The 55,849-nt window shown below is 66.9% G+C and carries 57 protein-coding genes and 1 pseudogene (1 of these 58 cut by a window edge); 16 read left to right on the top strand and 42 right to left on the bottom strand.

The window, feature by feature from the left end; all coding sequences use genetic code 11:
• Both CYU89_RS04640 and CYU89_RS04635 read right to left on the bottom strand, forming a co-directional pair.
• On the bottom strand, positions 1-344 hold the 5' portion of the coding sequence (locus CYU89_RS04640) for a hypothetical protein (RefSeq protein WP_296279058.1). 166 nt of this gene lie to the left of the window's left edge; only the first 344 of its 510 coding nucleotides appear in the window; its start codon is at positions 342-344; its stop codon lies beyond the left edge, outside the window.
• A 199-nt stretch (positions 345-543) separates the two neighbouring features.
• A complete protein-coding gene (locus tag CYU89_RS04635) occupies positions 544-1,644 on the bottom strand; it encodes an OmpA family protein (RefSeq protein WP_296279057.1) in 1,101 nt (366 codons plus the stop codon).
• 311 nt (positions 1,645-1,955) lie between these two features.
• Here CYU89_RS04635 and CYU89_RS04630 point away from each other — a divergent pair, with 311 nt between their 5' ends.
• The gene (locus CYU89_RS04630) at positions 1,956-2,759 is read left to right on the top strand and encodes a class III extradiol ring-cleavage dioxygenase (protein WP_296279056.1); all 804 of its coding nucleotides are present in this window, start codon (positions 1,956-1,958) and stop codon (positions 2,757-2,759) included.
• A gap of 6 nt (positions 2,760-2,765) precedes the next feature.
• Here the strand turns inward: CYU89_RS04630 and CYU89_RS04625 are convergent, their stop codons facing one another.
• A complete protein-coding gene (locus tag CYU89_RS04625; protein WP_296279055.1) occupies positions 2,766-3,680 on the bottom strand; it encodes a LysR family transcriptional regulator in 915 nt (304 codons plus the stop codon).
• A 97-nt stretch (positions 3,681-3,777) separates the two neighbouring features.
• On the opposite strand from CYU89_RS04625, the gene CYU89_RS04620 reads away from it, so the two are divergent.
• The 9 genes from CYU89_RS04620 (at position 3,778) to CYU89_RS04580 (ending at position 16,807) form a co-directional block, all read left to right on the top strand.
• The gene (locus tag CYU89_RS04620; protein ID WP_296279054.1) at positions 3,778-4,980 is read left to right on the top strand and encodes an MFS transporter; all 1,203 of its coding nucleotides are present in this window, start codon (positions 3,778-3,780) and stop codon (positions 4,978-4,980) included.
• An 81-nt stretch (positions 4,981-5,061) separates the two neighbouring features.
• Positions 5,062-6,078: a zinc-binding alcohol dehydrogenase family protein gene (locus CYU89_RS04615; protein ID WP_296279053.1), complete on the top strand. Its 1,017-nt coding sequence runs from the start codon at positions 5,062-5,064 to the stop codon at positions 6,076-6,078.
• 195 nt (positions 6,079-6,273) lie between these two features.
• The gene (locus CYU89_RS04610; RefSeq protein ID WP_296279052.1) at positions 6,274-7,719 is read left to right on the top strand and encodes a Wadjet anti-phage system protein JetA family protein; all 1,446 of its coding nucleotides are present in this window, start codon (positions 6,274-6,276) and stop codon (positions 7,717-7,719) included.
• On the top strand, positions 7,716-8,357 hold the full coding sequence (locus tag CYU89_RS04605; protein WP_296279051.1) for a DUF4194 domain-containing protein: 642 nt from the start codon (positions 7,716-7,718) through the stop codon (positions 8,355-8,357). The genes CYU89_RS04610 and CYU89_RS04605 overlap by 4 nt, the downstream gene beginning before the upstream one ends.
• Positions 8,344-11,772 carry an SbcC/MukB-like Walker B domain-containing protein gene (locus CYU89_RS04600; RefSeq protein ID WP_296279050.1) on the top strand — a complete coding sequence of 1,143 codons (3,429 nt, stop codon included), beginning with the start codon at positions 8,344-8,346 and terminating at the stop codon, positions 11,770-11,772. The genes CYU89_RS04605 and CYU89_RS04600 overlap by 14 nt, the downstream gene beginning before the upstream one ends.
• Positions 11,769-12,995, top strand: coding sequence for a Wadjet anti-phage system protein JetD domain-containing protein (locus CYU89_RS04595; protein WP_296279049.1), 1,227 nt, complete (start codon positions 11,769-11,771; stop codon positions 12,993-12,995). The genes CYU89_RS04600 and CYU89_RS04595 overlap by 4 nt, the downstream gene beginning before the upstream one ends.
• Before the next feature lie 88 nt (positions 12,996-13,083).
• A complete protein-coding gene (locus CYU89_RS04590) occupies positions 13,084-15,123 on the top strand; it encodes an NADPH-dependent 2,4-dienoyl-CoA reductase (protein ID WP_296279048.1) in 2,040 nt (679 codons plus the stop codon).
• Positions 15,124-15,516: 393 nt separating this feature from the next.
• Complete coding sequence (locus tag CYU89_RS04585) at positions 15,517-15,972, top strand: cell wall hydrolase (protein ID WP_296279047.1); 456 nt, start codon at positions 15,517-15,519, stop codon at positions 15,970-15,972.
• A 223-nt stretch (positions 15,973-16,195) separates the two neighbouring features.
• A complete protein-coding gene (locus CYU89_RS04580) occupies positions 16,196-16,807 on the top strand; it encodes a glutathione S-transferase N-terminal domain-containing protein (RefSeq protein ID WP_296279046.1) in 612 nt (203 codons plus the stop codon).
• A gap of 16 nt (positions 16,808-16,823) precedes the next feature.
• Here CYU89_RS04580 and CYU89_RS04575 read toward each other — a convergent pair whose 3' ends face one another.
• The 3 genes from CYU89_RS04575 to prpB form a co-directional block, all read right to left on the bottom strand.
• Positions 16,824-17,321, bottom strand: a complete 498-nt coding sequence (locus tag CYU89_RS04575; protein ID WP_296279045.1) for a hypothetical protein — start codon at positions 17,319-17,321, stop codon at positions 16,824-16,826.
• Positions 17,322-17,489: 168 nt separating this feature from the next.
• Positions 17,490-18,641, bottom strand: coding sequence for a 2-methylcitrate synthase (gene prpC / locus CYU89_RS04570; RefSeq protein ID WP_296279044.1), 1,152 nt, complete (start codon positions 18,639-18,641; stop codon positions 17,490-17,492).
• A 148-nt stretch (positions 18,642-18,789) separates the two neighbouring features.
• Entirely contained in the window at positions 18,790-19,674 is an 885-nt protein-coding gene (gene prpB, locus CYU89_RS04565; protein ID WP_296279043.1) for a methylisocitrate lyase, read from the bottom strand.
• Between the two features lie 146 nt (positions 19,675-19,820).
• Between prpB and CYU89_RS04560 the strand changes: the two genes are divergently transcribed.
• Positions 19,821-21,047, top strand: coding sequence for a citrate synthase family protein (locus tag CYU89_RS04560; protein WP_296279042.1), 1,227 nt, complete (start codon positions 19,821-19,823; stop codon positions 21,045-21,047).
• 82 nt (positions 21,048-21,129) lie between these two features.
• Positions 21,130-22,536: a M14 family zinc carboxypeptidase gene (locus CYU89_RS04555; RefSeq protein WP_296279041.1), complete on the top strand. Its 1,407-nt coding sequence runs from the start codon at positions 21,130-21,132 to the stop codon at positions 22,534-22,536.
• Between the two features lie 3 nt (positions 22,537-22,539).
• Here CYU89_RS04555 and prpE read toward each other — a convergent pair whose 3' ends face one another.
• From prpE to CYU89_RS04525, 6 genes are all read right to left on the bottom strand, one after another.
• Positions 22,540-24,441 (bottom strand): propionate--CoA ligase, encoded by a 1,902-nt coding sequence (prpE, locus tag CYU89_RS04550; protein ID WP_296279040.1) that lies wholly within the window; start codon positions 24,439-24,441, stop codon positions 22,540-22,542.
• Between the two features lie 151 nt (positions 24,442-24,592).
• Entirely contained in the window at positions 24,593-27,019 is a 2,427-nt protein-coding gene (locus tag CYU89_RS04545) for a prolyl oligopeptidase family serine peptidase (RefSeq protein WP_296279140.1), read from the bottom strand.
• 141 nt (positions 27,020-27,160) lie between these two features.
• Entirely contained in the window at positions 27,161-28,144 is a 984-nt protein-coding gene (locus CYU89_RS04540; RefSeq protein WP_296279039.1) for a malate dehydrogenase, read from the bottom strand.
• A 79-nt stretch (positions 28,145-28,223) separates the two neighbouring features.
• A complete protein-coding gene (locus tag CYU89_RS04535; RefSeq protein WP_296279038.1) occupies positions 28,224-29,426 on the bottom strand; it encodes a pyridoxal phosphate-dependent aminotransferase in 1,203 nt (400 codons plus the stop codon).
• Positions 29,427-29,555: 129 nt separating this feature from the next.
• Positions 29,556-30,332, bottom strand: coding sequence for a hypothetical protein (locus tag CYU89_RS04530; protein WP_296279037.1), 777 nt, complete (start codon positions 30,330-30,332; stop codon positions 29,556-29,558).
• A 54-nt stretch (positions 30,333-30,386) separates the two neighbouring features.
• Positions 30,387-30,884 carry a peptidylprolyl isomerase gene (locus tag CYU89_RS04525; protein WP_296279036.1) on the bottom strand — a complete coding sequence of 166 codons (498 nt, stop codon included), beginning with the start codon at positions 30,882-30,884 and terminating at the stop codon, positions 30,387-30,389.
• Positions 30,885-31,243: 359 nt separating this feature from the next.
• Between CYU89_RS04525 and typA the strand changes: the two genes are divergently transcribed.
• The 4 genes from typA to CYU89_RS04505 all read left to right on the top strand — a co-directional run bounded on the left by typA (position 31,244) and on the right by CYU89_RS04505 (position 38,835).
• Entirely contained in the window at positions 31,244-33,073 is a 1,830-nt protein-coding gene (typA, locus tag CYU89_RS04520; RefSeq protein ID WP_296279035.1) for a translational GTPase TypA, read from the top strand.
• Positions 33,074-33,088: 15 nt separating this feature from the next.
• Complete coding sequence (locus tag CYU89_RS04515) at positions 33,089-33,559, top strand: DUF2127 domain-containing protein (RefSeq protein ID WP_296279034.1); 471 nt, start codon at positions 33,089-33,091, stop codon at positions 33,557-33,559.
• Positions 33,560-33,612: 53 nt separating this feature from the next.
• On the top strand, positions 33,613-35,217 hold the full coding sequence (locus CYU89_RS04510) for an amidase (RefSeq protein WP_296279033.1): 1,605 nt from the start codon (positions 33,613-33,615) through the stop codon (positions 35,215-35,217).
• Between the two features lie 99 nt (positions 35,218-35,316).
• Positions 35,317-38,835, top strand: a complete 3,519-nt coding sequence (locus tag CYU89_RS04505; RefSeq protein WP_296279032.1) for an EAL domain-containing protein — start codon at positions 35,317-35,319, stop codon at positions 38,833-38,835.
• A 15-nt stretch (positions 38,836-38,850) separates the two neighbouring features.
• On the opposite strand, the gene CYU89_RS04500 is transcribed toward CYU89_RS04505, so the two are convergent.
• The 30 genes and pseudogenes from CYU89_RS04500 to CYU89_RS04355 all read right to left on the bottom strand — a co-directional run.
• Positions 38,851-40,245 (bottom strand): 3-deoxy-7-phosphoheptulonate synthase class II, encoded by a 1,395-nt coding sequence (locus CYU89_RS04500; RefSeq protein ID WP_296279031.1) that lies wholly within the window; start codon positions 40,243-40,245, stop codon positions 38,851-38,853.
• A gap of 51 nt (positions 40,246-40,296) precedes the next feature.
• Entirely contained in the window at positions 40,297-40,812 is a 516-nt protein-coding gene (locus tag CYU89_RS04495) for a disulfide bond formation protein B (RefSeq protein WP_296279030.1), read from the bottom strand.
• Positions 40,813-40,969: 157 nt separating this feature from the next.
• Positions 40,970-41,344: a 50S ribosomal protein L17 gene (rplQ, locus tag CYU89_RS04490; RefSeq protein WP_296279029.1), complete on the bottom strand. Its 375-nt coding sequence runs from the start codon at positions 41,342-41,344 to the stop codon at positions 40,970-40,972.
• Between the two features lie 184 nt (positions 41,345-41,528).
• A complete protein-coding gene (gene rpoA / locus CYU89_RS04485; protein ID WP_056878832.1) occupies positions 41,529-42,527 on the bottom strand; it encodes a DNA-directed RNA polymerase subunit alpha in 999 nt (332 codons plus the stop codon).
• 50 nt (positions 42,528-42,577) lie between these two features.
• The gene (rpsD, locus tag CYU89_RS04480; protein ID WP_055941309.1) at positions 42,578-43,207 is read right to left on the bottom strand and encodes a 30S ribosomal protein S4; all 630 of its coding nucleotides are present in this window, start codon (positions 43,205-43,207) and stop codon (positions 42,578-42,580) included.
• Between the two features lie 14 nt (positions 43,208-43,221).
• The gene (gene rpsK, locus CYU89_RS04475; RefSeq protein ID WP_055941307.1) at positions 43,222-43,614 is read right to left on the bottom strand and encodes a 30S ribosomal protein S11; all 393 of its coding nucleotides are present in this window, start codon (positions 43,612-43,614) and stop codon (positions 43,222-43,224) included.
• A gap of 12 nt (positions 43,615-43,626) precedes the next feature.
• Entirely contained in the window at positions 43,627-43,983 is a 357-nt protein-coding gene (gene rpsM, locus CYU89_RS04470) for a 30S ribosomal protein S13 (protein ID WP_056878872.1), read from the bottom strand.
• Positions 43,984-44,324: 341 nt separating this feature from the next.
• Complete coding sequence (secY, locus tag CYU89_RS04465; protein WP_296279028.1) at positions 44,325-45,686, bottom strand: preprotein translocase subunit SecY; 1,362 nt, start codon at positions 45,684-45,686, stop codon at positions 44,325-44,327.
• Positions 45,687-45,693: 7 nt separating this feature from the next.
• Positions 45,694-46,137: a 50S ribosomal protein L15 gene (rplO, locus tag CYU89_RS04460; RefSeq protein WP_082563251.1), complete on the bottom strand. Its 444-nt coding sequence runs from the start codon at positions 46,135-46,137 to the stop codon at positions 45,694-45,696.
• Positions 46,137-46,328 (bottom strand): 50S ribosomal protein L30, encoded by a 192-nt coding sequence (gene rpmD / locus CYU89_RS04455; protein WP_055941302.1) that lies wholly within the window; start codon positions 46,326-46,328, stop codon positions 46,137-46,139. The genes rplO and rpmD overlap by 1 nt, the downstream gene beginning before the upstream one ends.
• Entirely contained in the window at positions 46,321-46,863 is a 543-nt protein-coding gene (rpsE, locus tag CYU89_RS04450; RefSeq protein ID WP_055941300.1) for a 30S ribosomal protein S5, read from the bottom strand. The genes rpmD and rpsE overlap by 8 nt, the downstream gene beginning before the upstream one ends.
• A gap of 156 nt (positions 46,864-47,019) precedes the next feature.
• Entirely contained in the window at positions 47,020-47,376 is a 357-nt protein-coding gene (gene rplR / locus CYU89_RS04445) for a 50S ribosomal protein L18 (RefSeq protein WP_055941298.1), read from the bottom strand.
• Between the two features lie 29 nt (positions 47,377-47,405).
• Positions 47,406-47,933, bottom strand: a complete 528-nt coding sequence (gene rplF / locus CYU89_RS04440; RefSeq protein WP_192201780.1) for a 50S ribosomal protein L6 — start codon at positions 47,931-47,933, stop codon at positions 47,406-47,408.
• Between the two features lie 16 nt (positions 47,934-47,949).
• Positions 47,950-48,348 carry a 30S ribosomal protein S8 gene (gene rpsH / locus CYU89_RS04435; protein ID WP_093296356.1) on the bottom strand — a complete coding sequence of 133 codons (399 nt, stop codon included), beginning with the start codon at positions 48,346-48,348 and terminating at the stop codon, positions 47,950-47,952.
• 203 nt (positions 48,349-48,551) lie between these two features.
• Positions 48,552-48,857, bottom strand: coding sequence for a 30S ribosomal protein S14 (gene rpsN / locus CYU89_RS04430; RefSeq protein ID WP_062352415.1), 306 nt, complete (start codon positions 48,855-48,857; stop codon positions 48,552-48,554).
• Positions 48,858-48,877: 20 nt separating this feature from the next.
• Positions 48,878-49,420: a 50S ribosomal protein L5 gene (rplE, locus tag CYU89_RS04425; RefSeq protein WP_055941290.1), complete on the bottom strand. Its 543-nt coding sequence runs from the start codon at positions 49,418-49,420 to the stop codon at positions 48,878-48,880.
• An 8-nt stretch (positions 49,421-49,428) separates the two neighbouring features.
• Positions 49,429-49,746 carry a 50S ribosomal protein L24 gene (gene rplX, locus CYU89_RS04420; RefSeq protein ID WP_162338026.1) on the bottom strand — a complete coding sequence of 106 codons (318 nt, stop codon included), beginning with the start codon at positions 49,744-49,746 and terminating at the stop codon, positions 49,429-49,431.
• Between the two features lie 15 nt (positions 49,747-49,761).
• On the bottom strand, positions 49,762-50,130 hold the full coding sequence (gene rplN / locus CYU89_RS04415; RefSeq protein WP_013535986.1) for a 50S ribosomal protein L14: 369 nt from the start codon (positions 50,128-50,130) through the stop codon (positions 49,762-49,764).
• 15 nt (positions 50,131-50,145) lie between these two features.
• Positions 50,146-50,412 carry a 30S ribosomal protein S17 gene (gene rpsQ / locus CYU89_RS04410; RefSeq protein WP_055941286.1) on the bottom strand — a complete coding sequence of 89 codons (267 nt, stop codon included), beginning with the start codon at positions 50,410-50,412 and terminating at the stop codon, positions 50,146-50,148.
• Positions 50,413-50,424: 12 nt separating this feature from the next.
• Positions 50,425-50,610 (bottom strand): 50S ribosomal protein L29, encoded by a 186-nt coding sequence (rpmC, locus tag CYU89_RS04405; protein WP_055941284.1) that lies wholly within the window; start codon positions 50,608-50,610, stop codon positions 50,425-50,427.
• Entirely contained in the window at positions 50,610-51,023 is a 414-nt protein-coding gene (gene rplP / locus CYU89_RS04400) for a 50S ribosomal protein L16 (RefSeq protein ID WP_055941282.1), read from the bottom strand. Before rplP ends, rpmC begins: the two co-directional genes overlap by 1 nt.
• Positions 51,024-51,029: 6 nt before the next feature.
• The gene (gene rpsC, locus CYU89_RS04395; RefSeq protein ID WP_056878821.1) at positions 51,030-51,749 is read right to left on the bottom strand and encodes a 30S ribosomal protein S3; all 720 of its coding nucleotides are present in this window, start codon (positions 51,747-51,749) and stop codon (positions 51,030-51,032) included.
• A gap of 2 nt (positions 51,750-51,751) precedes the next feature.
• Positions 51,752-52,087 carry a 50S ribosomal protein L22 gene (gene rplV / locus CYU89_RS04390; RefSeq protein WP_055943295.1) on the bottom strand — a complete coding sequence of 112 codons (336 nt, stop codon included), beginning with the start codon at positions 52,085-52,087 and terminating at the stop codon, positions 51,752-51,754.
• Between the two features lie 12 nt (positions 52,088-52,099).
• Positions 52,100-52,375: a 30S ribosomal protein S19 gene (gene rpsS, locus CYU89_RS04385; protein WP_055941277.1), complete on the bottom strand. Its 276-nt coding sequence runs from the start codon at positions 52,373-52,375 to the stop codon at positions 52,100-52,102.
• 6 nt (positions 52,376-52,381) lie between these two features.
• A complete protein-coding gene (rplB, locus tag CYU89_RS04380) occupies positions 52,382-53,209 on the bottom strand; it encodes a 50S ribosomal protein L2 (protein ID WP_056878819.1) in 828 nt (275 codons plus the stop codon).
• Positions 53,210-53,220: 11 nt separating this feature from the next.
• On the bottom strand, positions 53,221-53,520 hold the full coding sequence (rplW, locus tag CYU89_RS04375; protein WP_055941273.1) for a 50S ribosomal protein L23: 300 nt from the start codon (positions 53,518-53,520) through the stop codon (positions 53,221-53,223).
• Positions 53,517-54,122, bottom strand: coding sequence for a 50S ribosomal protein L4 (rplD, locus tag CYU89_RS04370; RefSeq protein WP_296279009.1), 606 nt, complete (start codon positions 54,120-54,122; stop codon positions 53,517-53,519). The genes rplW and rplD overlap by 4 nt, the downstream gene beginning before the upstream one ends.
• Before the next feature lie 11 nt (positions 54,123-54,133).
• Positions 54,134-54,787, bottom strand: a complete 654-nt coding sequence (gene rplC, locus CYU89_RS04365) for a 50S ribosomal protein L3 (protein WP_245087928.1) — start codon at positions 54,785-54,787, stop codon at positions 54,134-54,136.
• 11 nt (positions 54,788-54,798) lie between these two features.
• Positions 54,799-55,110, bottom strand: coding sequence for a 30S ribosomal protein S10 (gene rpsJ / locus CYU89_RS04360; RefSeq protein ID WP_027070119.1), 312 nt, complete (start codon positions 55,108-55,110; stop codon positions 54,799-54,801).
• A 567-nt stretch (positions 55,111-55,677) separates the two neighbouring features.
• Positions 55,678-55,849 (bottom strand): annotated as a pseudogene (locus CYU89_RS04355) (elongation factor Tu); the annotation flags it as partial.

Below are 55,849 nucleotides of genomic sequence, written 5' to 3'. Positions count from 1 at the left end.
TGCGCCGTCTTGGGCTGGTAGGCCGCCGGGCTGGCGGTGGCGGCCGACGCAGAAGGCGCCGTAACGGCGGGCATCGCCTTGGCGACGTTGCGGCAGCCTTCGATACGCAGGCGCATCAGCACACGGTCAACCGACTGCGACTCGTCGAACGCATGCGACGCCAGCACGCCGGAGGGCGCACCCAACTGCGTGGCGGCCGCGGTGAACTCCGGTGCCACCGGCGCGATCACCGTCGCGGGTGTCTTCAGCGGCGGCGGTACCAGACTTCCGGCGCAGTCCGGCGCGGCATATGCGACGGGCGTGACGGCGATGCACAACAGACTGGCAAGGACGTGGCGATGCATCGGCGAAGCTCCGTGACATTTTCTTGCGGGACGTGCCCGGAGTTTAGGCAGCGCCTCATGGCAAGGCAAGAAATTAACGGGCGTGCAGCGCATCCGATGCGGAAAGACGAAGCGCGATCACGCAATTCGCGCGCATCACCCCGAAAAAACGAAGCCCGGCACAAGGCCGGGCTTCGGATGGTGCTGGAAGAGCGTCCGATCAGTTCTGGACGTTCAGTTCCGTACGACGGTTACGCTCGCTCTTGCAGCCCGGCAGGGTCTGCGCGGTCGGCTCGAGCGGACGGCTCTCGCCGTAACCGATCGGACCCACCAGACGCGAGGCGCTGACGCCGTTGCTGGTCAGGTAGTCGTACACGGTCTGCGAACGACGCTGCGACAGCGACTGGTTGTAGGCGTCCGCACCGCACAGGTCGGTGTGGCCGGCCACTTCGACGCGCAGGTCGGGGTAGCGCTTCAGGATCTCGGCGGCTTCGCTCAGGATCGCGATCGCGTCAGGACGCAGGGTCGACTTGTCGAAGTCGAAGTTCACGCCCTTCAGGTCGATCGAGACCTGCACCGGGCAGCCGTCCGGACCAATGGTCTGGCCAGCCTGCGAACCGGGGCACTTGTCGTCGCAGTTGTTGACGCCGTCACCGTCATCGTCCAGGTCGGCGCAGCTCGGCGCGGCCGGCGGCGGCGGCGGAGCAGCGGCTTCGGCCTTCGGGCCCAGCGGGATCACGACGCCGACCGAAGCCAGCACGTCGCCGAACCAGCTCTCTTCCTGCTGGTGGATGCCACCTTCAGCGGTGTAGCTCTGGTCGTCGAAGTCGGCACGGTAGGCCACTTCGGCACGCACGGCGACGCGCTTGTCGAAGGTGCCCTGCAGACCGATACCCAGCTTGGCAGCCAGGTTGTTGTCGCGACGCTGCGCCGGCGAGGCCGGGCTGTTGATCACGTACTCTTCTTCCGAACGCTGCATGCCCAGGCCCGTCACGATGTACGGGTTCCAGCCGCGGCCTTCCTGGATGAAGTGGCGACGCAGATCGAGCGAGATACCGTACTGGCTCCAGTTCAGGTCTTCATTGAACTCGAAACCCGGGTTCTGGTAGTTCAGCTCGCCGTCGATCGACCAGTTGGGGCTGATGAACTTACCCAGGCCCAAGGTGCCGAACTGGGTATCGTCGGTACGACGATCCGAATCCTGCATGTTCTGACCCACCGAACCGGTCAGGTACCAACGGTCGTCGAATTCCTGCGCCATCGCAGTGTTCGCGAGGCTCAGGCCGCCGAGCAGCGCGGCGCAGAGAATCTTCTTGTTCATTTGCAGCTCCTTTCCATGTAAAAGTTCAGTGTTAGAAAAACCGAAGTGCTTTGCCAACAGCGGTTCTAGTTGTTATCCGAGGCGACAGACACCCGTCGCCTTGCTGAACAGATTATGCGGGGGTACGTGAAGACTGTGTTAACGGTACCATAACAAGTCGGGCAAGGTTAACACTCTTCAAGCGAAGTGGCGCAGATCTTCACGCTTGGCCTGTCAAAGGGGAGCCTTTCCCAGTGGTGTCCCGGGTTCGCAACGCACTGGTGCAGCGCAGACCCTTGGTATGGCCCCGGAAGGTCACGATCCTTCGCGCCATGAATGCCGCCTCCCCGCTCGCCCCCCTTCCCAGCCTCTTCCTGTCGCATGGCTCGCCGATGCTCGCGGTCGAGGATTCGCCGACGGGGCGGTTCCTGGACCATCTCGGCACGCGCTTGCCGCGGCCACGCGCGATCCTCGTGGCATCTGCGCATTTCGTCCACGCGCAACCTACGCTCACGGCCGCTCCGACGCCGGACACGATCCATGATTTCGGCGGTTTTCCGGACGCGCTGTATCGCATCCAGTACCCGGCCGCAGGCGCACCGGCGCTCGCGGACCAGATCGCGAACCACCTGCGCGACGCGGGTTTCGCCGCGCAGGTGGACCACCACCACGGCCTGGACCACGGCGTGTGGGTCCCGCTGCGGCGGATGTATCCCGATGCCGAGATCCCCATCGTCGCGCTCTCCGTCAATCCGGCGCAGACCGCCGACTGGCATTACCGCATCGGGCTGGCGCTCGCGCCGTTTCGCGCGCAGGGCGTGCTGGTGGTAGGGTCCGGCGGGTTCTCGCACAACCTTCGTGCCCTCGATTGGCAACACGCGCACGCAGCGCCCTACGATTGGGTCGCCGACTTCACCGACGCGTTGCGCGACCGGTTGCTGGCGGGAGACGTCGCGGGTGCGCTCGACTGGACCGCATTGCCCGAAGCACATCGCAACCATCCGACGACCGAACACCTCTTCCCGCTGTATGTAGCGCTAGGCGCCGGCGGCGTTGGCGCCAAGGGGCGGTTGCTTCATCGCGACGTGGAAATGGGTGGCCTGGCGCTGGACGCGTTCGCCTTCGACACCGCCTGACCCGCCCTAAAGACCGCGCTCCCATGGCGGGTGATCGCCGAACTGCTCGATCAGGAAGTCGGTGAAGGCCCGCACGCGCGGCGGTACGAGGCGACGTTGCGGCATCACGGCACTGATCGCAGTCGTAGCCAACGGGTAATCCGGCAACACCACTTCCAGCCGGCCGGCGCGCAGGTCGTCGGCGACGTGCCACAGCGAATGGATCACGACGCCCTCGCCCGCCAGCGAGGCATCGCGCAGTACCTCGCCGAAATTGCTTTCGAAGCGTCCCTGCACGCGTACGGCGACCTCGCCGCCCGCCGGCGTGCCCAGCCGCCACACGTCCTGGCGGCCACCGCTGCCGAACAGCAGCAGACAATCATGCCGGGCCAAGTCTTCAGGCGTGCGCGGTCGCCCGCGTCGGCGCAGATAGTCGGGCGAGGCGCACAGCACGCGCCGGTTCGGGGCGATGCGCCGGGCGACCAGGCGCGAATCGTCGAGCGCGCCGATGCGGATCGCAAGGTCGAAGCCCTCGCTGACCAAATCGACCACGTTGTCGCTCAGATGGATGCTGAGCCGCAGCTTCGGGTGCCGTGCGAGGAACGCCGGCAGCAGCGGCGAGACGTACTGGCGCCCGAACGAGGCGGAGGTCGTGACCCGCAGCGTGCCGGCGACTTCGCGTGCAGCTTCGCGCAGCCCCGTGCCCAGCGTCTCGAGCTCCTCCACCAGCACCCGCCCCTGCTCGGCCAGCGCGGCACCCTCGGGCGTAGGGTGCAGGCGTCGGGTTGTCCGGTGCAGTAGCCGCACCCCCAATTCCTTCTCCAGCCGCTTCAGTCTCTGGCTGGCCACCGCCACGGACAGGTCCAGGCTGTGAGCGGCCGCGGTGATCGACCCGAGATCGAGCACGCGGAGGAACAGGGCCAGGTCACCGACACGATCCATTATCAATATTCTGTTGATAGTGATTCGGCATATTCACCGTTTCCCATCAGGAAAGGAAGGCGCAAGCTGCGCGCCTTGTTCCTTCCGGGCTCCCACCATGCCTTCCGCTCCCACATCCTCCCGGCTTCCGCTGGGCCTGTATGCGCTCACCGCCGGCGCCTTCGGCATCGGCACCACTGAATTCGTCATCATGGGCCTGCTAATGCAGGTCGCCGCCGACCTGCAGGTCTCCATCGCTGCGGCGGGCCTGCTGATCTCCGGCTACGCGCTGGGCGTGTTCGTCGGCGCGCCCCTGCTGACGGCCGCCACCAACCGCATGCCGCGCAAGGCGGTGCTGGTCGCGCTGATGATCGTCTTCACGCTGGGCAACCTGGCGTGCGCACTCGCGCCGAACTACGAACTGCTGATGGCCGCGCGCGTGGTAACCTCGCTGGCGCACGGCACCTTCTTCGGTGTCGGCGCGGTGGTCGCCACCGGCCTGGTCAGTGAAGACCGCAAGGCTTCGGCGATTTCCATCATGTTCACCGGCCTCACCGTGGCTACGTTGCTCGGCGTGCCGGCCGGCGCCTGGCTGGGCCTGGAATACGGCTGGCGCGCGACGTTCTGGGCCGTGACCGCCATCGGCGTGTTCGCCACCGTCATCATCGCCACGCTGGTGCCGGCCGACCGCAGCGCGCCCGCGCCGCTGTCGTTCCGCGATGAACTGCGCGTCGTCGGCCGCCCGCAGGTGCTGCTGGGCCTGTTGATGACGGTACTGGGCTTCGGCGGCATGTTCACCGTCTACACCTACATCCAGCCGCTGCTGACGCAGGTGACCGGCTTCGCCGATGCGGCCGTGTCGCCGATCCTGCTCGTGTTCGGCGTCGGCATGATCATCGGCAACCTGCTGGGCGGGCGCTTCGCCGATCGCCGTCTCGCCACCGCCCTGCTCGGCACGCTCGGGGCGCTCGCGTTGGTGATGGGTGTGATGAGCTTCGCCCTGCACAGCCGCTGGGCGATGATCGTCTTCACCGGCCTGCTGGGTGCCGCGGCATTCGCAACGGTGTCGCCGCTGCAGCTGTGGGTGCTGCAGAAGGCCAGCGATGCGCAGAGTCTGGCGTCCAGCCTCAACATCGGCGCCTTCAACCTCGGCAACGCGCTCGGCGCGTGGTTGGGCGGTGTGGTGATTTCGCAAGGGCTCGGCCTTTCCGCATTGCCGTGGGTCGCAGCACTGGTGCCGGCCTCCGCATTCGCGGTCGCGTTGTGGGCGCTTGCGCTGGAGCGCCGCCAGCGCTTCGCGCTCGCCGCCGATTGCGCCTGATCCTCCCTTCGTCGCATCGCCTCTTTGTTCCGCGCGCCGCATCATCGCGGCACGTGTCCCGACTCCCCACCAGGAACCGCCATGAAAGCCATCGCACTCACCCGTTACCTGCCCATCGATGATCCGCAATCGCTGCTGGACGTCGAACTCGATACGCCCACCGCCACCGGCCACGACATCCTCGTGCGCGTGCAGGCCGTGTCGGTGAACCCGGTCGACACCAAGGTGCGCTCGCCCAAGCCGCAGGTCGAAGCGCAACCCAAGGTGCTGGGCTACGACGCCGCGGGCGTGGTCGAAGCGGTTGGCGAAGCCGTGACCCGCTTCAAGCCCGGCGACGCGGTCTACTACGCCGGCGACATCACCCGCCCCGGCAGCAACGCGCAATTCCAACTCGTCGACGAACGCATCGTCGGACGCAAACCCGCATCGCTCGACTTCGCGCAAGCCGCCGCATTGCCGCTCACCACGATCACTGCGTGGGAACTGCTGTTCGACCGCATGCCGTACGCCATCGACGGTGGCGGTGAAGGCAAGTCGCTGCTGGTCATCGCCGGTGCCGGCGGCGTTGGATCGATCGCGACCCAGTTGGCGAAGCGCGCCGGCTTCACCGTCATCGCGACGGCATCGCGCCAGGACACCATCGACTGGTGCAAGGCGCTGGGCGCCGACCACGTGGTCAATCATCGCGAAGCGCTGGGACCGCAGCTGAAGGCGTTGGGCTTCGACACGATCGATGCGGCGCTGAACCTGGCCGACACCGACCGCTACTGGACCGAGCTGGGCGAACTGCTCGCACCGCTCGGCCATGTCGGACTGATCGTCGAACCCAAGGGCGAACTGCGCATCGGCGACCCCTACAAGGCCAAGAGCATCGGCATCCACTGGGAGATGATGTTCGCCCGCCCGCGCTTCCGCACCGCCGACATGGGCGAACAGGGCGCCCTGCTGGACCGCGTCGCCGACCTGATCGATGCCGGCCAGTTGCGCGGCACGCTGACCGATACGCTGTCGCCGATCAACGCAGCGAACCTGCGCGAGGCGCATCGCCGGCTGGAATCCGGCACGACCATCGGCAAGCTGGTGCTCGCGGGCTGGTAGGCCGGAGGAGCGACGCGCCGGCCGGCAGTCCGCCGGCGCTGGGTACCGACGCGCCGGGGACTTGCGCTATCGTGGCTGGCCGCCGCGCGCTGCTGCGCGATCCGCCCGCCCGTACGATTCCGCCATGCCCCTTTTCCCGGCGCCGCCGCGCCTGCCACATCACACTGCCGGCTTGACGCGGCGGGCCGCGCGGCCATGACGCAACCGCCCGCCCTGTTCCCGTTGCTGCCAAGCGGCCTGTTCGGTCCGCTGGCATCGGCAAACCGGGAGCATTACTGGCTGCTGCTGTGCCGCTTGTTCGACGAATTCTTCGGTCCGGACGCGCCCGTGCCGCCGAGCATGGGCTTCCAGCGCCGGGAGATCACCGCCGCACTCGAGCGCTACCTGCTGGCGGACGATCCCTGGGAAGACGAGGACGGCGACTCGCCCGACACCCCTTTGCCGGTGCGGGTCAACCACATCTACGACCGCTTCCGTAGCGCGGGCTGGCTGCGCCAGGACCGCATCGGTGCACGGGAGATGGTCACCATGCCACCGGTCGTGCACCAGTTCCTTTCGCTGCTGGTCGAATTCGCGGAACACGGACCGACCTTCGTGTCGGCGAAGATGCGCTCGATCGAACACCAGCTCCAGTTGGTGACGGACGGCAAGGCATCGGGCGATGCCCTGGACGAAGCCGCAGACCAGGCGCGGCGACTGCTGGTGTCGCTGTCGTCGATGAGCCTGCAGGTGCGCGACCTGATGCCGGAGCTCAGCAAGGCCGAATCCACTGCGCAGTTCGCGCGCCAGTGGTTCGAGCGCTATGTGAGCGAGTTCTTCATCGGCGACTACGCCGAACTGCACAAGGGCGACCATCCGCTGGCGCGGCGCAGCGCGATCCTGTCCATGGCGCAGCAGATCGAGACCGGCGAGCGCCGCGCGGCGCTGCTCGCGTGGTACCGCGAGCACGTGGGCGGCGGCGACGGCGAGCGCGGCGGCCAGCGGTTCGCGCGCAGCCTGCGGCGCCTGCGCGAACTGGATCGCATCGACGAATACCTCGGACGGCTGGACGACGACATCCGCCAGGCGAACCGGCGTGCACTCGCCTTCCTCGACTATCGCCTGCGCGCACCCGACAAGCTGGACATCCTGCTGCGCCGTGCCTGTCGTGGCGTGCAGCATGCGCCGGAAAGCGCACTGCGACTGCCGGTGGCGCCAGGCGCGCTGATGGACGCGAGCCGCCTGCGCCCGCCGCGGCAGAAGCCGCAGCCCATCCCACGCAGCGCCAACGCCACGCAGCCGCCGACACCCGAGCAACTCGCGCGGCTCAACCTGCTGCGCCGGATGAAGCGCGCGCGCCTGGTCACCGCCGAGGACATGGCGCGCTATGTCGGCCCGCACCTGGAGACGACGGATGCCGTCGACTCCGGCGCGTTCTCCATCGCCAGCATCGAAGACCTGCGCGCCTACCAGACCCTGCTCACGCTCGCGTTGCGCAGTCATCGCGCCGGCGGCCTGCGACGCGAGGATCCACTGGGCCGACTGCTGCGCGGGTATCGCGTCGAACTGCTCGATGCCGGCGGCCACGACGACAACGGCTATCTGCGCGCGCCACGCTTCGTCGTGCGCCGCATCGGTACGCCCTCACGGAAAACCGCATGAAACGCAGCTGGAATACGCTCAGCCAACTCTCCAACGGCGTCTACGCCGTGCAGGACTTCGAACGCGCCGCCTACCGCCTGGTGGTGGAGCAGGTGCTGTACGCGAGCGACCGCAATACGCGCCTGGCGTACCACCTGGTGGAGGATCACTTCGACGACTTCATCGCCGCGCTCGCCCCGCTCGGCATCCGCCTGGAGCGCAATGCCCACTATCGCTACGTGGTGGCGTTGCCCGCGCATGCCGAGGGCGTGCCGGTGACGCTGGGCGAAACGCTCTTGCTGCTGGTCCTGCGGCAACGCTACGACGAGGCGATGCGGCAAGGCATGGTGGAGGACGAAGGCGTCGTCACCGTCGAGCTGCCGGAACTGCAGGAGGCCTACCAGGCACTGGCCGGGCGGCCGATGCCCGATGTCGGCACCCTGCGCGAACTCGCCCGCACCCTGAGACGCTGGGGCACTTGCCGGCTGGTCGAGTCGGAACCGGACGATCCCCAGCCATTCCACCTGCACGTGCGCCCCGCCATCGTGGAGATCGTCGGCGAACAGTGGCTGCAACGGCTGGACCAGCACAACCGCGACGACGACGCCGGCGGCGCGGACAACGACGACGTCACGGAGGACGGCGATGCAGCAGCTTGAGCGCGTGCACCTGGTGCAGTTCTTCCTGTTCGAGGCACAGACCCTCGAACTGGACGCCACCACCGCCATCATCGCGCCCAATGGCGCCGGCAAGAGCGCCTTGCTCGATGCGCTGCAGATCGTGCTGCTGGGCGGCGACCGCAGCCGCATCCGGTTCAACGCGCAGGCCGGCGGCAGCCATCGTGCGCGCACCATCCGCGACTACTGCCTGGGCGTGTTCCGCAGCGGCGACGACGGACGCAAGCGGCGCACCGCCACCACCTACATCTCGCTGGTGTTCCGCGATACCGACACCGGCGACCTGCTGACCGCCGGCATCGCACTCGGCGCATCGGTCGACGAGCCCGACCATCGGCTGCACGGGCTGTACCTGCTGCCGGGCGTGGCGCTCGAGCTCGCCGACCATGTAGAACAGGTCAAGGGCAAGGAACTGCCGCTGGCCTGGCCGACCTTCCGCGAGATGGCCGTGCGCCGCTGCAAGGCGGCCGGCGGTGCGCCCGAACTGCACACCGTGGCCGAGCGCTTCGTGAAGGACCTGCTGCTGCGCCTGCGCGCCTCGCCCACCGCGAACCCCGACATCAACGCCTATCGCAAGGCGTTCCTCAACGCCCTCAACCTGCAGCGTGTGGAGGACGTGGACCTGTTCGTGCGCACGCTGGTAGCCGAGGACAGGCCCACCGACATCGCCCGCTTCCGTGCCTTGCTGGAGAGCTTCCGCCAGATCCGCGACCGCATCGCACAGGTGCGCCAGCGCATCGAAGCGGCCGAAGGCGTCGAGCGGCAGTACGACCGCATCGCCACCCAGGCCGTGCGGGCCGCGTCCTACCGCGCTTTGGCCGCCGAATACGCGCGGGAGCTGTACCGCGAACAGCTGGATCAGGCCGAAGGCGCCGTGACCCGTGCGGAAAACGGCCTCGCCGATACCCGCCGCCACCTGATCGACACGCGCGCCGAACGCGACACGCTGCGCGATGAACAAGCACGTGCCACCGCCCGCCTGCAGGGGAGCAGCGGGTATGGGGAACAGGCGCAACTCGACGAACTGGCCGAGCGCGATCGCGAGCGCCTGGCACAGGTGATCCGCGAGCTGCAGCGCGATATCGGTTTCGTCTGCGATACCTTCCGCCAACTCGATGCGCTCGCGCTCGACGGCATCGAGGCCGGTGCCGTGGACGCGGCGCGCGCGGAGTGGGACACATGGCATGCCGCGCTGGCGTCGCTGGCAGACGGGGATGCGCTGCCCTGGACGCCGGAGGACCTGTTCGCGCACGCACGCCAGGCGCTGAGCAGGTCCGCGCCCCTGCGCGAGCAGGTCGACCAGCACGCACGCCACCTGCACGCCGCGTACGACAAGGCGCGCGACGCGCTGCTGGCCGCGCGGCAGAACCAGAAGCGCCTGGCTGCCGGACAGGCGGAACTGCATGCCGACACCGTGCGGCTGATGAGCTACCTGCGCGAGGCGGGCATCGATGCGCGCCCCGTCTGCGACCTGGTGCGCGTCGCGGATCCCGCATGGCAGCCCGCCATCGAAGCCTATCTGCGCAGCAACGTGGAGGCGCTGCTGATTCCCGCCGCCGACGAAGAACGCGCGGTCAAGCTGTATCGCGGCCTGTCCGGCGGGCGTTCGGTCTACGGCGTGAAACTGGCGCTGTCCAGCCAGGCGCGCGAGTTGCGCGGGCGGGACGCTGCGGTCGGCAGCGTCGCCGCGCTGCTGGAAGGCGTCAACGACGATGCCCTGGCGTTCCTGCGCCGGCAGCTGGGCGAACTGCGCTGCGTGGACACCGAAGCCGAGCTGGTGCGAAGCCGCCAGGGCCTGACCCGCGACGGCCTGCTGGCGCGCGGCGGCAGTATCGAGCGGTTGCGCCTGCCTGCCGCCGGCGAGCTCCGCATCGGCGCGTCCGACAACCGCGCCCGTTTGCGCGTGCTGCACGAAGAAATCGAGAAAGCCGAACGCGAGGTCCGCGAGATCGAGCCGCACCTGCGCCGCGCCGATGAATGCCAGCGCAGCCTGGCGCGGCTGGCCGACGCCGATGCGGTCGCACAGGCGCTGCACGAGCGCGCGGTTGAACATCGCCAGGTCGCGGGGCGCTATCGCGCTGCGCAGGAAAGCCGCCTCGCCGCGCTGGATCCCAACCTGCTCCGCCTGTCCGATGCCGTGCGCGCACTCGCCACGCAACTCGGCGAGTGCGAGGCGCGTACCGATGCCCTGGTCGGGCAGGAAGCGGTCGCCGTGGCCGATCTGGACCGCAGTCGCCGCCTGCTCGCCGGTCTGCGCGAACAGGAGGAACGAGTCGCGCGTCGCGCCGTCGATGCCTTCGGGGATCCCGACGTCGATCCCAACCTGATCGAGCGGCACCGCGACGAACTGGATGCCAAGGTCGAGACGCTGGAAGAACGCAGCGCCACCTGCGAGCGGCGTGCCGACGAGAGCGACCGACAGCTCGCCAAGCTGCTGCCGGAGGCCTGGAGCGCGCTGGCACAGTACGCGCGCGACCACCAGCTGGACGTCGATTTCGACGCCAGTGCGTGGCGACCGGCGCTGGCGTTGCTCCAGCGCGAACTGGCCCAGCTGCGCGACACCGACCTGGTGCGCTACGAAGGCGAGGCGCGCCAGGCCTATGACACCGCCGTAGACACCTTCCGCGCCGGCGTAGCGGCGGCGCTGAACGACAACTTCATCCGCCTGCGCCAGCAGATCGCCACACTCAACCGGACGTTGCGCAGCAGCCCGCCGTTTTCCAACAACGAGCGCTACCAGTTCCACTACGAGGTGGTGCCGGAGTTCCGCGAACTGGAGCGCTTCATCAAGCGCGCCGTGGAGATCGGCGGTGAAGACACCCTGTTCGGCACGGCCGGTGAGGTGCCGGCGGCGTTCCGGGAGCTGATCGAGGACGGCGCTGCCGCACGGACTGCCACCTCCCCGCTGGACGACTACCGCCGCTTCTTCCGCTTCGAAGTGCAGATCCGCCAGGACGACGCCGTGATCGGCACGCTCAGCGAGCGCATGCGGTCCGGTTCCGGCGGCGAGCACCGCGCGCCGCTGTACGTGATCGCCGGTGCTGCGCTGGCGGCGGCCTACGGCAAGAGCGAGGCGCATCCGGGCGGCCTCGGGTTGATCCTGCTGGACGAGTTCGGCGACAAGATCGACGCGCAGAATGCACGCGCCACCACCAACTACCTGCGCTCGCTGGGGTTGCAGCTGGTGCTGGCCGCACCCGACACGGCGCAGGGCACGCTGAGCGGCGTGCTCGACAGCTACATCGAACTGTTCCGCGATGGCGACCTGCTGCAGGCCGAGCGCATCGAGGTGCAGGCCGCCGCGCGCGCACTCCTGCTGTCCGACCAGTTCGACCTGCATCCGGAGCTGCTGGCCGAGGAAACCGCCCGCATCGAAAGGCAGCAGGCGCCGGCGTGAGCGACGCCCGGCGCGTGCTGGAGCGGCTGCTGCGCAAGGGCGAACGCGCCCGGCTGCGCGGCGATGCCTCCCCCGCCTCGCTGCCGATGACCGAAGCCAGCGCGCGCGACTATGCGTCGCTGCGCACGCTGGCCGAACGCGAGAGCTTCCACGCGCAGGTCGCCATCGCCGAACGCGCCGGCGCGGTCAAGGTCGAGCGCGACCGGCATCGCGGCGACGGTGAGCGCCTGCTGCGGCTCACCGTGATCGACCTCGAGGTACTGGCCGACCACCTGGGCGTGCCCTTGCTGGACGCCCGCGTGCGCGAAGCCGCCGGGGCGCTGTCGGCGTGGTTGACGGACTTCCCGGTGCTGAATGACGTGCTGGCGGCGTGGCGGGCCGACCGCAAGGTGCGCGGCCACGGTCCGGAGGCGGCACTCGACCTCGCCGACGCCGCGCTGGCAGTGCGCGCCCGCCTCACCGACGAGGCCCATGAACGCATCCTCCGCCGCGAGAGCGCACGCCTGTTCGCAGGGCGTGCGCAGGCGAGCAAGCGGCTCGAACAGCTCACCCCGTGGCTGGACCTGCTGGGTAGCGGTCAGCTGGCTGCCGATGGTCCCCTCGAGAAGGAGCACGTCTGGGCCTCGCTGGGCCTTCGCCGCGAGCCGCAGCCGCTGCTGGTCGCCGGTACCGGCACGCTGCTGCTGGACAGCGACGTGGAACTGCCGCTGGCCACGACCTTCCTCGGCGTTCCGCTAGACGCCGTGCGGGGCGTGCGGACCGATGCCGCATGCGTGCTGAGCGTGGAGAACCTGGCCAGCTTCCACGACACCGCACGTACGGCAGGCGTAGAGCGCGCGCTGGTGGTCTACACCGGCGGCATGCCGTCTCCGGCCTGGCGGCGCGCTTATGCCCGACTGCTGAGTTCGCTGCCCCCGGACATTCCGGTGTGGCACTGGGGAGACATTGACGAGGGCGGCTTCCGCATCGCTGCCGTCCTCGCGGATACCGTCGCCGCGAGCGGCCATCGGTTGCGGCCATGGCTGATGACGCCTGCGGACATCCTGCCGATCTCCGTGCACGACGTGTCGGTACCTGCACCCGATCTGCTGCAGGCCATGTGCCGATGGGCTGGACGTGCTGGCTGGGCGGGCGTCGCTGACGCGCTGCGCGCGCAGCCTCTGTGCATCGAGCAGGAAGCCCTGCCCGCCCGCCTGCCTCCCACAGACCTCGCCGCGCGATGATGGCCTCCACTGTCCCGACCGCGCTTGCGTGCCCCGGTGTTTCACGGCATCGTGCGCCCACCCATACGCCCGCGTATCCACTGCCCGCATGACGTCGACCGCCGCCACCGACTCCTCGCCCTACCCCCACCTGTTCAGGCCGCTCGACCTGGGCTTCACCACGGTCCGCAACCGGGTGCTGATGGGCTCGATGCACACGGGGCTGGAGGACCGGGCCAAGGATTTCCCGCGCCTGGCGGCGTACTTCGCCGAGCGGGCGGCCGGCGGCGTGGGCCTGATCGTCACCGGCGGCTTCTCGCCCAACCTGGTGGGCTGGCTGAAGCCGTTCGGCGGCAAGCTGTCGTGGCCGTGGGAGGCCCGGCCGCACAAGTTCGTGACCAAGGCCGTCCACGAGCATGGGGCGAAGATCTGCGCCCAGTTGCTGCACGCCGGCCGTTACGGCTACCACCCGCTGACCGTGGCGCCGTCGAGGCTCAAGGCACCGATCAATCCGTTCACTCCACGCGCGCTGTCGGCCCGCGGGATCGAACGCCAGATCAGCGCCTACGCCAACGCGGCGAAGCTGGCGCGCGACGCCGGCTACGACGGCGTGGAAATCATGGGTTCGGAAGGCTATTTCATCAACGAATTCACCGCGCCGCGCACCAACAAGCGCGACGACGCCTGGGGTGGCACGCCGGAGAAGCGCATGCGCTTCGCGGTGGAGATCGTGCGGCGCGTGCGCGAGGCGGTGGGCCCGGACTTCATCATCATCTACCGGCTGTCGCTGCTGGACCTGGTCGAAGACGGCAACCAGTGGGACGAGATCGTCCAGCAGGCCAAGGCGGTGGAAGCCGCGGGCGCGACGATCATCAATTCCGGCATCGGCTGGCACGAGGCGCGCGTGCCGACCATCGTCACCTCGGTGCCGCGCGCGGCCTTCGTCGACGTCACCGCCAAGCTCAAGCCGCACGTGCGCGTGCCGCTGGTGGCGACCAACCGGATCAACATGCCCGAGGTCGCCGAAGGCATCCTTGCCGCCGGAAAGGCCGACATGGTGTCGCTGGCGCGCCCGCTGCTGGCCGACCCGCAATGGACGGCCAAGGCGCGCGCCGGCACACCGCAGGCCATCAACACCTGCATCGCCTGCAACCAGGCCTGCCTGGACCACGTGTTCGAGAACAAGCTCGCCAGTTGCCTAGTCAATCCGCGCGCCTGCCACGAGACCGACCTCACCTATAAGAAGACGTTCGCGCCGAAGACCATCGCGGTGGTCGGTGCCGGCCCTGCCGGCCTGGCCTGCGCGACGGTCGCCGCCGAGCGCGGCCACCGGGTGACCCTGTTCGACGCGGCCGACGAGATCGGCGGGCAGTTCAACTACGCCAAGCGGATCCCGGGCAAGGAGGAGTTCCACGAGACATTGCGCTACTTCCGCCACAAGCTGGAAGAGACACGCGTGGAGGTGAAACTCTCTTCTCCGGTCGCGGCGGCCGATCTGGCCGGCTTCGACGAAGTCGTGCTGGCGACCGGCATCACCCCGCGCAAGGTCGCCTTCCCGGGCGCCGACCACGCCAAGGTCGTCAGCTATGTGGACGTGCTGTCGGGCCGGGTGAAGGTGGGCGCAAGCGCCGCACTGATCGGCGCCGGCGGCATCGGCTTCGACGTCGCCGAGTACCTGACCCATGAAGGGCCTTCGTCCTCGCTGGACCCGGCCCGCTGGATGGCCGAATGGGGCGTGGATCCCACCTTCGAAGCCCGCGGCAGCCTGGCACGCCCTCAGCCGGAGCCGCCCGCCCGCGAGGTCTGGCTGCTCCAGCGCAGCCCGGGCAAGCCGGGTGCCCGCCTGGGCAAGACCAGCGGCTGGGTGCACCGGGCCACACTCAAGGCCAAGCAGGTGAAGATGCTGGGTGGCGTGGAGTATCTGGGCGTGGACGATGCCGGGTTGCGCATCAAGGTGGACGGCGCCGACCAGTTGCTCCCGGTCGACCACGTGGTGGTATGCGCCGGTCAGGAGCCGCGGCGCGAGCTGCAGGCCGCCTTGCTGGCCGCCGGCCGGACGGCGCACCTGATCGGCGGCGCCGACGTGGCCGCGGAACTGGACGCCAAGCGCGCGATCGACCAGGGCAGCCGGTTGGCGGCAAGTCTGTAGGCATGCCCTCCGTAGAGTCGAGCTTGCTCGACTCCGGAACGGCTGGATTCCGGGAAATCCTGGGCAAGAGCAGCGGAGCAAGCTCCGCTCTACGGCGCCGCTTCCTGCGACAGGCTTCACAATTTCCAGCCAGAACAGCACCCCCGTCGTCAAGCCGGCCCGTTCAGGCCGAGTTGGGACGCCCCCCCCTACCTTGCGCCCACTTTCCGGCCCGCCGCCCAGTTCAGGCGGGCTGAGCCCGGCGCTCGGATCCCTCTGATCCGGCCTTGCCGGTCCCCGGGCAGCCCGTGTGAAGGCTGCCTCCCCATGACGCCCTGCCGCATGTCCCAGGTTTGCCGCTCCCCGCGTGACGGGAGAGGCAGGGGTGCGGGAAAGACGGAGCAAGGAGTTCCCATGAAACTGGCCTGGATCCTATGGCTGTCGCAGATGTTGCCGCAGCCGGCCGCCGATTCGCTTTGCCTCAGCACCACCGTTTACCTGGAAGCCCGCGACCAGACCCTCCGCGGCCAGCAGGCCGTCGCCGAGGTCGCCCTGCGCCGCCGCGACAGCGGCCTGTGGGGTGATTCCGTCTGCTCCGTGGTCACCGCCCGCAAGCAGTTCGCACCGACCATCGTCGGGCCGAATACCCGCCTGAAGAACCCGGAGGCCTGGGCCCAGTCGGTCACCGTCGCCCTGAACGCCGAACGCAACTGGGCACTGCCGCCTGGCCAGCGCAAGGAAATCGTACCCGGCGCCAGCCACTTCATGGCGCACCAGATCGCCAGCCCGAGCTGGCGCAACGCGTACCACGTGGCCACCATCGGCGACCACACGTTCCTTCGCGTGCAGAAGCTCAAGCCCCGCTCCTGAGACCGAGCGCTTTCGAAGCCACGCGCACGCGCTGATCCGTTCGCCGCAGCCGGACCCGCATGGCCCCTGCTCCCCCTCTCCCCGCGTGAGAAGGCAGGGGGTGAGGGCAAACACCCGCGATGCCTGCGGTTAGTACGCGACACGATCCGTTGCACCGCGCATCACATTGGAAACATCCGAGGCCCGCGATAATCGCGGGCCTTTCTTTTTCCCAGGGGACACCATGAAGCTGTACACCAAGCCCGGCGCGTGCTCGACCGCCGACCACATCGCACTGCAGTGGACGGGCCAGCCGTTCGACGTGCAGGTGATGACGGCCGCCGAGATGAAGGCGCCGGCGTACCTGGCGATCAATCCCACCGGCGCGGTGCCGGCGATCGTCGATGGCGATTTCGTGCTGACCCAGAATGCCGCGATCATGGGCTACATCGCCGACACGTATCCGCAGGCGCACCTGGCCGGAGACGGTTCGCCGCAGCAGCGCGCGCAGGCCGCGAAGTGGCTGTCCTTCGTCAATTCCGACCTGCACCCGGCGTTCCATCCGCTGTTCGGAGCGGCCCGCTTCATCAGCGACGAGACGCAGTTCGAGGCGGTGAAGGACGCAGCGCGCAAGCGCGTGCGCGGCTTGTTCGAGCAGGCAGACAGTCAACTGGAAGGCCGCGACTGGCTGGCCGGCTTCCGCAGCTTCGCCGATCCGTATTTCTACATCACGCTGCGCTGGGCAGACCGGATGGGCGTCGACCTGTCGGGCCTGCAGAACATCGCTGCGTTCAAGCAGCGCATGGAGGCCGATGCCGGCGTGCAGGCCGCGCTGAAGGCCGAAGGCCTGGCCTGATCCTGCGCGGCGCGCGTCAGCCCAACGACGCGCGCACGTCTTCCAGCCAACGCGTGGCGAAGGTGTGGTCGCGCGCCCTCGTCATCGCGGTGGCGACATCGGGAAGCAGCGCTTCCAGATCATCGGCGTTCGCGCAACGCTCGACCTTGAGCTGCAGGAAGTAGCCCTTCAGGCCGATGTGCGAACGGATGTCGTCGGTAATGCGCGCATACAGCAGGTTGTAGCGTTCGGCGGAGGTCATGATGACCGGGGGCGCACCGTCGTTCGATTTGGTGGCGGCCACGGCCGCCAGCATCGAGGCGGCACCGGAGCGGCGTTCGATCAGTCCGTCCGTCGCCAGTTGGCCGAGCGCATCGTCGGGCGCATGCAGGCCGCTCATCATCGCCTGCAGTTCGTCGTCGCTGCGCTGGCCATCGACCAGCAGCAGGATCGAACGCAGCCCCGCCGGCAGCTTGCGCGTGCGCTGCTGGATCTCGTTGCGTCCGGCCTCGGTCTTGCACCATCTGGTCTGCATGGCATCCCCCCAAACGACGCGCGGCGGGCCCCTCCCGCGGCTACGACGTTCCCCTGTCCGCCAGTAGTACCCCGGCCCGGCCCTTCCCGGCTGCCACGCGGGTCACACAAACGACACGGGGCCGCCCGACCTTCGTCGAAACGGCCCCGCGTGTCAGCGGCGCTGGCCTCAGCGCTGGTCGATCGGCACGAAGGCCAGATCCTCAGGCCCCGTGTAATTGGCGCTCGGGCGGATGATCTTGCCGTCGATGCGCTGCTCGATCACGTGCGCGCTCCAGCCGCTGGTGCGGGCGATCACGAACAGCGGGGTGAACATCGCCGTCGGCACGCCCATCATGTGGTAGCTGACCGCGCTGAACCAATCGAGGTTCGGAAACATCTTCTTGATGTCCCACATCACCGATTCCAGACGCTCGGCGATGTCGTACATCTTCATGCTCGACTGCTCGGCGGACAGATCCTTCGCCACCTGCTTGATGACGTCGTTGCGCGGATCGCCGGTGGTGTACACCGGATGGCCGAAGCCGATCACGACTTCCTTGCGCTCGACGCGCGCCTTGATGTCGGCTTCCGCTTCGTCGGGCGATTCGTAGCGTTTCTGCACTTCGAAGGCCACTTCGTTCGCTCCGCCATGCTTCGGGCCGCGCAGCGCACCGATGCCACCCGCGATGCAGGAATGCATGTCGCTGCCGGTGCCGGCGATGACGCGGCAGGTGAAGGTGGAGGCATTGAACTCGTGCTCGGCGTACAGGATCAGCGAGGTGTGCATCGCGCGCACCCAGGACTCGCGCGGCTTCTCGCCGTGCAGCAGGTGCAGGAAATGGCCACCGATGGAGTCGTCGTCGGTCTCCACGTCGATCGCGCGGCCGTTGTGGCTCCAGTGGTACCAGTACAGCAGCATCGAGCCCAGCGAGGCCATCAGCTTGTCGGCGATGTCGCGCGCGCCGGGATGGTTATGGTCGTCCTTCTCCGGCGATACGCAGCCGAGGATCGACACGCCAGTGCGCATCACGTCCATCGGGTGCGCGGACGGCGGCAGCTCTTCCAGCGCGGCCTTCACCGCGGCCGGGATGCCGCGCAGCGACTTCAGCTTCGCCTTGTAGGCGGCCAGCTCGGCGCGGTTGGGCAGCTTACCGTGCACCAGCAGGTAGGCGACTTCCTCGAACTCGCTGGTCGTCGCGATATCGAGGATGTCGTAACCGCGGTAATGCAGATCGTTGCCGCTGCGGCCGACGGTGCACAGCGCGGTGTTGCCGGCGGCGGTGCCGGACAGGGCGACGGATTTCTTCGGCTTGAAGGGGACGCTCTCTGACATGTTCAATTCCTCATCTTGTTTTGGAGCCCCTCTCCCGATGGGAGAGGGGTTGGGGTGAGGGTTCGGCGAAATCCGTGCAGCTCGAACATCGCTGGCTTCGCCGTACCCTCATCCGCCCTTAGGGCACCTTCTCCCGAAGGGAGAAGGAATATCCTTACTTCTTTGCGGAAAACAGGGTGTCGAGCTTCTGCTCGAAAGCGTGGTAACCGATGCGGTCGTACAGCTCCTCGCGCGTCTGCATGCTGTCGACCACGTTCTTCTGGTGGCCGTCGCGGCGGATCGCTTCGTACACGTTCTCCGCCGCCTTGTTCATCGCGCGGAACGCCGACAGCGGATACAGCTGGATCGCCACGCCGACCGAGGCCAGTTCGTCGCGGGTGAACAGCGGCGTCTTGCCGAACTCGGTGATGTTGGCCAGCACCGGCACTTTCACGGCATCGACGAAGCGCTGGTAGGTGGGCAGGTCGTAGGCGGCCTCGGCGAAGATGCCGTCGGCGCCGGCCTCGACGCAGGCGATGGCGCGCTCGATGGCGGCGTCCACGCCTTCGACCTGGATGGCGTCGGTGCGCGCGATCAGGAAGAAGTCCGGATCGGTCTTCGCATCGGCCGCCGCCTTCACGCGATCGACCATCTCGCCGGCCGACACGATTTCCTTGCCCGGGCGATGGCCGCAACGCTTGGCGCCCACCTGGTCCTCGATGTGGCATGCGGCGGCGCCGGCCTTGATCAGCGACTTCACCGTGCGCTCGATGTTGAACGCGCTGGGGCCGAAGCCGGTATCGATGTCGACCATCAGCGGCAAGTCGCAGACATCGGTGATGCGGCGCACGTCGATCAGCACGTCTTCCAGCGAGTTGATGCCCAGGTCGGGCAGGCCCAGCGACCCTGCGGCGACGCCGCCGCCGGACAGGTAGATCGCCTTGTAGCCGGCGCGCTTGGCCAGCAGCGCGTGGTTGGCGTTGATCGCGCCGATCACCTGCAGCGGCGATTCGGCGGCGAGCGCGGCGCGGAACTGCGCGCCTGCGGACGGGGTGCTCATGCGACGTGACTCCTCATCGGTCAGCGAGCGGCCTCGGCCTGGGGCCGGTGCCGGAGGTGCGTGAAGGGTACGCCCCTCTTCGGGACGCAAATCTGGCACCATCCTCAGGGTTGATCAATCTTGATCGAACGAATCAATATTTCTCGATGGCCTCCGCGACCGACCTTCTGTCCGCCCGCGACACCTGCCGCCTGCTGGGCATCAGCCAGGCCACGCTGTACGCCTACGTCAGCCGCGGCCTGCTGGAATCCCGACCGGGCAAGGACCACCGCAGCCGCCTCTACCTGCGTCAGGACGTGGAGCGCCTGGCCCAGCGCAAGCAGGTGGGGCGCGGCGCGGCGCGCGGTGCCGCGCAAAGCCTGGACCGGGGCCTGCCGGTGCTGGAAACGCAGATCTCCCTGATCCGTCCGGACGGCCCTTACTACCGGGGCCGGTCGGCGATCGGCATGGTCCACGACGGCGCCACGCTGGAAGACGTCGCGCGGCAACTCTGGGCCTGCGGCGAGGAGGACCCGTTCACCGCGCCTTCGTCGACCCCGTGGCCGGCGGTGGTCGCGCCGCTCGCCTCCGATGTCGCGCTGCCGCCGCTGGAGCGCGCGATGGCGGCGATCCCGCTGCTGGCGCTGGACGTGCGCCACTCCTTCAATTCGGCGCCCCGCGTGCGCCACGAGATCGCCGCCGGACTGCTGCGCCACAACGCGGCCCTGCTGGTCGCACAGCCGCCTTCCGGCGCACCGGTGCATCGCGTGCTCGCGCAGGCCTGGCATCCGGGCGACGACGGGTTCGCCGACCTCGTGCGTGCCGCGCTGATCGTTTGCGCGGACCACGAATTGAACGTCTCGGCCTTCGCGGCGCGCGTGGTCGCCTCCACCGGCGCGCATCTGCACGCCACCGTCTGCAGCGGCCTCGCCGCGCTGTCCGGGCCCCGCCATGGCGGCGCGACGGCGCGTGCGTACGCACTCATCGCCGATGCCCGTGACGCCGGCCACGCGCGCCGCTTCATCAGCGAGCGCTGGCAGCGCGGCGATGATCTTCCGGGCTTCGGCCATGCGCTGTATCCGCAGGGCGATCCGCGCGGTGCCGAGCTGCTGGCGCGCGCTCGCGAACGCCACGCAGGCGAGCGCGAAATGGCCGCACTGGAAACGCTGATCGCCGCTACCGAAGACATCAGCGGCCTGCGCCCGAACATCGACTTCATGCTGGCGGCGATCTGTCACCTGAACCGCCTGCCGGCGACGCCCGCGCTGGTGATGTTCGCCGCGGGCCGCCTCGCCGGCTGGCTGGCGCACGCGCTGGAACAACAGGCGATGGGCGGCCTGATCCGTCCACGTGCGCGCTACACCGGCATCACGCCATCGGCACCGTCGGCATGACGCGGTGGCGCTGCCCCGCACGGATTTGACATCGATGACGCATGCACCGACCCTGCAAGCGACCGCTCCTGCTGCTGCCGTGATGCGCCCCACCCTAGCCCTGTGCCTGCTGCTGACGATGATGATCCCCACCACCATCGCCCGGAACACCGACATGCCACGTGCGGATGCGTCGACGCAGGCCCCGACCGCGATACCCCCACCCCCGGCGTGGCTATCGGGGCTCGATGCGCTCTACGACGCGGAACTGCGCGTCGCCGGCCTGGAGGACCGCACGTTCAACGCGGAACACTGGTGGTCGGTCGCCACGCCGTTGCTGGCGCGTACGCACGGCTTCCACGTGGAAGAGATCGGCCGCAGCGTCGAGGACCGCCCCTTGCGCCATGTGCGCTGGGGCGAAGGCAGGATCCCCGTGCTGCTGTGGTCGCAGATGCATGGCGACGAGAGTACGGCGTCGATGGCGCTGGCGGACCTGTTCCGCTTTCTCGGCGACCATCCCGACCATCCGCTGGTGAGGCAGCTGCGCGCGAACACCACGCTGCATGTCTTCCCCATCGTCAATCCCGACGGCGCTGCGCGCTTCCAGCGACGCAACGTGCAGGGGATCGACCTCAACCGCGATGCGCGCATGCTGGCGACGCCGGAAGCGCGCACGCTGAAGGCGTTGTACGACCGGGTGAAACCGATGTACGGCTTCAACCTGCACGACCAGCGCGTCGGCTATCGCGCCGGCGATTCCGATCGCGGCACCGCCATCGCGTTGCTATCGCCGCCCTACAACCACGCCGCCGACGTCAACGATGTGCGCACGCGCGCCATCGAAGTGGCCGGCGTGATCCGCACGGCGTTGGAACCCTACCTGGCCGGCCATATCGCACGCTGGGACGAAACCTTCGACCCGCGCGCGTTCGGCGACCTCACCACGCAGTGGGGCGCCAGCACGGTGTTGATCGAAGCGGGCGGCATCGAGGGCGACGTGCAGAAGCAGCGCCTGCGCAAGCTCTACTTCCTCGGCCTGGTGGCCGCGCTGGACAGCATCGCGACCGGCAGCCACGTGGGCGTAGCGCCTGCGCTATACCGCGAGCTGCCGGAAAACGGCGATGTATGGCCCGATCTGCTGGTGCGTGGCGGCACGCTGTCGGTGCCGGGTCGTCCGCCGACAAAGGCCGACCTGCTGGTCAATTTCCGCAATCCGCTGATGGAAACCGACGGCGCCATCGCCGATATCGGCGACCTCGGCACCAAAAAGGCACGCCGCACCCTGGACGCACGCGACCTGTTCATCGTGCCGATCCCGGGACATGAGGGCGAACGCACGGTGATCGAAGCGAACGACGACGGCGACAACGACGAACCGCGCTCGCCCCTGCCGCTCACGCCGGGCGCCAGCGCGCGCTTCGTGCTGAGCCGCGATCCGCTGGGCCGCGACGTAGTGTGGACGCTCGACGGAAGTGTGGACCCGGCGACACCCGCGCCACCGGCGCGCTGACCGTCAGCTGCCGACCTCGGGCCCGCGCTGCAGCGCGCGCCTCACTTCCTCCAGCGCATTGGGATCGTCCAGCGTGGAGAGATCGCCGGGATCCGCACCCTGCGCCAGCGCCTGCAGCGAGCGCCGCAGCAGCTTTCCCGAACGCGTCTTCGGCAATGCGTTGACGATGTAGACGCGCGCCGGCCGCGCGACCGCGCCCAGGCTCTGCTCTACCGTGCGCCGCATGCCATCGGCGGCCTGCACGCGTTCATGCGGCTCGTCGGTGGCCTGGCGTAGCGTCGCGAACACCACCGGCACCTGCCCCTTCAGTTCGTCGGCCACCCCGATCACGGCAGCCTCCGCCACGGCAGGGAAGCCGGACACGGATTCCTCGATCTCGCGCGTGCCCAGGCGATGGCCGGCGACGTTGATGACGTCGTCGGTGCGGCCGAGGATGAAGGTATAGCCGTCCTCGTCGCGGATCGCCCAGTCCAGCGAGCTGTACAGCAGTTCCTTGAAGTGGCTGAAGTAGCTGGAGAGAAAGCGCGCGTCGTCGTTCCAGATCGTCGTCATGCACCCGGGCGGCAACGGCGGCTGCATGACCAGCACACCCTTCTTGCAAGGCCCGACTTCCTCGCCAGTGCTTTCGTCGATCACCTTCATCCTGTAACCGAGGTTCGGGAACCCGGGCGAACCGAACCGCACGGGCTTCATGTCCAGACCCGGCAGCAGCGTCAGCGCGGGCCACCCGGTCTCGGTCTGCCAGTAGTTGTCGATCACCGGCTTGCCGATCGCATCGGTGATCCAGTGCGCCGTCGGCTCGTCGAGCGGCTCGCCCGCGAGGAACAGGTACTTCAGCTCGGACAGGTCGTGGCGCTTGATGAAATCGATGTCGTGCTTCTTCAGCACCCGCACCGCGGTCGGCGAGGAGAACATCGTGCGCACGCCGTATTGCTCGCACAGCGCCCACCAGATGCCGGCGTCGGGCGTGATCGGCAGCCCTTCGTAGAGCACCGAAGTCGCGCCCACGATCAGCGGGCCATACACGTTGTAGGAATGCCCCACCGCCCAACCGACATCGGATGTGGAGAACATCACCTGCCCCGGCCCCACGTCGAACACCGTGCGCATGGACAGCGCGAGGGCGACCGCATACCCGCCGACATCGCGTTGCACGCCCTTCGGCTTGCCGGTGGTGCCGGAGGTGTAGAGCAGGTAGCTGGGCTCGTTCGACTCCAGCCATTCGACCGGCACCTCGGCATCGCCGACGGCGGCGCGCAACGTGGCGTAGTCCTCATCGCGGCCGGCGATCTTCGGCTCTGCCGCATCCAGGCCGCGCGACACGATCAGCACCTTGGCCGGAGGCGTGTTCGCCTTCGCGCACGCCTCGTCGACCAGCGGCTTGTAGGGAATGACCTTGCCGCCGCGGCTGCCCGCATCGGCGGCGATCAACAGCTTCGGTTGCGCATCGTCGATGCGCAGGGCCAGGTTGTGCGCCGCGAAGCCGCCGAACACCACCGAATGCACGGCGCCTATGCGCGCGCAGGCCAGCATCGCGAACACGGCTTCGGCCATGTTCGGCATGTAGATGACCACGCGATCGCCACGGCCGACATCGAGCCGCTTGAGCACGGCGGCGAAGGCGTTCACTTCGCGGTACAGCTCTCGGTAGCTGATTTCGCGGGTCACATCGGTTTCGGTGGACACCGCCACCAGCGCCAGTTGGTCGCCGCGCTCGGCAACATGGCGATCCACCGCGTTGTAGCAGAGGTTGGTCTGGCCGCCGACGAACCAGCGACGGAACGGCGGCTGCGAGTACTCCAGCACCTGCCGCGGCGGCACGTGCCAATGGATGGCCTTCGCCTCGTCACCCCAGAAGGCCTCGGGCTGCTCGATCGAGCGCCGATAGACGTCTTCGTATGCCATGCGAACCTCCCAGATCCGACACCGGGACCAGCATAGACCCGCCCCGCCGCCGCCACCTTCCTACCTTGGTCGCATGGGACACTCCGTCGCACCCAAAAGAAAAACGCCGGGCATGGGCCCGGCGTTTTCCTGAAGCCACAGCGATGGGGTATTACTTCCGCGTCGCGGGCTCAGGCCTCACGTAACGGTCGAACCAGGCCAGCATCTCGGCGATGAAATGCTCGTTCGATTCCTGCGCCGTGTACCAGTGAGGCTCGAACGGCAGCATCACCAGCCGTGTCGTGCCGCCCGTGCCGCGGATGGCCTGGAACAACCGTGGCGACTGCAGCGACTCGGTGCCCGGGTTGGCGTCGTCGCTGCCATGCACGATCAGCAGCGGTTCGTTGACCTTGTCGGCGTGGAAGAACGTCGAGGCCTGGTCGTACACCTTCGGTGCCGCCCAGAACGAGCGGCGTTCGTTCTGGAAGCCGAACGGGGTCAGCGTCTTGTTGTAGCCGCCGCTGGAGGCCACGCCGGCACGGAACATGTCCGAGTGCGCCAGCAGGTTGGCCGCCATCAACGCGCCGTGACTGTGTCCGGTGACGCCGATGCGGCCGCGGTCGACCACGCCGAGCTCGACCGCCTTGTCGACCGCAGCTTCCGCGTTCGCGACCAGCTGCTCCAGGTAGGTGTCGTAGGCCGTCTTCGGGTCGCCGACGATCGGGAACGACGCGTTGTCGATGATCGCGTAGCCGGCGAGCAGCAACAGGCGGTAATTCGACAGGCGCGTGAAGGTCTGCTCCGAACCGCTTACCTGACCGGCCTTCGACGGGTCCGCATAGTCCATCGGATAGGCATACAGGATCGCCGGCACGCGCGTGCCTTCCTGGTACCCCGGCGGCGTGTAAAGGGTGAAGGACAAGTCCACGCCGTCCTTGCGCTTGTACGTCACCAGCCGCTTCTTGATGTCCCGCACCTGCGGTGTGGGGTCCGGGAATCGGGTCAGCGGCATCGGCTCGGAGCGTACGGCGGCTTCCGCCGGTGCCGCGCCTTCGATGGCGTCCGCGAGGATGCGGCGCTGCAGGTTCGGCGGATCCTTCGGCGACTGGTGCCAGGTGAGCAGGCGACGGGTGTCGTCGCCCTCGAAGCCGACGAAGACCTCGTACGCGGTCGCATCGCTGCGGAACAGGCGCCGCGTGCTGCCGTCCTCGATCGTGTAGCGATCGAGGAACGGCCGGTTGCCCTGCGGCGTCGCGCCCATGCCACTGAGGAACAGAGCGCCGTCCTCTTCACGCAGCACCCAGGCGCCGTTCGCGAGTCGCTGCAACTCCGGGTTGCCGGGGTCGGCATACAACTCGTCGCTGGACAGATCCCACAGCACGCGTGCCGGCACGCGCTTGTCCACGTCCACCAGCGTCGTCGTCTGCCAGCTCCGGTTCGCATCGTACTCGTAGGTCAGCGCACGACCGCCTTCGCGGAACCACGCCAGACCGGCGTAACGCTGCTTCAGTCGTCCGATCTCCTTCGGCTTGCCGGTGAAAGGCGCGGCCAGCATCAACAGGCGATCACGGGCCGGCACGTCGTTCTTCCAGTCGCCGCCGTCGAGCGCTTCGGCCCATACCAGCGTCGCCGGTTGATTGGCGCGCCAGGCGTGGCTGCGTGGACCGGTGGGAACACCGCGCACGGGGACACGGTCGGCGACCGGTAGCATCGCCAGCGGCGTCACGCGACCATTATTCAAATCGAGAACACCCAGGTCCTTGGCAAAGCGCTGCCAGGTGGTGACGTAGGAGTACGGACGCGCCAGCACTTCCACCAGCACGTGGCGCCCATCCGGCGCCGCATCGACGGCGCCGTACACAGCCTTGGCACCCACAGGCGTCACTGTGCCGCTGTCGGCATCGACCACCGCCAGCTGCGACGTGGCGTAGTAGTCGAACAGGGTCTCGTCCTCGGGACCGGACAAGGTATCGCGCGCTTCGTAAGTACTGCTCTCGCCCTTGCCGGCAATCGCTTCCTTGATCTCCGGCCCAGGAGGGACCGCGGAACGCACCGGCGCGGCGCCGATGTCGGTGGGCACCCGCTTCACGAGCATCGAGGGCTTGTCGCCCAGCCATTGCACCGCACCACCCAGGATCGTGTTGAGCTTCACGCCCTCCACGCGACGCACCTGGCCGTCAGCAGCGCGGCCGACCCACAACTCCACGCCTGTGTCGGTGGTGTTGTCGAAGGAGAACCGGGTGCCATCCGGCGACCACGACGGGTTGCCCGGGCAGGCGCCCGCAGGCAGCGCGACGGCAGTTTCCTTGCCACTGGCCAGCTCCAGCACGCTGAAGCTCTCCAGGCAGGTCCGGATGCCGTAGCCATTGGAACGATCGTGGCGGCTGTGGTTGCGCGGCTCCACGCGGACGCCGGCGAGCTTGAGATAGGGTTCGGCGACACGGGCAATCGGCGGATACTGCGACTGCCGGATCAGGATCGCGCGCGTACCCGTGGGGTCCAGCGACGGCGATGGATTGAGCGGGGCGCGAAACACCTGCAGGAGCGGTTCCGGCGGCTGCAGGTAGCGCGCCTCCTGCGCCACCGCCAATGACGGCATCGCCAGGGCCAATCCCACCGCCAGCAATATCCTTCCTTTCCGCATCACCCACCCCCTTTGAGGAAAACCAGAAAGTAACACGACAAAAAAAGGGGCGGCTCGCGCCACCCCTTTTCTCCATCGCGTGCGACATGCCCGCTATCAGAGCAGGTGTGCCACGCCGCTGCGCTCTTCTTCCAGCTCGGCCAGCGTCTTGTCGATGGCCTTCTGGCTGTAATCGTCGACCGGCAGGTCCTTGATCATCGTGTACTCGCCGTTCTCGGTGGTGACGGCGAAGCCGAACATCACGCCTTCCGGGATGCCGTAGCTGCCGTCGGACGGAATGCCCATCGTCACCCACTTGCCGTTGCTGCCCAGCACCCAGTCGCGCACGTGGTCGATGGCGGCGTTGGCGGCCGAAGCGGCCGACGACAGGCCGCGCGCTTCGATGATCGCGGCGCCGCGCTTGCCAACCTGCGGGATGAAGGTGTTCGCGTTCCAGTCGGCGTCGTTGATCTTGTCCTTCAGCGACTGGCCGTTGACCGTGGCGAAGCGGTAGTCGGGGTACATGGTCGGGCTGTGGTTGCCCCACACGACCAGCTTGTCGATGTCGCCCACAGCCACGCCGGCCTTGTTGGCGAGCTGCGACAGCGCGCGGTTGTGGTCCAGGCGCAGCATGGCGGTGAAGTTCTTCGACGGCAGGTCCGGCGCGGACTTCATCGCGATGTAGGCGTTGGTGTTGGCCGGGTTGCCGACCACCAGCACCTTGACGTTGCGGCTGGCGACCTTGTTCAGCGCGGCGCCCTGGGCGGTGAAGATCTTGGCGTTCTCCAGCAGCAGGTCCTTGCGCTCCATGCCCGGGCCGCGCGGACGCGCGCCGACCAGCAGGGCCACGTCGACGTCCTTGAACGCGACTTCCGGATCGTCGGTGCCGACGACGCCGGCCAGCAACGGGAACGCGCAGTCTTCGAGCTCCATGATCACGCCCTTCAGCGCGGCCTGGGCCTTCTCCAGCGGCAGCTCCAGCAGCTGCAGGATGACCGGCTGGTCCTTGCCCAGCATTTCGCCGGAAGCGATGCGGAACAGCAGCGCGTAGCCGATCTGGCCAGCAGCGCCGGTGACGGCAACACGGACGGGGGTTTTCATGGTGCGGTTCCTCGGGGTTTCGTAGGGTGGGCGTCGGCCCACCGCGTGGGGAAAGAGTGGGCCTGCGCCCACGCAACGGTTACTTCAGTTCGGCAAAGAATTCCTGGAAGCGCTGCAGGCCCGGCGCGAGTTGCGGCGTCGGGCAGGTGTAGCTGATGCGCAGCGCGCGCGGCTCGCCGAACGCCGAGCCCGGCACGCAGGCCACGCCCTTCGCTTCGAGCAGCGCATTGCAGAAGTCGACGTCGTCCTCGATCTTCACGCCGTCATGCGACTTGCCGAAGGCGCAGCTGATGTCGGGGAATACGTAGAACGCACCCTGCGGACGCGGACACACCACGCCCGGGATGGCTTCCATCGCGGCCAGCACCTGGTCGCGCTTGGCCTGGAATTCGGCGTTCTTCGCCACGGGCACGTCCTGCGGGCCGGTCAGCGCGGCGATGGCCGCGGCGGTGACGACTTCCGGCACGTTGGTGATGTGGTTGGAATTCATCGTGGTCAGCGCCTTGGCGACCACCTCGGGACCGGCCATGAAGCCCACGCGCCAGCCCGGCATGCCATAAGTCTTGGACAGCGAATCGACGAAGACCGTGCGATCGCGCATCTCCGGCCGCGCCTGCACGAAGTTCATGTAGGCCAGGCCGTCGAACAGCATGCGGTTGTAGATGTCGTCGGTGACGATCCAGGTCTCCGGATGCTTCACCAGCACGTCGGCCAGCGCAGCGACTTCCTCGCGCGTGTAGACCATGCCCGTCGGATTGGACGGGTTGTTGAACAGGAACACCTTGGGCGTGTGGATCGTCAGCGCTTCGTCAAGCTGCGCGGGTGTCAGCTTGTAGTCCTGGCTGGCCGGGCACGGCAGCGGCACCGCCTTCGCGTTGACGATGTCGGCGATGTCGGCGTAGGTCGTCCAGTACGGCGACGGATAGACGATGGTGTCGCCCTCGTCCAGCAGCGACTCGGCCAGGTTGTAGAGGATGTGCTTGGCGCCGATGCCGGTGGACACGTTGGCGCGCGTGTAGCCGGTCAGGCCCAGCGCTTCGATGTGCCGCAGGAACGCATCGAGCAGCGCGTCGGTGCCGCGGTTGCTGCCGTACTGGCCGGAGTCCTTCGCCAGCGCGTCGCGCGCAGCTTGGTAGACGTGGTCGCCGGGCAGGAAATTGGGAACGCCGATCGAAAAGCTGATGATGTCGCGGCCTTCGGCCTTCAGCTTCTTGGCCTTTTCGGCCACCGCCATGATCGCACTTGGCTTGGCGCGACCGATGCGCCGGGCAAGCAGGGGCATTGCACAACCTCGCGTGGAAAGGTCAGGGAGCGTCGTCGCCGTCTTTTTTTGCGGCGCAAAATGGTATCACGCCACCCCGCCGCGACCGACTAGCCCATGGTCTACCCCGGCCCGCGCGGCAGGGCGCGGTTACTGGTAATCCAACACGTCGCCGAGGTCGTAGTTCTCGTCGAAATACGCCTGCCACTGCGCATACGCCGCGCGCAGGCAGGCGGGGGTATCGCAGACGTCCAACTGGCGGGTGGCGGCCTGGACCGTGCGGTCGCCGTCGGGATAGCGATCCGCCAGTTCCTTGAACTGCTTTCGCATCCCGGCATCCAGCGCGCCGAACTCCTCATGCCCACAGACCAGGGTGGCGCGGACGCTGCCCGCCGGGGCATCGGTTTCGCATACCGTCGCGGGATCCGGCGCCCGGGCCGCGGCCACGGCAGCGGCAAGCTCGCTGCGGTCGCGTTCGGTCAGCCGGCGCACGAAGCCCAGGTCGTCGGTCTGGCCGGCACCCCAGGTGATGCGCAGGGTGAAGCCGTTTCCGCTCTGGTCCTGCAGTTTGCGCAGGGTCACCGTCTCGCTGGGCCCGGTATCGGAGGCCAGGTGCAGGGCCAGCGTGCCGTTGTCGAGGTCGACGTCCTCCACCTTGCCATCCAGCCAGGCGCCGTCACGCACGACCTGCAGACCCGCGTCGGGCCGCCAGGCAATGGCGTAGAGGGTCTCGGCGTCGTCGCCTTCGCTGTGATTCGTGCTCCACAGGCCTTCCAGGCTCTGCTGGAAGTGCTCCGCCGACGCCTCCACGGCGGTCGCTGCGACGGGATCCGGTGGGGTGTTCGCGCCCTTGTTGCACGCGCCAAGCGCCAGGGCCGCGGCCAGTAACAGGGCCGCGCGCAACGCGCGCCGGCAATGGTCCTTCATGGTGGTGCTCCAAAAAAAGAAAGGGCCGGTACGATGACCGGCCCTTCCATTCGATCACGCCGACAGGATGCGGTTCCACTCCGCCACGCGGTCGGCCTTGGCGGCCAGCGCCGCGTCGGCGTCTCCGCTGATGGTCACCTTGGTGATCAGGTCGCCCTGCTTCACCGCGTCGACCACGTCCAGGCCTTCGGTGACCTTGCCGAACACGGTGTGCTTGCCGTCCAGCCACGGCGTGGGCACGTGGGTGATGAAGAACTGGCTGCCGTTGGTGCTGGGGCCGGCATTGGCCATGGACAGCACGCCACGCTCATGGCGCACGCCGTTGGTGGTTTCGTCCTCGAAGCGGTAACCCGGGCCGCCCCGGCCCGAGCCTTCCGGACAGCCGCCCTGGATCATGAAATCGGGGATCACGCGGTGGAAGTTCAATCCGTCGTAGAAGCCGCGCTTGGCCAGGTTGACGAAGTTGGCCACCGTCAGCGGGGCCTTGTCGGGGTACAGCTCGATCGTGATCGGGCCGCGCGAGGTGTCGAAGGTGGCAGTCAGCTGACTCATGGAACGGTTCTCCAGGGGTAAAAGAGGGAACGGCGAGACATCGGCGGCTCTCTCCCCTGCCCCGCCCTGGCGGCGGGGCGAGAAGGAAAGCATCCGTCCCGCCACCCGGCCACTGATGGCCGGGACTGCGATGCGCAAGCCGGACCCGTCACGCAGGCCCTGCCCCGTTGCCAGATCACGGCGCCGTCAGGGGATTTCAAGGGCGGGCCCCGCGCGGCGGCATCCATTCAGGCGTTTTTCGATAAATCAGGTGCTTAGCGCACCATAGCCCGCTATAATACGCCGCTTCTTTCCGCCCACGTCCTCGCGCCTGCCCCGTCGAAGGGGTATCCGGGTGCGCTTTTCCGATCCCAGAATCCATGTCCATCGAAAACCTCCGCAATATCGCGATCGTCGCGCACGTCGACCATGGCAAGACCACCCTCGTCGACCAGCTGCTGAAGCAGTCCGGCACCCTCTCCGAGCGCACCGTGCTGGCCGAGCGCGTGATGGACAGCAACGACCAGGAGAAGGAACGTGGCATCACGATCCTGGCGAAGAACACCGCCATCACCTGGAACGGCAACCGCATCAACATCGTCGACACCCCCGGCCACGCCGACTTCGGCGGTGAAGTCGAGCGCGTGCTGTCGATGGTCGACACCGTCCTGATCCTGGTCGACGCGATGGACGGCCCCATGCCGCAGACGCGCTTCGTCACCCAGAAGGCGTTCGCGATGGGCTTCAAGCCGATCGTGGTGATCAACAAGGTCGACCGCCCCGGCTCGCGTCCGGAGTGGGTCGTGGAGCAGGTGTGGGACCTGTTCGACCGCCTGGGTGCCACGCCCGAGCAGATGGATTTCCCGATCGTCTACGCGTCGGCCCTGAACGGCTATGCCGGCCTCGAGGACACAGTGCGCGGCGGCGACATGACCCCGCTGTACGAAGCGATCATGAAGCACGCGCCGAAGCCGGAAGTCGATCCGGAAGGCGCCTTCCAGATGCGCATCAGCCAGCTGGACTACAACAACTTCGTCGGCGTGATCGGCATCGGCCGCATCCAGCGCGGCACGCTGAAGAAGAACATGCCGGTCGCCGTGATCGACCGTGAAGGCAAGAAGCGCCAGGGCAAGGTGCTGCAGGTGCTGGGCTTCCTGGGCCTGGAGCGCATCGAGCAGGACAGCGCCGAAGCCGGCGACATCGTCGCCATCTCCGGCATCCAGGACCTGACGATCTCCGACACCGTCTGCGCGCTGGACACCCCGGAAGCGCTGCCGGCGCTGACGGTCGATGAGCCGACGATCTCGATGACCTTCCAGGTCAACAATTCGCCGTTCGCCGGCCACAAGGACCTGTCGGGCGGCAAGTTCCTGACCAGCCGCCAGCTGAAGGAGCGTCTGGAACGCGAGACCGTGCACAACGTCGCGCTGAAGGTCGAGCAGCTGGAAGACGCGGACAAGTTCCTGGTCTCCGGCCGTGGCGAACTGCACCTGTCGGTGCTGATCGAGAACATGCGTCGCGAGGGCTATGAACTGGCCGTGTCGCGTCCGGAAGTGATCATCAAGGAAATCGACGGCCAGCTGATGGAGCCGATCGAGCAGCTCGTCGTCGACGTGGAGGAAACCCACCAGGGCGGCGTGATGGAGAAGCTCGGCGTCCGCAAGGGCCAGCTGAAGAACATGGAGCCGGACGGCAAGGGCCGCGTGCGCCTGGACTACCAGATCCCGGCGCGTGGCCTGATCGGCTTCCAGAACGAATTCAAGACGCTGACCCAGGGCTCGGGCCTGCTGTTCCACGTGTTCGACCATTACGGCCCGAAGGAACAGGGCGCCATCGCCAAGCGCCTCAACGGCGTGATGATCGCCAATGCGCCGGGCGCCACGCCGGCCTACTCGCTCGGCCCGCTGCAGGAGCGCGGCAAGCTGTTCGCCGCCGAGGGCGACAACGTGTACGAAGGCCAGCTGATCGGCATCCACTCCAAGGACAACGACCTCACCGTCAACGCGATCAAGACCAAGCCGCTGACCAACATGCGCGCTTCGGGCAAGGACGATGCCATCCAGCTGACCCCGGCGATCAAGTTCTCGCTGGAGCAGGCGCTGGACTTCATCGACGACGACGAGCTGGTGGAAATCACGCCGAAGGAAATCCGCCTGCGCAAGAAGTTCCTGACCGAGAGCGACCGCAAGCGCGCCTCCCGCGCGGCCTGATTGCCGCGCCGCGCCTTGGACGACACCGCCTACAACCCGGACCCCAAGGCGCACCCTGGCCTGCACGCCATCGCCCTGTTCGAGGGCGCCAAGGGCGTGCTCGCCCTCGCCTTCGCCGGCGGCCTGCTGGCGCTGGGCCCGGATCGCCTGCGCGAGAGCGTGCAGGCGATCGTCACCCGCATCATCCCCGAGGCCGGTCCCGGCGTGGTGAGCGAATGGATGGCGCGGATCAATCCGGAATCCATCCACGTCACCGTGCTGATCATCGCGCTCTACGCCGGCATGCGCCTGCTGGAAGGCTGGGGCCTGTGGCGTGCCCGCGCCTGGGCGTCGTGGCTGGGCTGCATCGGGTCCGCCGCCTACCTGCCGCTGGACGTCTATGCGCTGTACCACCATCCGGGCTGGCACACCTGGGCGCTCCTGATCGTGAACCTGGTGATCGTGTGGGTGCTGTGGCGGGACATCCGTCGCCGCAAGGTGATTTGACGGGCGGGGCGGCCGCTGCGTAGCCTGCGCGGCAACCCTGCCAAGATGCCCGCATGCGTCGATTCCTGCTGCCGCTCGGCCTGATGGTGCTCGCCCTGGCTGCCTGCCAGCCGGCGACGACGCCCGATGCGACGGCGCCCGCCGCACCGACCGATTTCCTTTATGCCGAGCTCGACATCGCCGACCTGCAGTCCCGCATGCAGTCCGGTGAGCTCGACAGCCGTCGCCTGACGCAGGCGTACCTGGACCGGATCGCCGCCGTCGACAAAGCGGGGCCTCAGCTGAATGCGGTCATCGAACTGAACCCAGATGCGCTGAAAGAGGCCGCGCTGCGCGACGTGGAACGCCGCGCCAATGCCGTTCGCGGCCCGCTGCACGGCATCCCGGTCCTGTTGAAGGACAACATCGATGCGGTGCCGATGGCGACGTCGGCCGGTTCCCTGGCGCTCAAGGATTTCCGGCCGGCCAGGGATGCCTTCCTGGTCCGGCGCCTTCGCGAAGCGGGTGCCGTCATCCTCGGCAAGGCCAACCTCAGCGAGTGGGCGAACTTCCGTTCATCGCACTCCACCTCGGGCTGGAGCGGCCGTGGCGGGCAGACGCGCAATCCCTATGCACTGGACCGCAATCCGTGCGGATCGAGTTCGGGCAGCGCGGTCGCGGTGTCGGCCAACCTCGTCGCGGTCAGCGTGGGCACCGAGACCGACGGCAGCATCGTCTGCCCTGCCGCGATCAACGGTGTGGTGGGACTGAAGCCGACCGTCGGCCTGGTCAGCCGGCAGGGCATCCTGCCCATCTCGCACAGCCAGGACACCGCCGGCCCCATCGCACGCAATGTGTCGGATGCGGCCTTGCTGCTGGCCGCCCTGGCCGGTCGGGACACCGCGGATGCGGCGACCACCCAGGCCGCCTGGAACACGACCCTCGACTTCAGTGCGCGACTCAAACCCGGCGCACTGAAAGGTGCGCGCATCGGCGTGCTGCGCAGCAAGGCGGCCATCCATCCCGACGCCGCCGCCGCGCTGGACATCGCCATCCAGGTGATGCGGGAGGCAGGTGCGACTGTCGTCGATGCGGAGATTCCCACCGACGGCCAATGGAATGCCGACGAACTCGAGCTGCTGCTGTACGAGTTCAAGCACGGCGTGGAGCGTTATCTCACCGAGCGCCAAGCCCCGCTGACCACGCTGACCCAGTTGATCGGCTACAACGAGCGTTATCGCGTCTCCGAAATGCAGTACTTCGGCCAGGAACTGTTCGAGCAGGCGAATGCCAAGGGCGGACTCGGCGAAGCCGCCTATATCACCGCGCGCAGCCGGGCGCGCCGGCTGGCCGGACCGGAGGGCATCGATGCCGCGCTCAAGGCGCAGCAACTCGACGCACTGATCGCGCCGACGACGGGCCCCGCCTGGCTGACCGACCACAAGACCGGCGACCATTTTCCCGGCGCCGGTTACAGCGCAGCGGCCGTGGCGGGGTATCCCAGCCTCACCGTCCCGATGGGCCACAGCGATGGCCTGCCCCTGGGACTGGTGTTCATGGGAACCGCCTGGAGCGAAGCGCGGCTGATCGCACTGGGCTACGACTACGAACAGCGCACCCGCGCACGCAAGCCCCCCGAGTACTGGCCGACGCTGTCGGCGCGCATGCCGCTGCGCTGAGCGCCGCGAAAGTGTGAGCCGTTTGCGGTGCGGAGATGCTTGCAGCGGTAGCGGGATCGTGGCGTCATAGCCCCACGGCAGCAGCGGGGGGTCTATCGCGTGGAATCTGGCGCGGACCGGGCATCGGAACTGCGGGCGTTCAGCGGGTCGGGCGCCGCTGCCCGGCTGCGGCAGCGCAACCTCGATTCGCTGGCATGGGGCATCCTGGTCATCGCATGCCTGCTGTCGCTGTGGTCCGGTGCCACCCAGTGGCGGCAGGCGCAGGAACACGCCCGCGCGCAGTTCGAGGCGCGCGCCGATGCGATCGCCACCGCGATCTCGGCCAACATGAATGCGTACGAAGACACCGTGCGTGCCGCCGCCGCCGTGCTGGAAGGCCGGCAGGACATCGAGCGCGACAGCTTCTACGTGTTCGTTGAAAAACTGCAGATGCCGACGCGCCAGGCGGCCGTGCATGGACTCGGTTTCGCGCGTCGCGTGACGCACGCCGAACGCGATGCATACGTCACGACCCAGCGCGCTCGGTACGGCGATGCGTTCGCCATCCACCCTGCGGGCGATCGCAGCGAATACGTGGTGATCGACGTACTCTATCCCGATGTACCGGGCATGCGTCCCCTGCTCGGTCGCGACGTGATGGCCGAAGCCGTGCGCGCGCAGGCCATCGCGTCGGCGCGCGACAGTGGCGAGCTGGCCGCCGCGCCGCTGGTCGCGCTGGGGGATGCCACCAAGGGCAGTACTGGCCTGGCAGGCTTCCTGCTGTACGCGCCGGTGTACGCCGACCCCGTCGCCGCACGCGCCAGCGTGGAGGCACGACGGCGCCTGCTGCGTGGCTTCGCCACCGCCGGCTTCGGTTGGCAACGGGTCGTGGAAGATGCCGTCGGTCGCTCCGGCGGCGACGAGTTCGACCTGCAGTTGCTCGCCCGCGATCACGGTGGCGAGCCGATCTACCAGACACGGGCGCTGCAAGACCGCTACCGGGGCGACTGGCAGCCGGCCTTCACCGCTCAGCGCGAACTGCGGCTGCTGGGCAGCGAGTGGCGCCTGGTACTGCAGTCGCCACCGTTGCGCGACGCATTGCCCGGCCTGGCGTCCATCGTGCTGCTGACCGCGTGCGGGATCGGCCTGGGGCTGCTGCTGTTCCTGCTGTTGCAGAACCTGGCGCGGACGGAGCGGCGCAGCCGCGCCCTGCTGGATGCGGTTGCGGACCACCTGCCCGCGCTGATCGCGTATATCGATGGGGATGGCCACTACGGCTTCGCCAATCGCGCATGCCGCGCATGGTCCGGCACGCCGACGGATTGGAGCGACAGGCACGTGGACGACGTCCATGCGGACGCTCCCGACTTCCTCGGCTCGCTCAGGCGCGCCATGCAGGACTGCACGCCGGACCACTGGACGACCTGGGAAGGCGAGTTGGGCCGGCCGGCACGACCGGTTCATCTCTATCTGGTCCCCGACGTGGAGCCCGGCCGCAGGATCGCCGGCTGGTACCTGATGGGGAACGACGTCGGTGAACAGCGGCGCGCGCACCGCGAGTTGGCGATGGCGCGCGACCACCTCAAGCGCGTCACCGATCGCCTGCCCGCACTGATCGCCCAATTCGATGCAGCGCACCGTCTGGTTTTCCACAACCGCGCGTTCGCCGACCAGGTCCAGTGGCGCAGCCCCCCCAGGATCGGCACCCACATGCGCGATCTCTTCGGCGAGGACGCCTACCTGCGCCGCATGCCGCAGATCGATGCCGCACTGTCCGGGCGCGATGGCGAGTTCGAAAGCAGCTTCGCCACTGCCGACGGCACCCGGAGCATGCACAGCTTCTATACGCCCGATGTCGACGACACCGGCAAGGTCTGCGGCTTCTTCGTCATGTCCATCGACATCACGGAGAAGGCCCGCCTGGAACACGCGCTGCACGACGCCAACGAACTGGCCGAGGTGACGCTGACGTCGATCAGCGAAGCGGTGATCACCGTCGATATCGAAAGCCGCGTCACCTACATGAACCCCGCCGCGGAAGCGCTGTGCGGCTGGGGACTGGACCAGGCATTGGGGCACCCCCTGGACCAGGTTGCTTCGCTGGTCCGCATCGATACGCAGCCGAATGTCGAGGAACCCCACACGATGGGGCAGCCGGGCGACCTGCAGTTGCTGCGACGCGACGGCAGCCGCATGCTGGTCGAACGTTCGCTGTCGGCCATCCATGACCGCGACGAGCGCATGGTGGGCACCGTGATGGTGTTGCGCGACATCACCGAATCCCGCGCACTCAGCTCGCGCATGACCTTCCTCGCCCACCACGATGTCCTGACCGGGCTGCCGAACCGGCTGCAACTCAACGAGCGGTTGGGCCAGGCGATCACGCACGCGACCAACCATGGCAACGGCATCGCGGTACTGTTCCTCGACCTCGACCTCTTCAAGCACGTCAACGATGCCCTCGGCCACCACACCGGCGATGAACTGCTGCAGCAGGTCGCGCGACGCCTGCAGCGCAACATCGGCAATCTCGGGACCGTGTACCGCACGGGAGGCGACGAGTTCGTCGTGCTGCTGCCGAATGTGGTGACGCGCGACAGCGTGCTGCAGATCGCCGACCGTCTTCTCGCCCTCAGCGGAACACCCTACACGGTGGCCTCGCACGAACTGCACCAGGCGTTCAGCATCGGCATCAGCCTGTTCCCGGAAGACGGCTACGACGCGGCGACGCTCATGATGCGTGCCGATGCGGCCATGTACCTGGCCAAGCGAAATGGCCGCAACGCCACGCGTTTCTACACGCGCGAGCTGGCATCCAGCGTGGACGCCCGCATCGAACTGGAGAACAGCCTGCGGCGAAGCCTGCGCAACGGCGATCTTTCCCTCCATTACCAGCCGCAGGTCGATCGCGTCAGCGGTCGCATCGTCGGGGTCGAGGGCCTCGCACGCTGGCAGCGCGGCGAACGCTTGATGATGCCGGGCGAGTTCCTCCCGATCGCCGAGGAAACCAACCTGATCGTCGACATCGACCAGTGGGCGATCCGCGCCGCGTGCCGGCAGAACCGGATCTGGCAGCAGGCCGGCCTGCCGCCGATCCGCGTGTCGGTCAACATCGCCGCCGCCAACTTCGACACCGACGACCTGGTGGATACGGTGGTCGAGGCGCTGAAGGACAGCGGACTGGCTGCCGAGTTCCTCGAACTGGAAGTCACCGAAACCACGCTGATGCGCGACGTGCAACGCACCGATCGCACCTTGCGCGCACTGAAGGCCCTGGGCGTGCGCATCGCCATCGACGATTTCGGCACCGGCTTCTCGAGCCTCAGCTACCTGGGTAATTACGGATTCAACGTACTGAAGATCGACCAGTCGTTCGTACGCGATGTATCCGAACCGAACCAGGCTGCCATCACCCGCGCCATCATCAGCCTGGCAGCGCAACTGCAGTGCCGCACGATCGCCGAAGGCGTGGAAACGCCGGCGCAGGCCGCGTGGCTGGCCGCCAACGGCTGCGACGAACTACAGGGCAACTACTTCAGCAAGCCGCTGCCGGCCGCCGAATTCGCGAAACTCTATGCCCGTGCCACCACCTGGCATATCCCCCAGCTCGCCCCCAGCGCCGATACGCACTGGTCCTGACGGCGCCGCCCGGGATCAGCGCGCCGACGGGGCTGCCAGCTGGTTCTGCTTGCGCACGATGCACATCGCGATCTCGAGCGACTGCTCGTAGTTGAGGCGCGGATCGACCGTCGAGCGGTAGGCACGCTCCAGGTCCGCATCTGTCAGCTCCCGCGCCCCGCCGGTGCATTCGGTGACGTCTTCACCCGTCAACTCGAGGTGCACGCCACCCAGCCGCGTCCCGGCCGCCGCATGCAGGTCGAACGACTGCTCGACCTCGCTGCGCACGTTGTCGAAGCGGCGCGTCTTGAACCCGTTGCTCGTGCTTTCCGTATTGCCGTGCATCGGGTCGCAGACCCACAGCACGCGACGGCCATCGCGGCGTACCGCGTCCAGCAACGGCGGCAGCTTGTCGGCGATCTGCGCCGCACCCATGCGATGGATGAACGTCAGGCGACCCGCTTCGTCTTCGGGATTCAGAACATCGATCAGGCGCAGCAACTGGTCCGGTGTCACCGACGGCCCCACCTTGATCGCGATGGGATTGCGCACGCCGCGCAGGTATTCCACGTGCGCACCATCGACCGCTGCGGTGCGCATGCCGATCCACGGATAGTGCGTGCTGAGGTTGAACCAGCCCCACTGGCGCGGCACCTCGCGAGTGAGCGCTTCTTCGTAAGGCAGCAGCAGTGCTTCGTGCGAGGTGTAGAAGTCGATCCGGTTGAGGTTGTGCACTTCGGAACCGGACAGGGTCTCCATGAACCTCACCGCGTCGCCGATCGAGGCGACCATCTGCTGGTACTCGGCCGCCAGTGGCGAATAGCCGACCCAGTTGAGGTTCCAGTACTCCGGATGGTGCAGGTCGGCGAAGCCGCCATCGATCAGTGCACGCACGAAGTTCATCGTCATCGCCGAGCGCGCGTGCGCCTTGATCATGCGACGCGGGTCCGGCACGCGCGCTTCCGCCGTGAAGTCCGGCGCATTGACCACGTCGCCGCGATAGCTGGGCAACGTCACGCCATCGCGCGTCTCCATGTCCGCTGACCGCGGCTTGGCATACTGTCCCGCAAACCGGCCCACCCGCACCACCGGCAGCCGCAGGCCATGCACGAGCACCAGGCTCATCTGCAGCAGCACCTTGAGCCGGTTCGAGATAAGCCCGGATTCGCAGTCGCTGAAGTTCTCCGCGCAGTCGCCACCCTGCAACAGGAAGCGCTTGCCTTCCTGCGCCTCGGCAAGCTGCTTCTTGAGCGCGAAGATCTCCCACGACGTCACCAGCGGCGGCAGTTGGCGCAACTCGCCCAGCGCCGACTCGAGCGCCGCGGCATCGGGATAGGTCGGCATCTGCATCGCCGTCCTTTCCCGCCAGCTGCCCGGCGCCCAGTGGGGCGGGAGACTGACGGCGCGAAGGTTGCGGTCGGACGGATTCATGGCGGACTCCTGGGGGCCCACCATCGTGCCAGATTGGTGCGCCGCGTCAAATCAGCGGAAGGTCGAGGTCCTGCGCGCGCGAAAGCCGATCCAGAGCGCCCAGATGGCCAGCACCACGAACCACACAAGGCTCCACATCGGCATCGTGAGGCCCAGGAAACTCCAGTCGATGGTGCTGCAGTCGCCCTTGGCGGCGAGCACCTTCTGCAGGACGCCCAGCCAGGTATTGTTCTCGATCATGTAGTCCCAGCCAGGGCCACAACTCGGCATCAGCGGCGGGTATAGCTGGACCCAGACATGACGCCCCGCGATGCCGATGCCCGCGGCGGCCCCCAGGAAGGCGAGCGCGCCGTACATGCGCCGGCCCCCGGGCTTGCGCGGCCCCTGCAACGCGCCAAGCAGGAACAACACGCCGGTCGCGGCGAACGCCAGCCGCTGGAAGATGCAGAAAGGACAGGGTTCCAACTGGTGCACGAACTGCACGTACAGCGCATAGCCAAGCAGGCCCGCGCATATGGCGAAACCCAGGAAGCACTGCGCACGGAAACTCCAGCGGAGAGGATTCATCGGCACCCAGGACGTGAGGTCTGTCCGCATTATCCACGCCGATCGGCCGTGACGTCACCCCGCGGCGATCTGACGCATCGGGACAGCCCCTCCGCACGCCGGAAAACAAAAACCCCGGCCGGGGCCGGGGTTTCGGGTATCGCGAGGGTGGCGAGGCTTACTCGGCCGCCGCTTCCGGACGGTCCACCAGCTCGACATACGCCATCGGGGCGTTGTCGCCGGCGCGGAAGCCGCACTTCAGGATGCGCAGGTAGCCACCCGGACGCGACTGGTAGCGCGGGCCGAGCGTGGTGAACAGCGTACCGACGGCTTCCTTGTCGCGCAGGCGCGAGAAGGCGAGACGACGATTGGCGACGCCATCGATCTTGCCGAGGGTGATCAGCGGTTCTGCGACACGGCGCAGTTCCTTGGCCTTCGGCAGGGTGGTCTTGATCAGGCCGTGCTTGATGAGCGAGGCGGCCATGTTGCGGAACATCGCTTCGCGATGGGCGCTGGTGCGGCTGAACTTGCGGCCGGCTTTCTGGTGGCGCATGGGTTGGATTCCTAAAGAAGAGTGAGACGTTGGACTTCGCTGTCGCCATCCAGGCGTTGCAACTGTGGACTGCGGGTGGTCCTAACCGGCCATCCTTGACCGGAGCGCCGCGGGCCTTCAGGTCCGTCGACGTGGGTGTTGCAGCGAAGCTCCCGCGCGAGCGCGGGAGCTTCGTGTTGCTTCATCAACCGAGCATGCCGTGCTGGGCGACACCGGCCGGCGGCCAGTTTTCCAGCTTCATGCCCAGGGACAGGCCGCGCTGCGCCAGGACTTCCTTGATCTCGGTCAGCGACTTCTTGCCGAGGTTCGGGGTCTTGAGCAGTTCGACTTCCGTCTTCTGGATCAGGTCGCCGATGTAGTAGATGCTCTCGGCCTTCAGGCAGTTGGCCGAACGCACGGTCAGCTCCAGGTCGTCGATCGGGCGCAGCAGCACCGGATCCACGCCGCTGGCAGCCTGCTTCGGCGCGCCGCGGTCGCGGTGCGTGAAGTCACCGAACACCGACAGCTGGTCGCTGAGGATGTCGGCTGCGGTGCGCACGGCTTCCTCGGCATCGATCGTGCCGTTGGTTTCGATGTCCAGGACCAGCTTGTCCAGGTCGGTGCGCTGCTCGACGCGCGCGGCTTCCACCGCATACGCGACGCGACGGACCGGCGAGAACGAGGCGTCCAGCACCAGGCGACCGATCGCACGGGTTTCTTCATCCGGACGACGACGGGCAGCGGCCGGCTGGTAGCCGAAACCACGCTCGATCTTCAGGCGCATGTTCAGCGCCGTGTCCTTGGTCAGGTTGCAGATGACCAGTTCCGGATTCAGGATCTCGACGTTGTGGTCGGTCTTGATGTCGCCGGCGGTCACCACGCCCGGGCCCTGCTTGGCCAGGCTCAGCGTGGAGGAGTCGCCGCTATGGATGCGGATGGCCACATCCTTCAGGTTCAACAGCACTTCCAGCACGTCTTCCTGCATGCCTTCGATGGTGCTGTATTCGTGCAGCACGCCATCGATCTCGACTTCGGTGATCGCGAAGCCGGGGATCGACGACAGCAGCACGCGGCGCAACGCATTGCCGAGCGTATGGCCGTAACCACGCTCCAGCGGTTCGATGACCACTTTCGCGCGATTGCCGGTCAGGCGCTCGATCTGCGGGCCGCGGGGGCGCAGCACTTGCTGAGTAATACCCGTCATGTTGCTTTGTCTCCTGCGGTCCCCCGGTCGCCCGGGGGTGCGTGAATGAATTACTTCGAGTACAACTCGACGATCAGCGCTTCGTTGATGTCGGCGGGCAGGTCCGAACGCGCCGGAACCGCCTTGAACACGCCGCTGAACTTCTTCGCATCGACTTCAACCCACGACGGGTTCAGGTCGAGCTGCTCGGCGACCGTCAACGACTCCTGCACGCGGAGCTGCTTCTGGGCCTTCTCCGACAGCGCGATCGCGTCGCCAGCCTTGACCTGGTAGGACGGCAGGTTGACCGGCTTGCCGTTGACCAGCACGCCACGGTGCGAGACCAGCTGGCGGGCGGCCGGACGGGTCACGGCGAAGCCCATGCGGTAGATGACGTTGTCGAGGCGGGTTTCCAGCAACTGCAACAGGTTCTCGCCGGTGTTGCCCTTCTTGGTCGAGGCCTTCTTGTAGTAGTTGCGGAACTGGCGCTCCAGCAGGCCGTAGATACGCTTGACCTTCTGCTTCTCGCGCAGCTGGGTGGCGTAGTCGGACAGCTTGCCCTTGCGGGCGGTGGCGCCGTGCTGGCCGGGCTTCTGCTCCAGCTTGCACTTCGAGTCCAGCGCACGGGCCGGGCTCTTGAGCGACAGGTCGGCGCCTTCACGGCGCGCGAGCTTACAGGTAGGACCGATATAACGAGCCATTTCTTATCGCCCCCTTAGACGCGACGCTTTTTCGGCGGACGGCACCCGTTGTGCGGGATCGGCGTCACGTCGATGATGTTGGTGATCTTGTAGCCCACGTTGTTCAACGAACGCACGGCCGACTCGCGACCCGGACCCGGGCCCTTGATGCGGACTTCCAGCGACTTCACGCCGTAGTCCAGAGCTGCACGGCCTGCCTTCTCGGCAGCGACCTGCGCCGCGAACGGCGTGGACTTGCGGGAACCGCGGAAACCGGCACCACCCGAGGTCGCCCAGGAAAGCGCATTGCCCTGGCGGTCGGTGATGGTGACGATGGTGTTGTTGAAAGAAGCGTGGACGTGGGCGACGCCGTCGGTGATGACGCGCTTGATCTTCTTCTTGACTTTGGCAGCAGCTGGCTTGGCCATGGTGGTCGCCCCTTACTTCTTGATGGCTTTGCGCGGACCCTTGCGGGTACGGGCATTGGTGCGGGTGCGCTGGCCACGCAGCGGCAGGCCGCGACGGTGGCGCAGACCGCGATAGCAACCCAGGTCCATCAGGCGCTTGATCGCGATGCCGACTTCACGGCGCAGGTCGCCCTCGACCACGTATTTGCCGACTTCGGCGCGCAGGCGCTCGACTTCCGGCTCGGACAGGTCGCGGATCTTGGTGGTCGAGACGACGCCGGCGGCTTCGCAGACCTTCTTGGAACGGGTACGGCCAATGCCGTAGATGCTTTGCAAACCGACCCAGACATGCTTCTGGGCAGGCAGGTTGACACCTGCAATACGCGCCATGACGCGGTTCTCCAACTGTGAGTATTGGCCCGTGTACGGTCATCCCGGGCGGGATTCGCGCAGACAGGCGGAGTGAACTGGAAATTCTAACAAGATCCGGTGTTTGCGGGAAGCCCGGGCCGGCAACGCCGACTTCGGACCGGCATGGGGAGTGTGCCCATGCTCCGGCGCCGGAACCTGCCTGGTGCAGGGCGGGGGTTTCCCCCTGCCCTACCCGCCCGCGCTACTCTGGCGCAGGGACTGGCCGGTTCGCACCCCCGCACCGGATCGCTGCGGGGGCCGCCCATCTAAGTCAGCCGGCCATGAGGGCCGGACTGGTGCGGGAAGCCCGCGATTATACCTCAGCCCCGGGGGGCAAGACCGCCCCGCGAACCGCCCTTCAAGTTGGCCTTCTTCAGCAGGCTCTCGTACTGGTGGGACATCAGGTGCGCCTGGATCTGCGCGATGAAGTCCATCACCACCACGACCACGATCAACAGCGAGGTGCCACCGAAGTAGAACGAGGTGCCCAGCTGGGTGCGCATGACTTCCGGCAGAAGGCAGACCGCCACCAGGTACATAGAACCGATGGCCGTCAGCCGCGTCAGCACGCCGTCGACATAGTCGGCGGTAGCCTTGCCCGGGCGGATGCCGGGAATCAGCGCGCCCGACTTCTTCAGGTTCTCCGCGGTTTCCTGCGAGTTGAACACCAGCGCCGTGTAGAAGAACGCGAAGCCGATGATCATCGCCGCGAACACGATCATGTGTAGCGGCTCGCCCGGGGCCAGCGCATTGGAGATGCGCTGCAACCACGTGGTGGCGCCGCTGTTCTGGCCGGACCACATAGCCAGCGTCGCCGGGAAGGCCAGGATGCTGGAGGCAAAGATCGGCGGAATCACGCCGGCCATGTTGAGCTTCAGCGGCAGGAACGACGTCTGGTTCATGTACGCATTGCGACCGCCCTGGCGGCGCGCGTAGTTCACCGTGATCCGCCGCTGGCCGCGCTCCACGAACACCACCAGGAACGTGAAGCCCAGCACCACCACGGCGATGATCAGCAGCGAGATGAAGCTCAGCGTGCCGTCACGGAACGCGCCGACGGTCTGGATGACTGCGCCCGGCAAGCCGGCCACGATGCCCGCGAAGATGATCAGCGAGACGCCGTTGCCGATGCCACGCTCCGTTACCTGCTCACCCAGCCACATCAGGAAGATGGTGCCAGCGGTCAACGCGACCACCGCGGTCAGAACGAAACCCATGCCGGGCGCGTACACCACCGGCATGCCGCCCGGCGCGACCTGGTTCTGCAACGCGGTGGCGATGCTGCCGCCCTGCACGACCGCCAGCAGCACCGCGCCGATGCGCGAGTACTGGGTGATCTTGCGGCGACCGGATTCGCCTTCCTTCTGCAGCGCCTTCAGGCTCGGGAAGATGTGCACGCCCAGCTGCATCACGATCGACGCCGAGATGTAGGGCATGACGTTGAGCGCGAAGATGCTGAAACGGTGCAGGGCGCCGCCCGAGAACATGTTGAACATGTCCACGATGCCGCCGCCCTGCGCCTGCATCATCGCAAGCATGGCATCGGGATTGACGCCCGGGACCGGGATGAAACAGCCGATCCGGTAGACGATCAGCGCACCCAGCACGAACAGCAGGCGCTGGCGGAGTTCGGTGAACTTGCCTGCGCCTGCCAGCGCACCGGCGGCATTACCCTGCGCCATGCGTCCGTTACTCCTGCACGCTGCCGCCGGCAGCCTCGATGGCGGCCTTGGCACCGGCCGTGGCGGCCACGCCCTTCAGCACGAACTTCTTGGTGAGTTCGCCCTTCTTGACGATCTTGGCGCGCTTGGCGGTGCTGGGGACCAGCTTGGCGGCACGCAGCGCGGCGAAGTCGATTTCGCCGGCTTCCAGCTTCTCCAGCTGGTACGAAAGCACTTCGGCACAATCCAGCTTCAGCTTGGAACGGAAGCCGACCTTCGGCAGACGCTTGATCAGCGGCATCTGGCCGCCTTCGAACTTCGCCTTGATCTTGCCCTTGCCCGCGCGTGCGAACGAACCCTTGTGACCACGACCCGCGGTCTTGCCCAGGCCGGAACCGATACCGCGACCGACGCGGGTGCGTTCGGTACGGGCGCCGTCGGCGGGCTTCAGTGTGTTGAGACGCATGTTGATTACTCCTCGACCTTGACGAGGTAGTGAACCTTGGCGATCAGGCCGCGCACCTGCGGGCTGTCCTTCAGTTCACGCACATCGTTGAGCTTGTTCAGGCCCAGCGCCTTCACCGACAGACGGTGGCGCGACTGGGAACCACGCAGGCCGCGCACCAGGCGCACCTTGACGGTCTTGTTGGACTCGTTAGCCATTGAGGAGTTCCTCCACCTTCTTGCCGCGCTTGGCCGCGATGCGGGTCGGCGACTGCATGTCGCTCAGGCCCTTCAGCGTGGCGCGGACCAGGTTGATCGGGTTGCGCGAACCGACGGCCTTGGCCAGCACGTTCTTGACGCCCACCGCTTCCAGCACAGCGCGCATGGCGCCGCCGGCGATCACGCCCGTACCTTCCGAGGCCGGCTGCATGAACACGCGGGCCGCACCGTGGCCGGCCTTCACCGGATGCCACAACGTACCGTTGTTCAGGTCGACATTCAGCATGCCCTTGCGGGCGTACTCCATCGACTTCTGGATGGCGACCGGCACTTCGCGCGCCTTGCCGTAACCGAAACCGATCTTGCCGTTGCCGTCGCCCACGACCGTCAGCGCGGTGAAGGTGAACTGACGACCGCCCTTGACGGTCTTGCTGACGCGGTTCACCGCGACCAGCTTCTCGATCATGCCGTCGTCGACTTTCTCTTCGCGGTTGCGGTCGCGATCGCGGCCCCGCGGCTGACGTTCTTCTGCCATTGCTTGAATTCCTTGATTGATGAGGTATGTACGGCGTGGCCGCTTATGGTTGTGGTGTGAAGCGGTGGCGCAACGGTCGATGCAGAAGATCGACCGCGCCCGGCGCAGCCCGCGCCGGCAGGTCAGGACATGGGGCTGCCCCCATGCCCTTCATACTTAGAACTGCAGGCCGCCTTCGCGGGCCGCGTCGGCCAGGGCCTTGATGCGGCCGTGGTAACGGTAGCCCGAACGGTCGAATGCGATCTTCTCGATGCCCTCGGCCTTGGCACGCTCGGCGATCACCTTGCCCACGCGGGCGGCGGCATCGCTGTTCTTGCCGTTCTTCAAGCCATCCTTCACATCGGCCTGCAGCGTATTCGCCGACGCGATGACCTTGGAGCCATCGGCGGTGAACAGCTGGGCGTAGATATGCTGGCCGGTGCGCAGCACCGACAGGCGCGGGACGCCGAGTTCGCGGATGTGCGCGCGGGTGGACTTGGCGCGGCGCAGGCGGGCGGTGTTCTTGATGCTCATGATCTGGTTCCTCGAAGCCGAAAGCCCGGTTAGGCCTTCTTCGCTTCCTTGCGGATGATGGTTTCGTCGGAGTACTTCACGCCCTTGCCCTTGTAGGGCTCCGGCGGACGGAAACCGCGGATCTTGGCGGCAACTTCGCCAACGCGCTGCTTGTCGGCACCCTGTACCAGGATTTCGGTCTGGGTCGGGGTAGCGATGGTGATGCCTTCCGGCGTCTTGAACAGGATCGGATGCGAGAAACCCAGCGACAGGTTCAGGTCCTTGCCCTGCATCGCAGCGCGGTAACCCACGCCGACCAGTTCGAGCTTGCGCTCGAAACCGTCCGACACGCCCTTGACCATGTTGGCCAGGATCGCGCGGATGGTGCCGGTGATGGCGTCGTCGGCCGGCGTGACCGGCGACAGGTTCACCGTGCCGTTGTCGACGTTCAGTTCGACACCGGCAGGCTTGGCGATGGACAGGGTGCCCTTCGGGCCCTTGACGTTGAGGGTCTCGCCCTGGGCATTCAGTTCGACGCCCTTGGGGAGATTGATCGGCTTCTTGGCTACGCGGGACATGTCTGGGCTCCTTCGCTTAGGCCACGAAGCACAGCACTTCACCACCAACGCCGGCCGCACGGGCCTGCGCATCGGTCATGATGCCCTTCGAGGTGGAGATGATGGCGACGCCGAGGCCACCGAGGACCTTGGGCAATTCTGCCTTGCCACGGTACTGGCGCAGGCCCGAACGGGACACGCGGCTCAGCTTTTCGATGACCGGCTTGCCTTCGAAATACTTCAGGACGATCTCGAGCTCGGCCTTGTTGTTCTCGGTCTTCGTCACGCGGACGTCGCCGACATAGCCTTCCGCCTTGAGGACGTTGGCGATCGAGGTCTTGATCTTGGAGGACGGCATCTTCACCGTCGGCTTGCCCACAGCGGCGGCATTGCGAATGCGCACCAGCATGTCGGCGATGGGATCAGTCATGCTCATTAGAGTCTGCCTTATGAGTAGCACCGATATCCGCTTTCGCGAAAATCTTGCGTTGTCCCTGGAAACCCCCAGGCGGGCGGCCGGTTCCCCGGCCCTCCCCCGGCCTGGCCGCGGGAGCCGAACATTGTACAACAACAAGTCCGGCAGGTGCCGGACTTGTCCTCGGAACCGAGGGAGAGCCGGTTCTGGCTCTCCCGGCGTCCTTACCAGCTGGCCTTGCGCAGGCCCGGGACGTCGCCGTTCATCGTCGCCTTGCGCAGCATGTTGCGGCCCAGGCCGAACTTGCGGTACACGCCACGCGAACGACCGGACAGCTCGCAGCGGTTGCGCTGGCGGCTCGGCGAGGAGTCGCGCGGCAGCTTCTGCAGCTTGACGACCGCATCGGCCTTTTCTTCGTACGAGGCGTTTTGGCTGGAGATGATCTTCTTCAGCGCATCGCGCTTGGCGGCGTACTGCTTGGCCAGCTTTTCCCGCTTGATGTCGCGGTTGACCATCGAGGTCTTTGCCATGATGTCGTTTTCCTAGCGAATCAGTTGCGGAACGGGAACTTGAACGCTTCGAGCAACGCCTTAGCTTCGGCGTCGTTCTTGGCGGTCGTCGTGATGGCGATATCCATGCCGCGGATCGCGTCGACGGCGTCGAAGTCGATTTCCGGGAAGATGATCTGTTCCTTCACGCCCATGTTGTAGTTGCCGCGACCGTCGAACGAACGGCCGGACACGCCACGGAAGTCGCGGACGCGCGGCAGCGAAATGCTGATCAGGCGATCCAGGAATTCGTACATCTTGGCGCGACGCAGGGTGACCTTGCAGCCGATCGGCCAGCCGTCGCGGATCTTGAACGAAGCCACCGACACGCGGGACTTGGTCGTGATCGGCTTCTGGCCGGTGATCTTGGCCAGGTCGGCCACGGCGTTTTCCAGGATCTTCTTGTTGGTCGCCGCCTCACCCACACCCATGTTGATGGTGATCTTGGTGATCTTCGGCACTTCCATCGGATTGGTGTAGCCGAACTTCTTCATCAGAGCCGGCGCCACTTCTTCCTTGTAGATTTTTTCGAGACGAGTGGTCATGTCATTCCTCAGGCGTCGAGCGCCTCACCGCTGGAGCGGAACACACGCAGTTTGCGTCCATCCTCCAGCACCTTGAAACCGATACGCTCGCCCTTGCCCGTTGCCGGGTTGAACAGCGCGACATTGGAGATGTGGATCGAGCGCTCGCTCTCCACCACGCCACCCGCGATACCGGCCTGCGGGTTCGGCTTGGTGTGGCGCTTGACGACGTTGACGTTGGACACGACCACGCGGTCGCCATCCACACGCACCACGTCGCCCTTCTTGCCCTTGTCCTTGCCGGCGGTGACGACGACCTGGTCGCCCTTCTTGATACGGTTAGCCATTTCTTTGTCCTCCGCTCAGAGCACTTCAGGCGCGAGCGAAACGATCTTCATGAACTTCTCGGAACGCAGCTCGCGGGTCACGGGCCCGAAGATACGGGTGCCGATCGGCTCCTGCTTGTTGTTCAGCAGGACGGCGGCGTTGCCATCGAAGCGGATCAGCGAACCGTCGGGGCGACGGACGCCCTTGCGGGTGCGCACGACGACCGCGTCGTAGACTTCGCCCTTCTTCACCTTGCCGCGCGGGATGGCGTCCTTGACGGTCACCTTGATGATGTCGCCGATGCCGGCGTAACGGCGCTTGGAGCCGCCCAGCACCTTGATGCACATCAGTTCCTTGGCGCCGGAGTTGTCGGCCGCGTCAAGGTAGCTCTGCATCTGGATCATGATTCAGATCTCCTTTTATTCAGCCGCGCGGGTGATGATTTCCACCACGCGCCAGTTCTTGGTCTTGGACATCGGGGCGATCTCGGTCACGCGCACCACGTCGCCTTCCTTGCAGCTGTTGTCCGCGTCGTGCGCGTGCAGCTTGGTGGAACGCTTGATGTACTTGCCGTACAGGGCGTGCTTGACCTGACGCTCCACCAGGATGGTGACCGTCTTGTCCATCTTGTTGCTGACGACGCGGCCTTCGATGGTGCGTTGCGCTTTGTCTTTGTTATCGCTCATCTTGGTCGCTCCTTACTTCTGGCTGCCCAGCAGGGTCTTGACGCGAGCGATCTCGCGGCGGACCCGGCGGGTTTCATGCGTCTTCGGCAGCTGGCCGGTCACCTTCTGCATGCGCAGGGAGAATTGCTCCTTGCGCAGTTCGGTCAGGTGGGCCTTCAGTTCGTCAGCCGACTTCTCGCGGAGTTGCTTGAGTTCCATTAGCGCACCGTCCGGGTCACGAAAGTGGTGGTGACCGACAGCTTGGCCGCGGCCAGGCGGAACGCCTCGCGCGCGATGTCCTCGCTGACGCCTTCGATTTCATAGATCATGCGGCCCGGCTGGATCTGGGCGACCCAGTATTCGACGTTGCCCTTACCGGAACCCATGCGGACTTCGATGGGCTTCTTGGTGATCGGCTTGTCGGGGAACACACGGATCCACATCTTGCCGCCACGCTTCACATAACGGCTGATGGAACGACGCGCTGCTTCGATCTGGCGCGCGGTCAGCTGACCGTGCGCCGTGGCCTTCAGGCCGTACTCGCCGAAACTGACGAGGTTGCCGCTCCAGCTCAGGCCTTCGTTCCGGCCCTTGTGCATCTTGCGGTATTTGGTTCGCTTGGGTTGCAACATGACTGATTACCTCGCGTCGCGGTCACGAGCCGGGCGCGACGGACGTTCGCTGCGCTCGGGGCGCGCGTCGTCCTGCTTCTCCTGACCCACCTGGCTGAAATCGAAGATCTCGCCCTTGTAGACCCACACCTTGATGCCGATGATGCCGTAGGTGGTCTTCGCCTCGGCAAAACCGTAATCGATGTCGGCACGCAGCGTGTGCAGCGGCACGCGACCTTCGCGGTACCACTCCGAACGGGCGATTTCCGCACCGTTCAAGCGGCCGGCCACGTTGACCTTGATGCCCAGGGCACCCAGGCGCATCGCGTTGCCCACGGCACGCTTCATGGCGCGGCGGAACATGATGCGGCGTTCCAGCTGCTGCGCGATCGATTCGGCCACCAGCTGGGCGTCCAGCTCGGGCTTGCGCACTTCGGTGACGTTGATGTGCGCCGGGACGCCCATCAGGTCGCTCACTTCCTTGCGCAGCTTCTCGATGTCCTCACCGCGCTTGCCGATCACGACGCCCGGACGGGCGGTGTGGATGGTCACGCGGGCGGTCTTGGCCGGACGCTCGATCAGGATCTTGGAAATGCCCGCCTGCGCCAGCTTCTTGCGAAGCATCTCGCGCACCTTGAGGTCCGCGGCGAGGTAGTCGGCGTAGTCGCGCTTGTTGGCGAACCACTTGGAATTCCAGTCCTTGGCGATGCCCAGGCGGATACCGGTCGGATGAACTTTGTGACCCATACTTATTTGCCCTCGCCCACGACCACGGTGATGTGGCTGGTGCGCTTCAGAATGCGGGTGCCACGGCCCTTGGCGCGGGCCATGAAACGCTTCAGCATCGGACCTTCGTCGACCATGATGGTCTTGACCTTCAGCTCGTCGACGTCGGCGCCCTGGTTGTTCTCGGCGTTGGCGATGGCGGACTCCACGACCTTCTTGATCAGGTGGGCAGCCTTCTTGTCCGAGAACTTCAGCAGGTTGACAGCGCGCTCGGCCGGCAGGCCACGCACCTGGTCAGCGACCAGACGGGCTTTCTGGGGGGAGATGCGCGCGGTGCGCAGGATGGCTTTCGCTTCCATGGTCATCTCTCCTTACTTCTTGCCGCCGGCTTTCTTGTCGCCACCGTGACCCTTGAAGGTACGGGTGACGGCAAACTCGCCGAGCTTGTGGCCGACCATGTTCTCGTTGACCAGCACGGGAACGTGGTTCTTGCCATTGTGGATGGCGATCGTGAAGCCCACCATTTCCGGTAGGATCATCGAACGGCGCGACCAGGTCTTGATCGGCTTCTTGCTGCCGCCCGCGGCCTCCACCTTCTTGACGAGGTGGTGATCGACGAACGGGCCCTTCTTGAGTGAACGTGCCATGGTCGATTAGCCCCTACGATCGCGGACGATGAATTGCTGCGTGCGCTTGTTCTTGCGCGTCTTGTAACCCTTGGTCGGAACACCCCACGGGGTGACCGGATGCGGGTTGCCCTGGCCGGCCTTGGCCTCACCACCACCGTGCGGGTGGTCGACGGGGTTCATGGCCGCACCGCGGACGGTCGGCTTGACACCGCGCCAGCGCTTGGCACCGGCCTTGCCGAGCTTCTCCAGGCTGTGCTCGTCGTTGCCGACTTCGCCCACCGTGGCGCGGCACTCGACCTGCACCTTGCGCATTTCGCCGGAGCGGAGGCGCAGCGTGGCGAACCCCTGCTCGCGAGCGACCAGCTGCACGGCGGCGCCGGCGGCGCGGGCGATCTGCGCGCCCTTGCCCGGCTTAAGCTCGATGCCGTGGATCGTCGTACCAACCGGGATGTTGCGCAGCGGCAGCGTGTTGCCGGCCTTGATCGGCGCATCGCTACCGGCGATGACCTGGTCACCGGCCTTCAGGCCCTTCGGGGCGATGATGTAGCGACGCTCGCCATCGACGTAGCACAGCAGCGCGATGTGCGCGGTGCGGTTCGGATCGTATTCGATCCGCTCCACGCGCGCGGGGATGCCTTCCTTGTCGCGCTTGAAGTCGATGAGACGATAGTGCTGCTTGTGGCCACCACCGATATGACGGGTGGTGATGCGACCGTGGTGGTTGCGACCGCCGGACTTGCTCTGCTTCTCGAGCAGCGCAGCATGCGGAGCACCCTTGTGCAGGTCGGGCGTCACCACGCGGACCGCCGAACGGCGACCGGGAGAGGTGGGTTTGAATTTCATCAATGGCATGTGGATCTACCTCAGGCCTTGGCCGACACGTCGATGGCCTGGCCGTCGGCCAGACGCACGTACGCCTTGCGCCAGTCGCCGCGGCGGCCGGCGCGGTTACGGAAGGACTTGTTCTTGCCCTTGACGTTGACCACGTTGACCGTCTCGACCTTGACGTCGAACAGCTGCTCGACCGCGGCCTTCACATCGGCCTTGGTGGCATCGTTCGAGACTTCGAAGACGTATTGATTGGAGAGTTCCTGCAGGCGCACGGTCTTTTCGGAGACGCGCGGAGCACGCAGCACGGCAAAAATCTTTTCGTTGCTGATCATGCCAGCCACTCCTCGATCTTCTTGATGGCGTCGGCCGTGATCAACACGGAGTCGGCACCGACCAGCGCCGCCGGATCCAGGCCCTGCACGTCGCGCACTTCCACGTAGGGAAGGTTGCGGGCGGACAGGTAAAGGTGCTCGGAAGCATCTTCGGTGACGATCAGCGGACGCTTGCCGAGCTCGAAGCCCTTCAGCTTCTCGACCAGGGCGCTGGTCTTGGTGGCGTCCACGTCGAACGCTTCCACGACCTTCAGGCGGTTCTGGCGGTTGAGCTCGGACAGGATCGAGCTGATGGCCGCACGGTACATTTTGCGGTTGACCTTCTGCGCGAAGCTGCGCGGCTTGGCCGCGAAAGTCACGCCGCCGCCCACGAAGATCGGCGCGGTCAGGGCGCCGTGACGGGCACCGCCGCCCTTCTGCTTCTTGGACTTCTTGGTGGTGCCGTTCACTTCGGCGCGCGTCTTCTGCGCCTTGGTGCCGGCACGACCGGCGTTGCGGTAGGCAACGACGACCTGGTGGACCAGATCCTCGCTGAATTCACGGCCGAACACGTCGTCGGAGACCGACAGCTTGTTGGCGCTACCTGTAATGGCTAGTTCCATGGTCGTTCTCCTCAACCCTTGCTTGCCGGACGCACGATCACGTCACCACCCGGCGCACCCGGCACGGCGCCGCGAACGGCGATCAGGCCGCGCTCGGCGTCCACGCGGACGACTTCCAGGTTCTGCGTGCTCTGCTGCACGGCACCCATGTGGCCGGACATTTTCTTGCCCGGGAACACGCGGCCCGGCGTCTGGCGCTGACCCAGCGAACCCGGCGCGCGATGCGACAGCGAGTTACCGTGGGTGGCGTCGCCCATGCGGAAGTTCCAGCGCTTGATGGTGCCCTGGAAGCCCTTGCCCTTGGTGACACCCTGGACGTCGACGATCTGGCCGACTTCGAAGATGTCGGCCTTGATCTCGCCGCCGACGGTGAAGTCGCCCAGCTTGTCGGCTTCCACGCGCAGTTCCCAGAGGCCGCGACCGGCTTCGACCTTGGCCTTGGCCAGGTGACCGGCAACAGGCTTGGTGACGAGCGAGGCGCGGCGGGTACCGACGGCAACCTGCACGGCGCTGTAGCCGTCGGTTTCCGGGGTCTTGATCTGGGTGATGCGGTTCGGGGTTGCTTCGATCAGCGTCACCGGAATGGACTTGCCATCTTCGGTGAACACGCGGGTCATGCCAGCCTTGCGGCCGACGAGACCCAACGAATATTTCTTCGCGGTCATGGTCGTGGGCCTCAGGTCAACTTGATCTGCACGTCGACGCCAGCCGCGAGTTCGAGCTTCATCAGCGCGTCCACGGTCTTGTCGTTCGGGTCGACGATGTCGAGCACGCGCTTGTGCGTGCGGGTTTCGTACTGGTCACGCGCGTCCTTGTCGACGTGCGGGGAAACCAGGATGGTGTAGCGCTCGATCTTGGTCGGCAGCGGGATCGGGCCGCGCACTTGCGCGCCGGTCCGCTTGGCTGTCTCGACGATCTCGCTGGCCGAGCGGTCGATCAGACGATGATCGTACGCCTTGAGCCGGATTCGGATCTTTTGGTCCGCCATGACGGTGTTCCTTCGTTAAAGAGCGACGGGCGCGGCCTCTGGGATGCCTTGCCCCGGTTAGTCCAAGCTGTTCCAGTTCCCCGCCGGCCGCGTGGACTCCACGGCCGGATAGCGCCGGAATCGGCTGGGGATCTTCCTGAAAAACTAGGCAGGCCGGTAAACCGGCCCGCCCAGACATGAAAGTATAGGACGCGTGACAGACCCCGTCAACCACCGGGGCACCCCGCCTCGGCCCGAGGGCCGGCAGGAAGGCACGCGACACTCCGTGTCTGGCGAACACGAGGCGCTTCCTGCACCTCTTTTCGCGGTAGAACCAGCGGCCTCCCAGGGGGCGCTGGCGGATCATGCGAGTCCTGTCGGGCCAAGAGGCCTTCAAGGGGGCGCGCATCATAACGCAGGTCCTACTGTTTTGCAGCATCCATCGCGCGAAACGAATGGATTTCTGCAAATAAGAGGCGGACCGAGGTTCCGGCCCGCCCTTGTCGCTTCATCAGGCGCTGGATCCCCGCCTGCGCGGGGATGACGGCCCGAGGAAGCCGGACGGGCTGGCCCGTCCGGATCAGGACGTCACTTGATGATCTTGGCCACCACGCCGGCGCCGACCGTACGGCCGCCTTCGCGGATCGCGAAACGCAGGCCTTCGTCCATCGCCACCGGGTTGATCAGGGTCACCACCATCTTGATGTTGTCGCCCGGCATGACCATTTCCACGCCTTCCGGCAGGGTCACGGCGCCCGTG

This window comes from Pseudoxanthomonas sp., assembly GCF_002863005.1.
Lineage (GTDB): Bacteria > Pseudomonadota > Gammaproteobacteria > Xanthomonadales > Xanthomonadaceae > Pseudoxanthomonas_A.
The sequence above is the reverse complement of the archived record's forward strand: the minus strand, read 5'-3'. Positions and strand labels throughout refer to the sequence as shown.

Excerpts from the sequence above, each read along its gene's own strand:
- CYU89_RS04585 (WP_296279047.1), top strand. The coding sequence starts at position 15,517 with ATGAAACTGGCCTGGATCCTATGGCTGTCGCAGATGTTGCCGCAGCCG.
- CYU89_RS04600 (WP_296279050.1), top strand. The coding sequence starts at position 8,344 with ATGCAGCAGCTTGAGCGCGTGCACCTGGTGCAGTTCTTCCTGTTCGAG.
- rpsK (WP_055941307.1), bottom strand. The coding sequence starts at position 43,614 with ATGGCCAAGCCAGCTGCTGCCAAAGTCAAGAAGAAGATCAAGCGCGTC.
- CYU89_RS04630 (WP_296279056.1), top strand. The coding sequence starts at position 1,956 with ATGAATGCCGCCTCCCCGCTCGCCCCCCTTCCCAGCCTCTTCCTGTCG.
- rplB (WP_056878819.1), bottom strand. The coding sequence starts at position 53,209 with ATGCCATTGATGAAATTCAAACCCACCTCTCCCGGTCGCCGTTCGGCG.
- prpB (WP_296279043.1), bottom strand. The coding sequence starts at position 19,674 with ATGAGCACCCCGTCCGCAGGCGCGCAGTTCCGCGCCGCGCTCGCCGCC.
- rpsD (WP_055941309.1), bottom strand. The coding sequence starts at position 43,207 with ATGGCTCGTTATATCGGTCCTACCTGTAAGCTCGCGCGCCGTGAAGGC.
- rplD (WP_296279009.1), bottom strand. The coding sequence starts at position 54,122 with ATGGAACTAGCCATTACAGGTAGCGCCAACAAGCTGTCGGTCTCCGAC.
- CYU89_RS04495 (WP_296279030.1), bottom strand. The coding sequence starts at position 40,812 with ATGAATCCTCTCCGCTGGAGTTTCCGTGCGCAGTGCTTCCTGGGTTTC.
- CYU89_RS04530 (WP_296279037.1), bottom strand. The coding sequence starts at position 30,332 with ATGAAGGACCATTGCCGGCGCGCGTTGCGCGCGGCCCTGTTACTGGCC.
- rplW (WP_055941273.1), bottom strand. The coding sequence starts at position 53,520 with ATGATCAGCAACGAAAAGATTTTTGCCGTGCTGCGTGCTCCGCGCGTC.
- rpsN (WP_062352415.1), bottom strand. The coding sequence starts at position 48,857 with ATGGCAAAGACCTCGATGGTCAACCGCGACATCAAGCGGGAAAAGCTG.
- rpsS (WP_055941277.1), bottom strand. The coding sequence starts at position 52,375 with ATGGCACGTTCACTCAAGAAGGGCCCGTTCGTCGATCACCACCTCGTC.
- CYU89_RS04580 (WP_296279046.1), top strand. The coding sequence starts at position 16,196 with ATGAAGCTGTACACCAAGCCCGGCGCGTGCTCGACCGCCGACCACATC.
- rpoA (WP_056878832.1), bottom strand. The coding sequence starts at position 42,527 with ATGACGGGTATTACTCAGCAAGTGCTGCGCCCCCGCGGCCCGCAGATC.
- rpsE (WP_055941300.1), bottom strand. The coding sequence starts at position 46,863 with ATGGCAGAAGAACGTCAGCCGCGGGGCCGCGATCGCGACCGCAACCGC.
- rplP (WP_055941282.1), bottom strand. The coding sequence starts at position 51,023 with ATGTTGCAACCCAAGCGAACCAAATACCGCAAGATGCACAAGGGCCGG.
- rpsJ (WP_027070119.1), bottom strand. The coding sequence starts at position 55,110 with ATGGCGGACCAAAAGATCCGAATCCGGCTCAAGGCGTACGATCATCGT.
- rpsM (WP_056878872.1), bottom strand. The coding sequence starts at position 43,983 with ATGGCGCGTATTGCAGGTGTCAACCTGCCTGCCCAGAAGCATGTCTGG.
- rplX (WP_162338026.1), bottom strand. The coding sequence starts at position 49,746 with ATGGCTAACCGTATCAAGAAGGGCGACCAGGTCGTCGTCACCGCCGGC.
- CYU89_RS04540 (WP_296279039.1), bottom strand. The coding sequence starts at position 28,144 with ATGAAAACCCCCGTCCGTGTTGCCGTCACCGGCGCTGCTGGCCAGATC.
- rpsH (WP_093296356.1), bottom strand. The coding sequence starts at position 48,348 with ATGAGCATGACTGATCCCATCGCCGACATGCTGGTGCGCATTCGCAAT.
- CYU89_RS04525 (WP_296279036.1), bottom strand. The coding sequence starts at position 30,884 with ATGAGTCAGCTGACTGCCACCTTCGACACCTCGCGCGGCCCGATCACG.
- prpE (WP_296279040.1), bottom strand. The coding sequence starts at position 24,441 with ATGGCATACGAAGACGTCTATCGGCGCTCGATCGAGCAGCCCGAGGCC.
- rplV (WP_055943295.1), bottom strand. The coding sequence starts at position 52,087 with ATGGAAGCGAAAGCCATCCTGCGCACCGCGCGCATCTCCCCCCAGAAA.
- CYU89_RS04635 (WP_296279057.1), bottom strand. The coding sequence starts at position 1,644 with ATGAACAAGAAGATTCTCTGCGCCGCGCTGCTCGGCGGCCTGAGCCTC.
- rplQ (WP_296279029.1), bottom strand. The coding sequence starts at position 41,344 with ATGCGCCACCAGAAAGCCGGCCGCAAGTTCAGCCGCACCAGCGCCCAT.
- typA (WP_296279035.1), top strand. The coding sequence starts at position 31,244 with ATGTCCATCGAAAACCTCCGCAATATCGCGATCGTCGCGCACGTCGAC.
- rplR (WP_055941298.1), bottom strand. The coding sequence starts at position 47,376 with ATGAGCATCAAGAACACCGCCCGCCTGCGCCGCGCCAAGTCCACCCGC.
- rplF (WP_192201780.1), bottom strand. The coding sequence starts at position 47,933 with ATGTCCCGCGTAGCCAAGAAGCCGATCAATCTCCCCAAGGGCGTCGAA.
- CYU89_RS04545 (WP_296279140.1), bottom strand. The coding sequence starts at position 27,019 with ATGCCGTCATTGGCGGTGGCGCAGGAGGCGCGCTACCTGCAGCCGCCG.
- CYU89_RS04610 (WP_296279052.1), top strand. The coding sequence starts at position 6,274 with ATGACGCAACCGCCCGCCCTGTTCCCGTTGCTGCCAAGCGGCCTGTTC.
- CYU89_RS04605 (WP_296279051.1), top strand. The coding sequence starts at position 7,716 with ATGAAACGCAGCTGGAATACGCTCAGCCAACTCTCCAACGGCGTCTAC.
- secY (WP_296279028.1), bottom strand. The coding sequence starts at position 45,686 with ATGGCGCAGGGTAATGCCGCCGGTGCGCTGGCAGGCGCAGGCAAGTTC.
- rpmC (WP_055941284.1), bottom strand. The coding sequence starts at position 50,610 with ATGGAACTCAAGCAACTCCGCGAGAAGTCGGCTGACGAACTGAAGGCC.
- CYU89_RS04510 (WP_296279033.1), top strand. The coding sequence starts at position 33,613 with ATGCGTCGATTCCTGCTGCCGCTCGGCCTGATGGTGCTCGCCCTGGCT.
- CYU89_RS04560 (WP_296279042.1), top strand. The coding sequence starts at position 19,821 with ATGGCCTCCGCGACCGACCTTCTGTCCGCCCGCGACACCTGCCGCCTG.
- rplN (WP_013535986.1), bottom strand. The coding sequence starts at position 50,130 with ATGATCCAGATGCAGAGCTACCTTGACGCGGCCGACAACTCCGGCGCC.
- rpmD (WP_055941302.1), bottom strand. The coding sequence starts at position 46,328 with ATGGCTAACGAGTCCAACAAGACCGTCAAGGTGCGCCTGGTGCGCGGC.
- CYU89_RS04555 (WP_296279041.1), top strand. The coding sequence starts at position 21,130 with ATGCGCCCCACCCTAGCCCTGTGCCTGCTGCTGACGATGATGATCCCC.
- rplE (WP_055941290.1), bottom strand. The coding sequence starts at position 49,420 with ATGACCACTCGTCTCGAAAAAATCTACAAGGAAGAAGTGGCGCCGGCT.
- CYU89_RS04615 (WP_296279053.1), top strand. The coding sequence starts at position 5,062 with ATGAAAGCCATCGCACTCACCCGTTACCTGCCCATCGATGATCCGCAA.
- CYU89_RS04590 (WP_296279048.1), top strand. The coding sequence starts at position 13,084 with ATGACGTCGACCGCCGCCACCGACTCCTCGCCCTACCCCCACCTGTTC.
- CYU89_RS04620 (WP_296279054.1), top strand. The coding sequence starts at position 3,778 with ATGCCTTCCGCTCCCACATCCTCCCGGCTTCCGCTGGGCCTGTATGCG.
- CYU89_RS04535 (WP_296279038.1), bottom strand. The coding sequence starts at position 29,426 with ATGCCCCTGCTTGCCCGGCGCATCGGTCGCGCCAAGCCAAGTGCGATC.
- rpsQ (WP_055941286.1), bottom strand. The coding sequence starts at position 50,412 with ATGAGCGATAACAAAGACAAAGCGCAACGCACCATCGAAGGCCGCGTC.
- rplC (WP_245087928.1), bottom strand. The coding sequence starts at position 54,787 with ATGACCGCGAAGAAATATTCGTTGGGTCTCGTCGGCCGCAAGGCTGGC.
- CYU89_RS04575 (WP_296279045.1), bottom strand. The coding sequence starts at position 17,321 with ATGCAGACCAGATGGTGCAAGACCGAGGCCGGACGCAACGAGATCCAG.
- CYU89_RS04500 (WP_296279031.1), bottom strand. The coding sequence starts at position 40,245 with ATGAATCCGTCCGACCGCAACCTTCGCGCCGTCAGTCTCCCGCCCCAC.
- CYU89_RS04625 (WP_296279055.1), bottom strand. The coding sequence starts at position 3,680 with ATGGATCGTGTCGGTGACCTGGCCCTGTTCCTCCGCGTGCTCGATCTC.
- rpsC (WP_056878821.1), bottom strand. The coding sequence starts at position 51,749 with ATGGGTCACAAAGTTCATCCGACCGGTATCCGCCTGGGCATCGCCAAG.